A 46800-nucleotide genomic window follows, 5' to 3' on the forward strand; every position below is an offset into this window, starting at 1 on the left:
GAAGCTTTGGCGAACTGTACACCAGCACCTGCTAAAATAACAGGGCTAGAGGCTTGTTCGAGCGCTTCTTTTAACTTCTTAATTTGGAGCGGATTCGGTTTCACCGTTGGTTGATAACCCGGTAAGTCATAACTTGAATCATAGTGATCCTCACATGGATTCGCTTGAACATCCTTTGGAATATCAATGACAACTGGACCCGGTCGCCCCGTTGTGGCAATATGGAAGGCCTCTTTAATGATTCTTGGTAAATCACTGATTTTACGTACTTGATAATTATGTTTCGTAATCGGTGTGGTAATCCCAATCACATCAGCCTCTTGAAAGGCATCTGTTCCAATCACGGACTGGTTTACTTGTCCCGTGAAAACGACCAAAGGTAAAGAATCTAGCATCGCATCCGTTATACCTGTCACCAAGTTAGTGGCACCAGGCCCAGAGGTGCCAATGACGACACCAGGCTTACCCGATACTCTCGCATAACCTTCGGCTGCGTGAATGGATCCTTGCTCGTGTCGTGCTAACACTTGATTAAAATGTTCTTTCTTTTTATATAGTGCATCGAAAATCGGTAAGACAGCGCCACCTGGATAGCCAAACAATGTATCAACATCTTGTTCTATGAGTGCTTCAATTAACAAATCAGCACCAGTTTTTGGCATGTGTGCAGGTTCTTTTCTGTCTTGATGTTTTGTCATCGCCATGTTATACCCTCCTAAGTTAAAGTGAATAAGATTTAAAGTATAGAAAAAAGACCTTTTCTCACGTCATAATCTACCTACTAGCAGAATTACAAGGGAGAAAAGATCTTTGCTTTTCACGGTACCACCCTGATTTATCAACACGATTGTGTTGACCTCATGAGAGAAACAGGTGTTTCTCTCTTTTGATAACGGGTCCCATCGAGTGGACCCGGTTAAGTCTACTATCTAAGTGAATTCAACTTAACACTCCTAGAGGATGTCGAGTCAGCGTATATTTCCGGGCTTCCAGCAACCCCGGCTCTCTGTGAACATACTCTTGCTAACTCTTTTTTCTAATCATCGTTTTGTTATATTTTCATGACACCACCGGTATTAGCGGAGGTAACGAGTTTTGCGTATTTTGCTAAATAACCTGAAGTAATCTTCGGATCAGGAATTTCAAAAGCAGCTTGACGTTCAGCTAATTCTTCCTCGCTAATGTCAAGATTAAGCGTACGATTTGGTAAGTCAATGATAATCGTATCGTCTGTTTTAATTAAACCAACCGGACCACCTTCTTGAGCTTCTGGTGAAATATGTCCAATCGAGATACCTCGAGAGGCACCAGAGAAGCGACCATCAGTAATTAGGGCGACATCTTTACCTAACCCTCGACCGGCAATAGCAGCGGTTGGCGCAAGCATTTCAGGCATTCCCGGACCACCTTTAGGTCCTTCATAAAGAATGACGACCACGTCTCCTTTATCAACCGTACCATCCGCAATGCCTTCAAGTGCTTCGTCTTGTGAATGAAAGACAACTGCACGTCCTTTAAAGACGTTAATCGAAGGATCAACGGCACCGACTTTGATGACGGCCCCGTTAGGAGCGATGTTACCAAAGAGAATAGATAAACCACCTACTGGGCTATATGGATTATCCAATGGACGAATCACGTTTGGATTCTTGATTGGATGATCTTTAACATTTTCATACACGGATTTACCTGTCACGGTCATCCGATCTTTATTTAGTGCACCTGGGATTTTACACAGTTCATTTATAACGGCAGGTACACCACCAGCTAAGTGAACATCATGCATGGTCACATCGGAAGCCGGTGCAATTTTTGCTAAATAAGGAATCCGTTTAGCTACTTCATTGATCCGTTCAAGGTCGTAATCAATGCCCGCTTCATGCGCAATCGCCAACGTGTGCAGGACCGTATTTGTTGAACCACCCATCGCCATATCCAAAGCAAAGGCATCATCAATCGCATCTTTTGTGACGATGTCACGAGGTTTAATATCTTTTTCAATGAGATTCATTAAATGTTTCGCCGCATCTTTTATGAGGCGATGACGTTCAGGAGAGGTTGCTAAGATTGTCCCGTTTTCCGGAAGAGCTAAACCTAGCATCTCCATTAATGAGTTCATTGAGTTAGCGGTAAACATTCCGGAACAAGAACCACACGTTGGACAGGCCAGTGTTTCAAGTTCTGTTAGTTCTTCTTCGGTCATTTTACCTGATTGAACAGCACCAACGCCTTCAAACATGGAGCTTAATGTCAGTGTTTCACCCGTAGGTGAGACGCCACCTTCCATCGGACCACCAGAGACAAACACGGCCGGAACGTTGGTCCGAACAGCGGCCATCAACATACCTGGGGTAATTTTGTCACAGTTTGGAATATAGAACACCCCATCAAACCAGTGGGCGTTAATCACTGTTTCTGCTGAGTCGGCAATGATCTCGCGACTCGGTAGGGAATAACGCATGCCAATGTGTCCCATCGCAATACCGTCATCAACACCGATGGTGTTGAATTCAAACGGAATTCCGCCAGCTTCCCTGATTGCTTCCTTCACGACTTCTGCAAATTTATTTAAATGCATATGGCCGGGAATAATATCAATATATGAGTTACAAACACCAATGAAGGGTTTGCCTAAATCTTTTGTTTTAACCCCTGTCGCGTGTAATAAACTACGATGGGGAGCTCGGTCTAAACCTTTTTTTATCATGTCACTCCGCATATGTTTCGCCCCTTACTTCATCACACGCCTGATGAAGAATGATTATTCAGAATATTCTTCATCGACTGATGACTTAAAAAATTAAAAATTTTATATGTTGCTTGCAATCATACAATCATTTTAAAAAATAATCAACAGATTTTATTAAAATTTTCTGATTTTTATTACATTTGAAAATAATCCATTTTGTAAGCGGTTAATATATTTATTAACCATTGCAATCGTTGATCATTTCGTTACAATAGAATCACATCTGATATAAAGGAAAGGGGATTAAAGATGCGAGTTCTCGCGGTTCTACCGTGTGGTAAGAAGAAAATTTGGGACAAGATACCAGATGTGGGGCCGATGAAAGTTGAGGATGTCTATATCGGTACATTACACCGTCTTACGCGTCATTATGCAGAAATTTTCGCTGATGATTGGGTTATTTTGTCAGGTAAATATGGATTTCGTTCTAGAAATGAGATGATTAAAGAAGATTATGATATCACATTTGGAATGAAAAGTGCCGATGTTGTCTCGTCAAACACGTTGATGAATCAAGTTGTTGAACAAGGGTTGAATAGATATGATCAAGCCCTAATATTAACAGGGAAAAAGCATCAACAGGTCATTCATGCAATTGGTGGAATAACGAAGGATGACCGCTATCCACTGCTTGGAACTAAGGGAATTGGAGAGATGCAACAGCGTCTCAAACAAGCGATTGATAAAAAGCAGCCACTATAGTAAGTCGAGTTTCTACTATATAAATAGTTGATATCATTCATGAGTGATTTTTTGTTTGAGTGTCTGAGTAAAAGCGGTTGGGTCGTGATCAGCTAAAAATGTTTTCACACCTTCATCGGTATGAATGTAAAGCGCAAATGTATACTTGGTCATTCGTCTTGTACTGACATCAATGATTTTAGTGTAAGGATAAAAGGTTACAGTAGACACCACGCCGCTTGATGTTAATTTTAGTGTATCACATTCTTTTTTAATGGTGAGTTGATTATCGATGATTTGTCTCGTTGTTGTATGTGTGGTTAATAAATGCGTCATAGTGTTCACCTCCCTATCGTTAGTATGAGAGATAGAAGGGAATAATGCAAAAGGTTTGTTTAAATGAAGCGCGCATGATTTATATGAAAGGAAGGGGTTAAAAATGAAAGCCATTGTTGATGCGAATAAAGAAACGACACTGACCCAACTTGAACGACCGGCCCCGCAGGGACATGAGGTTGAAGTGAAAATATTGTATGCAGGATTAAATCGTCGTGATTTAATGATCAGATCTCGCCGCAGAGAAGAAACCGCTCCTGTTGTTCTTGGGTCTGATGCCGTTGGGATCATCACACGAATAGGAGAAGCTGTGTCGAGATTTAAAGAAGGGGAGACAGTGATTGTTAATCCAGGTTTATATTGGGATGAGTGTACGAACACCTCACCAGACACCTTAGAGATTGTGGGGTATCCTAATCACGGGACGTTTAGTGAGTATTATCTTCAAGATGAGAACTATTTTGAGCTAAATCCTAACTATTTAACGAATAGAGAAGCAGGGGTCTTAGCTTTATCGGCACTCACAGCTTACCGGGCTATATTTACTAAAGGTCAACTTGCTCCTGGTGAAACTGTGTTTATTCCAGGTGGTTCAAGCGGAGTAAGTACGTATATGATTATATTTGCTAAAGCCGTTGGTGCGCGGGTCATAACGACCTCACGGCAAAAAAATAAGCTAGATCAATTAAAAGGAATTGGGGCAGATGTGACATTGCTCACGAGTGATGATTGGCAAGAAGCGTTAAGTAGTGAAACGATTGATTGTGTCATTGATAGTATCGGTGAAAAAACGTTTCACCGTTCGCTTGCGGTATTAAAAAAAGGCGGACGGCTTGTCACCTTTGGTGCAACAACAGATGATGTTGTATCATTTAACGTGAGACAATTTTTTTATAATCAGCAAACGATTTTAGGTACGACGCTTGGAAGCCGAGAAGAACTCCGAGCGATGCTTCAGTTTATCGAGCATTATCATATTCATCCGATTGTTGATAAAGTTTTTAGTTATAAAGATTACCGACAAGCGTTTGATTATTTAAAACAATCACAACAGATTGGCAACATTGCTTTTACCTTTAATGAATAATAGCTAAGGCATGAGGGAAATGAGAGGGTTGACTCATATTTTCCTCATGCTTTTTATATCTCGTTCAAAGTTAAGTTTGCCGTTTCGCTATGACTCTGCGCTAGCTTTTCGGTTTAAATAAAAGCGCACCAATCATACCAAAAACGATAGCCGAAGTAATCCCTGCACTCGTTAATTGAAACATGCCAATGATGACGCCAATGATACCAGACTGTTCAGCTTCTTCTAATGCCCCGTGAACGAGGGCATTACCGAACGACATGATCGGTACGGTTGCACCTGCACCAGCAAAGTCAATAAACGGTTCATATAAACCTAAGCCGTCTAAAATGCTTCCAATCACGACAAACAAACTAAGCATAAAAGCAGGCGTCTGCTTGAATACATCGATAATTAATTGACCACATACACAGATAAGCCCTCCCACAATAAAACTGACTAAAATAGACACAAGCATCGGTTTCATCCTTTCATAATTAAGATTCGATGACGACTAGATGAGCGATAGTAGGAATAATAGGCGTTTGAAGTAGGGCTACGGGTGAATGAAGGGCACCAGTCGCAATGACAAGGACTTTCAGTGATTGTTTGAATAGGTGTTTTATTCCGTGACTGAGTAAAAATAAGCTTAAGCAGCCAGCCCCACTCCCGCCGCTCATGACGGGTTGATGATCTTTAAAAATCTCGCAACCTGCATCAATAAGTTGTTCTCGATTTACTTGATAGCCTTCATGAACTAACAGATCAAATAAAATTGCTTGTCCAACAGCTCCTAAGTCTCCGGTAATAATATAATCATAATCAGCCGGCGTAACTTGACAATCTTGAAAGTGACAGAGCAATGTATCAAAGCATGCAGGTGCCATAGCCTCCCCCATATTGTAAGGATCTTTAAAGCCAGCGTTTATGACACGACCTAATGTTGCGTAGGTGATTTTCGGTCCTTCACCTTCTGTAGCGAGTATACAAAAACCACCACCGGTCACAGTCGTTTGGCTTGAAGGAGGTTTCTGTTGACCATACTCATTTGGAAAGCGAAATTGTTTCTCAACAGCCGCGAAATGACTCATCGTGCCGACCATAACGGTCTGCTTTTGACCTTGTTGTAACATAAAGGCTGCACTTTGAAGAGATAGACCGAAAGTGGCGCAAGCATGATCAAAAGTCACTGGGACAAGTAGCGTCTCCATTAATCCGTAATGCGTCGGTGTTGATTGATTAATTAAGTCACCGGTAAATAGATAAGTCGTGAGTGGATGGCGACTCATCAAAATATTGACGGTTTGTCTGATTAATTTGGTGTAACATAATTCATATGTCTTTTCATCATCATATAAATCAGGAATAAATTGATCAATCTCAGCCGTAAGGTTGCCTTGCTTTTCAAGTGGACCAGCTATGGTATGTTGGTCAATGATGACAGCGGGTGTATGGAATTGAAAACTGCGTGTACCAATATTCATATTTTTCTCCTTTACGTCAAGATAAGTTTAATTAAGGCGATAACAAAGCTTGCAAATACCCCAAAAAGAATCACGCTACCAGCAAGTTTAAAAATATTACCGCCTACACCTAAAACATAGCCTTCGCTTTTGTGTTCAATGGCGCTAGCAATAACAGCGTTCCCAAATCCAGTCACCGGTACCATGGTACCTGCACCGGCAATTTGAGCGATTTTATCATAGACACCAAAGCCAGTTAATAGCATGGTGATGAGAATCAGGGTAGCGACGGTAGGATCGCCTACGGTTTCTTCTGAGAAATCAAAAAAATACAGATAAAATAAACTGATGCATTGACCAAAAGCACAGATGACACCACCGAAGATGAAACTCATCACACAATTTTTAAGTAGCGGTCGCGGTGGATTATGTTTTTCAGCTACGGTATGGAACAGTTTGTTGTTCATCATTCATCCTCCTTTTCTAGTGATTGATCATAAGATTTTAACTTGTCTAGCGCGTCTGTTGATAAGGGTTGTTCTACTCGCCTTACTTCGATGACAGCCTTCATATCAGAAGATGTGTACACCTCATGTGCTGGATATTTTTTTTGTAAGTCATTTTTAATATCTTCAGCTATCTGTTGTTCTACAAATTGTTTGAGAGGCGTTACAATCATCGCCACATAGATCACATCATCCGTGATAATACTTTCAACCGTATCTAGTTCTGGGTATTGTTGTTTGAGTGATGTGTCAAATGTCGTGTCTTCAGATGGGGCGCAGCTAGTTAAAATAACAAGTGTAGCGAGACATAGATAGAGAAAACGCATAGTTCATTCACCAACTTTTTTTAAAGTACACTTAATTTGCCACGTCTAGCGTAAATTATGTATAAAAAGCAACTGGAAATATGGAAGAAAAAAACACAACTCTGATCAATGATGATCGTGAGTTGTGTGTAAGGTTAACTTAACGATTATTAAATTTTTTCTCCTTAACAAAAGGGGTGAGACGATCATTACGACGATTGTGTAAAGTCTTTATCATCTGTTTTGTCCATGAATCTTCTCGCTGATTTGTTGATCGCGTGCGGTAATAAGTTTCAATGGTCTGATCGAATTGATCGAGTGCAGCCATATGTGCTTCATCGTCTTTGTAAGTATTTTCAAAGTAGACAGCTTCTTTTGGTAACTTTGGTTTAATTTCTTGTTGTTCATCAGGATAACCTAACGCTAAGCCAAATAGCGGGACAACGTGTTCAGGTAACTGGAATAAATCATTGACGAGGTCAAGGTCACGTTTAATACTGCCGATATAACATGCCCCAATCCCGAGTGATTCAGCCGCAAGCGTCATATTTTGAGCAGCGATGGTTGCGTCTACTGTTGCGATCATAAAGTATTCGGTACTTTGAACGTTGTAAGCCAGCGTTTCTTTCTCTTTTTCGTCAGCCTTAAGCATGTGGCGATGATAGTCACCACAGAATAAGACGAAGTGGCCATTATCTTTGATGTAAGATTGATTTGAGATGGAAGCCAAGGCGCTTTTTTTCTCTGGGTCAGTGACGCCAATCATAGTATATGCCATGAGATAGCTTGAGGTGGAACTACTTCTTGCCGCATCAAGGATGAGAGCTAAGTGTTCTTGTTTTAATGGCTCAGGTTTAAATTTTCTGATGGAACGGTGATTTAAAATAGTATCAATGGTTTGATTCATTGGTGTACACTCCTTTATACAATATCATTATATGTCATGACTCTATAGTCTTCATGACTCTACAGTCACATCAATCATTTGGGTAGGGGCCTCACTAAGACTTTCCCACTTTTGTAGGGCTTCGATGGTTGGATCTAACAGGTCAGGTAGTGTTAAATGAATGACACCTTCCTCGCTCATGACCATATCAAGAATCGGCCAAGTAAACGTCTGAAGCGCTTGCGGTGTAACCGCGTGAGATGAGACTTCTATTGAAACATTTTCTAAACTATTCGTATTAAATGCAAGCAGTTGATGACGGTTGATATTTAAGTCAGTGATCGGTTGACTGAAGTTAAATAAAAGCGTTGTTTCATTTAATGTCACATAGCGTTCTAATAACACTTGGTCGGCAATCAGCGTGGATGTTTGTTCTGTTGTGTCAATGAGTAAGTAGCTCGCAACATCACCGGTTTTCGCAAAAGTTAAGAGGTGCAATGATTTCTCAGATAGATGAATTGGCGTGAGCGTCATTTGATCAATCGCACGAGCTTTATCTTTATGCTGAACTAAGTAATGATGGATAATAGGTATATCAGCTAAACTGATTTTAATTACTTCTTCTTTTAATTGAAATTCAATGATTTCAATTGTTTCATCTTTGATTGTTTCTTCAATAAGACTCGCTTCTTCTTTTTCAATGTCTTCTGTTTGTTCCTCAACAACAATCGGCGGATTGTCTCTACAACCGGACAAGATCGTCAAAAAACTAATGAGAATCATAAAGGATAGGGTAATCTGTCGCACTAACGTCAACTCCATTCAATCTGTAGTTCTCTTTAGTATAACGTTTAACGTTGTAAATTTGAATGGTCAGCTTTAAAAAACAAAAAAATAATCATGATAAGACAGGGGGGCCTAGTCTACCTCATGATTATTTGTATAAGCAAGTATTTTCAGTTGATCATTTTCAAGACCGATCTCAAATGTATAAGAGACGGTTTTCGGCTCTTGGTCAGTGCGATGTTCTTCGACTAACACATCAAATACCCACTGGTCGTCTTCAACATTCGCTTGTTGTTGTTCTATAAGATTGATCGATTTTAAAGCGATATAGTGCTCTCTAAAAGCGGTATAGTCACGTTCGCGTTGGTAGGCACTGCCTAATAAAGCATAAGCGTTGATGTAGTCATGAATAGCTAAGCTATCAATAAAATATTGGACGAGATAATAACTATCCTCTTTATAATTTTCAATTGAGGATGCTTGATTATGAATCGTTGCTGGAAAGGTCAGTTCATCGTTAGTCGTATTGGCTGACCAATCGGCTATATCATCCATGACATCTTTTATTGGAATGCTAAAGCCGATATCAGTATCGCTAATACCGGCAGAATTAATCCCAATGACGTTACCGGTTGTTTGGTCAATGAGTGGCCCGCCGCTATTACCATGGGTAATATTTGAAGAGATTTGGTAGACCTCATCGTATGAATACCCATCGATATCAAAGCTTCGATTGGTACCTGAAATAATCCCGACAGAAACGGAATTTTGATAACCGAGTGGACTGCCGAGCGCAAGAATATCGGTTCCAATATCGACAGATTGCGTTGTATCAATGGTCATCGGCCGCTGATTAATTAACTGCGGGACACGGATAACCGCAATATCTTTTTCTTTACTCATCCCGACAATCGCAGCGCGGTATGTTTCTGTCGTGGATAATGTGACTTCAACAACAGAGGCCCCTTCGATCACATGGGCATTTGTAATGATATCCCCCTGATTGTTATAAAGAAAACCTGACCCAACTCTGTTTGATACAGGTGTTTCTACAGAGATTTTAACGACATTCTTTTGCGCTTCATGTATGATTTGTTGCAATGTTTGTGTACGGTTGTTTGTTGGTTCAAATACAACGACAGGATCTGTGCCGATGGGTGAGTCAAAGGTTTGTTGGTACGTTCGGTATAACAAGACACTGCCACCTAAGAGAATAAAGATGGTTAAGAGAAGAGAGAAATGTTTTCGAATAACAGTCATGACGGCTCCTCCTCATTTAATAACCATGAAATACTGGCGATTTTCACATCGGTCGCTTCATCGTTAAATTGTTTATCTAAGAAAATATAATCTAACTGTCCCTCATCAAAAGGATAGAGGACATCTGGGTACACGAAAGTCGTACGAGTATCAATCACGTCGTTATCGTGATTAAGTAGTTCAAATGTGACTTCGATATGATAAATAGGGACAGTGGCTTCACTTTTAACCGTCCCTTTTACTTTTAGTTGACCAGACGTTGTTTCTGATAGTGCTACATCCGAGATATTGACAGCCTTTGATTCGTTGAAAGCAACTTCTTCTTCGTATGATTGGTAAGCTTTTTCCATGCGTTCTTCCAGTGCTGTGACAAATTGATTTTGTGCTAAGTTGATGGTTTCTTTCAAACTTAATAGACGTTGATCGTCTGGAAGATAATACAGACCGTTTTCGACTAATTCCGTCGCATCCGAAAATTTATTGTCAGCTAAATAACTATTAGCTAAACTGGCGATTGACGAAGAAAGTCGTTCGCGCAGTTGTTGCTTTAATAACAACGCATCGGTAGAATGAATCGCCTCAATTTCCCATACGAGGGCTTGTAAATCCTGGATAGATAAATCATTTGACAGTCGTGTATCTATTTGTTCCAGTTGAAGCTGTTCTTGCATGTGTTTGATGTTCATAACAAGGCGATCAATCGCTTCACCTTTATAGTCATCTAAAGAGATTTGTAAGTTATGCAGCTGTTCAAGCTGTGCTTGATAAGATAAGCTGTCATCAAGATGAATGTTCTCCAGATATAATGTGAGTAGTTTATTTAAATCCTCAGCCGCTTGAAACGTAGGGTAAACGGTTAAGGCTTTTTCCGTTAAAGTTAAACTTTCTTCATAGTCATCTTCATAAAACGCATCTGCCGCTTCTTCGAAAAGATCGGTTGCCTGATGACTTCTTTGCTGGTGAAGCCAGTGAATGCCACTGAAAATCAGTCCTATAAGCATGAGCGCTAAGGTAGGGAACAACCAAGTCTTGATAGAAAAACGGTTTGACTGAAAGCGCGACTGACGGTCTGCAGGTAACTTCGTACCACACGAGACACAAAATATTTCGTCATCATGCACTTTGGCTCCACATTTAGGGCAATAACCCATCTCATCACCACTTTCCTTAATAAATAACTTGCCACTCATCAAATGGATACATAATCATTTCAGCTCGACCGATAATTTCCTGTTTTAGAATCAGCCCGAGGGAGTTACGACTATCTCTGCTGTTGCGTCGATTATCACCCATCACGTAATAGTAATCAGCTGGAATATAGGTCGGTTTAATATTATGTGTCCAATAACTTCTTTCATTAGTAATAAAGGTTTGACGATAAGGAATTTCGTCTATATATAACTGTTGGTCTTGATAGCTTAAAGTTTCGGTAGGTAGACCAATGATGCGTTTAATATAGGTTTGCTCATCGCGCTTAATAACAACAACATCCCCACGATGGGGTGAATCGAACAAATAACTTAAGCGGTTGTAGATAATGGTTTGCTGATTATTAACGGTAGGTGCCATACTGTGGCCATCGACAATCGCGGTTCTAAAGATGAATAAATGAATAAATAAAACGATAAAAAAGAACGTCAAAACGCTCAACACAATCCGTTGTTTTTTTGTAAAGTGAGGTTTTGTCATGCTAAAAGTCCCTTTCCTGCCTTCGTTGACACATTTTTTGTATCTTTTTAATCATACCATAAAAAAAACGGGTTGAATATGTCACCATTGTTAATTATGTGCTAAAATAAACGGATAAATCACACAAAAAGTAACGGATAGAGAAAAATAGAGAACTCATTAAAGAAAAGGGGAAGCCATATGTGCCTTGAAAAATTGTTAAAACAAATCACTGAAACACGTGAACACATGATGCTTGTCGCAAATGAAAAAGGGATGAATCATCATGAAGCCATCAAAATCAGTATGGAGCTTGATCTTTTACTTAACGATTATCAAAAAAAATTAAATAAACGCATATAAAACACGCTGCACATGGAATGCTCACTGTGCAGCGTGTTTTTTAGGGGTTAGGTGATAAATAACGTTCGAGACGATCGAGTCCTTCTTTTAAAGTATCTAGACTATAAGCATAAGATAGCCGTAGGTAACCTTCACCAAAACGTCCAAAACTGGAGCCTGGTACAAATGCAACGTGTGCTTGTTCTACTAAATCAAGCGCCAGATCGAAGGATGGACGTGGGTCATTTATTTTAAACATAAAATAAAAGGCGCCACCTGGCTTTACAACGTCAATTCCCATGGCTTGAAGACGATGATAGACATAATTACGTCTGTCTAAATAAGCCTCGCACATTTTGTTAGGCGCATCCTTTGCCTCCGTTACAGCGTTAAGAGCGGCATATTGACTAGTAGAGGTTGCGCACGAGACATTATACTGCAATACTTTCGTAAATTGATCCATTAAGTGAAGCGGACCAAATAAGAACCCAATTCGAAAACCTGTCATCGCATGGGATTTCGATAGACCGTTAATGACGATTAACCGTTCGGCTAACTCTTCGAAAACAGCCATGGAGACATGGGGGGCATCAAAAGAAATGGTGCTGTATATTTCGTCAGTAATTAAATAAAGGTCGTGTTTTACTACGACATCTTTTATCGCGGCTAACTCATCTTTAGTTAAGGTCACACCGGTTGGATTCGACGGATACGGTAAGATGACAACCTTTGTTTTGTCGGTAATCGCCTGTTCCAATGCGTCAGCCGTTAACTTAAAGGCTGTAGGGGTAGTATCAATAGCTACAACCTTTGCATGTTGAAGGGTAATCAACGGTTCATAACCCGGATAAATCGGGGAGGGCAAAATCACTTCATCTCCAGGAACTAACAAAGTTCTTAGCGCGATATCAATCGCTTGTGAGGCACCAACAGTCACAAGTACTTGATTCGCACACCAATGTGTCCCGTATAGATCATTTATGTACTGACTCACTTTGTCGCGCAATTCATATAATCCTTGATTTTGCGTATACGTTGTCTTATTGGCGTCAAGTGCGTCTTTAGCGGCTTGTTTTACTGATTCGGGTGTGGAGAAGTCAGGTTGTCCTATAGTCAGTGATAAAATATCTTCTTTATCTTGTACAAGGTTAAAAAATTTCCGAATTCCGGATAACTCAATGGCTTCAACAGCTGAGTTAATAGGTTTAGGCATAAGACATCGACCTTTCTTGTTGTTAATAAGCATAATAGACATTACTCTAGTAAATCATTAGCGTTTATCTTGTTTATGGTAGGCATAATTCCACCGCCCAAGTAAGGAAGGCATATACGTTGATTTTTTCTTGGAGGGTTGGGTAGGTTCTGTGATGCCTAAGTATGTGTTGAGTATACGCTTGGCCTGCTTTAAAGACATCCTTACTTGTGGATTACGATAATTTTGATCTAACTCACCGAGGTGCTCGAACGTTTTAAAATCTTGTTTGGTAGGTGGAATATGGAAGAAATATTGTCCTACTTTCACAAGTAATGTGGAGTGTTGGCAGGAGAGTTTAGGACGTTTTGAATATTGAAGACCCATTTTCTTAGCTTGATTTGTTTTTAGTAATTGATCAATCGCTTGTTTTTTTAACGTGTATAGCCCCTTTGGATCAATGGCAGTTTTGGCATGACGATTTATGACAAAAAGTGCTTGAGCAACGTCATTGACTGATGGTTTCATATAAGTCAGACCCCCTTAAAATAATATGACTGTCTATTTAAACATGCTTGATGTTTATTTTACCATGAAATAGTAGGAAAAACTATGATTTGTTTGATTCTTTTGTCAATTAAGCGGCCTAGATTTTTGTCGCATGAAACGTTAAAATCACGGGTGACTTTATTTCTTATTTCACGCGTCTTATGATACACTTAGAGATGTGAGTGATTAGCGATTCAAAGGAGTTGTCAGCCATGAGCTTAGTTAAATCTTTACCTTTACTACAGTTAACAGCGGAATCTTTAATGGTATCATCAGAAAAAGTAGCCCATGTTCAAATCAATAATCCACTGGAGCATGCCTTACTTATTTTGGTTAGATCTGGTTATTCATCTGTGCCAGTGTTGGATATGCATTATCAGTTTCACGGAATTATCAGCAAAAATGTCATATTAAATGAGATTTTAGGTATTGAACGGTTTGAGATGGAACGATTATCAGAGGTGACCGTTAATGAAGTGATGGATACGGATATTCCAACGGTTTTACCTTCAGAACATTTCTTGCGTTGTTTGAAACATTTGATTGATCATCCTTATATCGCTGTTGTGAATAAACAAGGAGACTTTGACGGTATCCTAACGAGACGTGCGGTACTAAAAGAAATGAATAAATATATACACATCAATAAGGCGTTGTTTAAAGATGTGTGAGTTTTCAAAAAATAGACTTGTCAAACCAAATCGTTTTTTGGTAAAGTAACACTAGTGAATCTAGAGGGGGAAAAAGTATGAACAAAATGAATGCAGAAGATATTATTACATTTATTTCAGAAAGTAAAAAAGCGACACCGGTAAAGGTATATGTAAAAGGTGACGCATTAGATACGATCACATTTTCTGAAGGGGTGCAGGCGTTTGTTGAATCAAAAACAGGCGTGTTGTTCGGAGAATGGGATCTTGTTAAAAAAGACTTAGAGTCAAATGAAAAATCAATCAGTGATTATGTTGTTGAAAATGATCGTCGCCATTCAGCGATTCCAATGGTCGATTTCAAGCAATTCAATGCCCGTATTGAACCAGGTGCCATCATTCGTGATCAAGTCGACATTGGTGATGGGGCGGTTATTATGATGGGGGCCGTTATTAATATTGGTTCTGTGATTGGTGAAGGTACGATGATTGATATGAACGCGACACTTGGTGGTCGTGCAACTGTCGGGAAAAATTGCCACGTTGGTGCAGGTGCTGTATTAGCGGGAGTTATTGAGCCGCCATCAGCGGAACCTGTTGTCGTTGAAGATGGGGTTGTGATCGGTGCCAATGCGGTTGTTTTAGAAGGCGTGAGGATTGGTGAAGGTGCTGTTGTTGCGGCAGGTGCGATTGTGACAAAAGACGTGCCAGCTAACACCGTTGTTGGTGGGACGCCTGCACGTGTCTTAAAAGAAATCGATGATAAGACGAAAGTGAAAACAGAAATTATGCAAGCATTGCGTAAATTAAACGACTAATAGTGAAATGATGACGGAGACTAAAAGCGGGAGGCGACTCCTGCTTTTTTCTGTTACATGTCCCAAGAGACAGCTGAAGAGTTAAAAAGAGCACGACGTGATCGTAAGGAGGAGAAGACATTGGATTTACATAACGTACGGCAACACTTGCATCAAATACCAGAACAAGGATTTAAGGAAGTGAAAACACAACAATTTCTGCTTAACTACATTGACACAATCAAAGATGACCGCGTCGATATAATTAAATGGAAAACAGGTCTGTTTGTGAAAGTATCTGGCACGAATTCTAAAAAAACAATGGCCTACCGCGCGGATATGGACGGTTTGCCGATTGATGAACAGACAGGGCTACCTTATCAATCAACGCATCCAGGTTTCATGCACGCCTGTGGTCACGATTTTCATATGACGATTGCTTTAGGGGTGTTAGAAAAAATAATGGATGAGCCTTTACAAGATGATGTTGTGTTTATTTTTCAGCCAGCAGAAGAAGGACCAGGCGGCGCTCAACCAATCCTTTCGACATCGGACTTTCAATCTCTTAAGGTTGATGAAATTTTTAGTTTGCATATCGCACCAGAGCTGCCTGTTGGGACGGTATCTACTAAACCAGGCTTATTATTTGCGAATACGAGTGAACTGTTCATTGTTTTTAAAGGAAAGGGTGGGCATGCGGCCTATCCACATTTAACGCATGATATGGCTGTAGCAGCAAGTACGTTTCTTGTATCGGTTCAACAAATTGTGTCAAGGCGAACCAATCCCATAGAAGGGGCAGTGCTCACAGTTGGGAAAATGACAGCGGGTACGGTTCAAAATATTATCGCTGAAACCGCGCGATTAGAAGGTACGATTCGAACGACCGATCCAAATACCATTCAAACGATTAAAACAGAAATCGAAGCGTTTGCCCGCGCCTTTGAAATCAGTCACCACTGTGACATTGACATTGATTATGGTTCAAATTATTACGGGGTATATAACGATGAACGATTTGTTGAACGGTTTAAAGAAACGGTACAATCCAGTGGTTTGACGTACGTCGAAGCACAAGAGGCAATGACCGGCGAAGACTTTGGTTATTTCCTTAAAGACATACCTGGGTTTATGTTTTGGTTAGGGGTTGATTCAGCTTTTGGACTCCATCATGCGAAATTAAATCCGGATGAGCGGGCATTACAAGTAGGTGTTGATTTAGTGCACAGAACACTACGCGATTTAACGATGAAATAGGACAGTCCTCGTGACAGTAGGTAATGAAGATCAGAAAGATTAAAAGGATGAGCAACGGCTCATCCTTTTAAATATGAGTATTTACCTTTACCTACTCTTTTTGCTTTAACTTTCAAATCACTTGTAGCGGTTAACGCTAACTTAAGCCTCTTCTTTTACGATATGCGTGACTTGTTGAGGGAAAGGGATTTCAATCCCGTTTTGGTCAAAAGCTTCTTTGATAGCTTTACGCATATCGCGCTCACATTGCCACTGTTCCATATTTTGTGTTTGGCCGATAATCCGTAAAACCACATCAGAGCTTCCTAATGATTGAACCCCGATGACTTGTGGGCCATCGACAAAACGTTCATCCGTGCTAAATGCCTCACAAACGTGTTGTAACACTTGCATCGCGTGATCAATATTATCATTATAACTGATGCCAATATCGACAAGTGCGCGCATCGTACCTCGAGAGTGATTACTGATTCCTTCAAGGTGGCGATTCGGAATAAAGTTAAGTGTACCATCAAAACTTCTAATTTGGGTTGTGCGTAAACCAAGCTCTTCAACAATCCCGTCATAACCAGCCGTTGTGACATATTCTCCTACTTCAATTTGTTTTTCTAACAGAATAAAGAATCCTGTGACTACGTCACTGACGAGGCCTTGGGCACCGAAACCTATCGCTAAACCGACGACACCGGCACTAGCAATTAATGGGCCGATTTCTAGTTCGAACACACCAAAAATCATCGTAATGAAAATGAAAATCAGTATGTAAGAATAGATATTGATTAATAATTTCTCTAGTGTTAAAACTCTTGCTTCGGATATCTTTTTCTTATTAGTAGATGAGTGGAGGATTTTTGAGATGATTTTCCTTCCGATTGGGTTAATAATCGCATACGCAATGAATAGGAGGATGAGCTTGAGCCCGATCCCAAGTGCAACTTCTGTAATACCTTCAAGATTAAATGACATAGACGTTCTCCTTTTCGTTAAGTTTCTCTGAAGATATACCCGATTTTAACCGGCGATAAACATAACATTTTGAAGAAGAATGTCTATTGAATGAAAAATAATGTCTGATTCCTATGACTGATTTTTTAGATTTTTACAAAAAGTAAGGCAAACTACTAGTAATTTATTTCGATACCCGATATATTAGTAAAAGACAAATTGTGAAGAGGAGGGAATTCATATGGATATTTTTAAGAAATTAAAAGCATTTTATTGGCCTTATAAACGATACTTTTTACTGTCACTTGTTTTTGTTTTGATTGTGACAGCGATTACAGTTATTTATCCAGTGGTGCTTCAAATTACCATCGATGATGTTATTTTAGCTGGAGATTATGATCTCATACCTGTCTTATCGATTGGTTTTCTTGTGTTAATGATGGTAAAAGGCGTGGCTAATTTTACCCAGCAGTATTTAGGAGATTTATTTGGTGTGACTTCAGTGTATCACTTACGGGATGCCTTATACCGGAAATTACAACGTTTATCATTTACATACTATGATAACGCACGGACAGGGGACTTAATGTCGCGTTTAACGATGGATGTTGAAGGGTTTAAGTTTTTCTTAGCCGCAGGCTTTAAGGAACTAATTCGCGTCATATTTTTAATGGTGACAAGTTTAGTCGTCATGTTTTATTACTCTGTACCGTTGGCACTGGTGACGATGGCTGTGATGCCATTTCTTATCATTGTCGTAAGGAAATTCGATTCAGAGGTTCACCCGGCTTTTCGATCGATTCGTAAGTCGCTCGGTAACTTGAATACACGTATTCAAGAGAATGTCAGTGGGATGAATACGATCAAATCGTTATCTAAAGAAGATTTTGAAATTGACCGTTTTACGACTGACAACAAAAAGTATCAGGAAGTCAACATTACGACAGCCTCAATCTGGGCGAAGTACTTCCCGTTCATGGAGTTTATCGGTAATTTAGCGATGATTTCTTTACTTATTTTTGGTGGTTGGCTCGTGATGAATGACCAACTTTCTCTTGGTGAGCTCGTTGCTTTCTTTAGTTTAGTCAACTATATTATTGGCCCGCTGATGCACCTTGGTTTTATTGTGAACCAGTTTTCACAAGCAAAAGCTGCGGGTGAGCGTCTATTAGATATTTTAGAAGCAGATGAATCGATTACATCAAAAGATTCAGCTTTAGCGGATGTGCACATAAAAGGGGATGTTGTATTCGATCATGTAACGTTAAAATATACCGAAGATGATGATGCGGCATTAAAAGATATTTCTTTTCATGTTCCGCAAGGAAAAGTAATTGGTTTAATTGGTTCAACCGGAGCGGGAAAATCAAGTATTACGCAGCTGATGACTCGATTTTACGAACCGGTTGAGGGGCATGTGTATATTGATGGAAAAGATGTGTCGGATTATGATTTAAAAGCATTAAGACGTCACATCGGCTTTGTCTTACAAGAGCCGTTCTTATTTTCAACAACGATTAAAGAAAACATTGCTTACGGTAATCCGGATGTTTCGATGGAAGAAATTATCGCAGCCGCCAAACGCGCGCAAGCACATGAATTTATTATGGATATGCCAAAAGGGTATGACACGATGCTAGGCGAGCGAGGAATGGGCTTAAGTGGTGGGCAGCGTCAACGGATTTCGATTGCGCGAGCGTTACTCATTAATCCAAGCATCTTAGTGTTAGACGATGCCACCTCTGCTGTTGATATGGAAACGGAGTTTCAAATTCAACGTGCTTTAAAAGAAGTCATGCAAGGTCGAACAACGTTTATTATTGCCCACCGTATTTCTTCATTAAAGCATGCGGATGAAATTCTCGTTTTAGAAGATGGCGAGATTGTTGAACGTGGCGTCCATGATATGTTGCTAAACAATGGCGGACCGTATCAACGCATCTACGATATTCAGTACCAAGATAAAAAACAAATCATGGGTGAACTATAGGAAGAAAGGAGTGACACATGATGGCGAAACTAAAGAAAATTTCAGCAGACAGTGCCTATAACAAACGATTCTTTTATCCACAAGAAGCAGCGGTAGAAAAACCGTTTAACTGGCAACAGATGGCTCGTCTTTTACACTATTTAAAACCTTATATGAAAACACTTGTCCCGATGGCAATGGTTGCGATGCTTGTCAATATGATTGTGAGGTTAACCGTCCCGATCCTTATTGGTGATTACGTTGTTGACAAAGCTATTGCGAATCGTGATACAAGTTTACTGACGTATTTAATCATCGGTATTGCCGTATTATATTTAGCGAATTACTTGGCGAACCGCTACCGGATTAAAATTGTTAACACACTTGGACAGAAAACCATTTACGATTTAAGAAAAGAATTGTTTTCACACGTGCAACGTTTATCGCATAACTTTTTTGATAATCGTTCAGCCGGTTCAATCCTTGTGCGGATTTTAAATGATGTCAACTCACTTCAAGAACTCTTTACCAATGGTATTATCAACTTGTTGATGGACGTGATGATGCTCGTCGGCATCGTGGCAATTTTATTCTTTTTAAGTCCGCAACTGGCGTTAGCAGTCCTAGTGATTTTACCGATCATGTTTTATATTTCAACGAAACTACGTCGTAATATACGACGCAGTTGGCAAGATGTAAGATTACAGAAATCACGTCTGAATTCACACTTGAACGAAAGTATTCAAGGGATTCGTATCACGCAGTCCTTTATTCAAGAAGAAGAGAATACGCAATACTTTAACGGTGTTAATGCGAATAACTTTGAAAAAGAACGTCTGGCAATGAAAAAGAGTGCCTATTTTGGTCCATTTGTAGAAATGAGCAATGCGGTTGGAACGGTTATATTAATCGCTTATGGCTCCCATCTTATTATCAATGAAACGATTTCGGTCGGTGTGTTTGTATCATTTGCCTTTTATCTCGGTATGTTTTGGGAACCTATTTCTCGGTTAGGACAAATTTATAATCAATTATTAGTTGCCATGGCGTCGTCTGAACGTATTTTTGAATTCCTAGATGAGCAGCCTAATGTTGATGAAAAACATGATGCGAAACCATTTACTGATATGACGGGTCATATTACCTTTGATCATGTTCGGTTCTCTTATGATGATGAACGGATTGCATTACATGATATTTCGCTTGATATTAAGCCGGGGACAACAGTCGCACTCGTCGGGCATACGGGCTCAGGTAAATCTACCATCGCCAACCTTATTAGTCGTTTCTATGACCCGACTGAAGGACGGGTCATGATTGATGGTCATGATTTACGTGATATGAAGGTGCAAAGTTTACGGTCGCATATTAGTGTCGTGTTACAAGATACCTTTATTTTCTCCGGTTCAATTATGGAGAATATTCGCTTTGGGCGTCCAGAAGCAACAGATGAAGAGGTTATGGACTCAGCTAAAATTGTTGGGGCACATGATTTTATTCTGCGACTTGCCAACGGCTATCACACAGAAGTAGAAGAGCGAGGGAATATATTATCAGCAGGTGAGCGTCAACTATTGTCATTCGCACGCGCCTTGCTAGCAAATCCGAAGATTTTAATCTTAGATGAGGCAACAGCAAGTATTGATACTGAAGCAGAAATGAAGATTCAAGAAGCGCTAAGGAAATTATTAAAAGGCCGAACAGCGATTATGATCGCCCATCGCTTATCAACGATTCGAGAAGCCGATAATATTATCGTACTTGAGCACGGTAAGATTTTAGAACAAGGTAATCACGATGCATTAATCCAACACGAAGGCGAGTATTATCATCTCGTGAAGTCTCAATTTGAAATGTTAGACGAACTATAGTTTATGAGAACCTAAAGGCAGAGAATGACAGCCTTTGGGTTCTTTTTAAAAGAAATCGGATCAATTATTATTGTCATTTTTCTAGAGTATGCTAGACTGGATATTGGATAGTGTAGAGGAGGTTGGTTTATATGAAACGAGAATTTGCCGTTATAGGCTTAGGACGTTTTGGAGGAAGTATTTGTCGTGAACTAAGTAAAGAGGGTATGGATGTTCTGGCGATTGACTCAACAGAAGCGAAAGTAAATGAATACCGTAACATTGCATCCCATGCCGTTATCGCTGATGCAACGGATGAAAAAGTGTTGAAGGAATTAGGGATTAGGAATATAGATCATGTCATTGTAGCGATTGGTGAAGATATTCAAGCGAGTATTTTAACGACGCTCATGTTAAAAGAGTTAGGAATTAAAAAGATTACCGTTAAAGCTCAAAATGATTATCATGAAAAAGTACTCACGAAAATTGGTGCTGATCAAGTCATTCACCCTGAGCGAGACATGGGTAAGAAGATCGCCCATTCGATTATTTCTAGTAACATTTTGGATCACCTAGAATTATCAGATGATCATAGTATTGTTGAGATTAAAGCAGGCAAGAAAATTATTGGAAGAACCCTTGTTGATTTAGATATTCGAGCGAATTATGGTTGTAACGTTGTCGCAATTAAGTCAACAAATTCCAATGATATTAATGTCTCACCGATGGCCACCGAACAAATTAAAGAAGGCGATACACTCGTCATCATTGGGGCAGATAAAGATATTTCTCGCTTTGAAAAACAACTCGTAATTGAAGATTAAAATAAGCGTCTTGGTGTCTTATGCATCAAGATGTTTATTTTTGTTTCATTTTTTGATAGTGACGATGACTCATACAAATTAAAAAACAAAGAACAAGCACCAGTGAGAAAATACGCTTCTCTCTGGTGCTTGTTTTAATTATACTTCCATAATGATTGGTAAAATCATTGGACGGCGTTTTGTTTTTTCGAATAAGAAAGGTTGAATCGTATCAGTAATTTCGTTTTTAATTTCAGACCATTGGGTCGTTTTTCTTTCCATTACTTTAGATACGTGTTTCTCTACAAGTTTCTGTGCTTCATTGATTAGATCTTCAGATTCGCGCATATAAACAAATCCGCGTGAAATGATATCTGGACCAGAAGCAATCTTGAATTCTTTCATGTTGATGCTGACAACAACAATCACGAGACCTTCTTCGGATAGAATGCGACGATCGCGTAACACAATGTTTCCGATGTCGCCAATGCCGCTACCGTCAATGTAGACAGAACCTGAAGGGATTTTACCTGCAAGTTGGGCATGATCCTTACCTAAAGCGAGGACATCTCCATTGTCCATAACGAAACAGTTCTCTTGTGGTACGTCACAACTCACTGCATGTTTCACGTGTTCCATTTGCATGCGGTATTCACCGTGAATAGGCATGAAGAAACGAGGACGTAAAAGACGTAACATTAATTTTTGTTCTTCTTGTGCCCCGTGACCAGATGTATGAATATCATTCAGTGGTCCGTGAATCACTTCAGCACCGGCACGATAAAGACTGTTAATCATACGTGAGACGCTTAATGTGTTACCTGGGATAGGCGAAGAACTAAAGACAACCGTATCATTAGGAATAATTGAAATTTGACGGTGCGTCCCATTGGCAATCCGTGATAAGGCTGCCATGGGTTCACCTTGTGAACCCGTACAAAGAATGGTCACTTCATTCGCTGGTAAGCGATTGATTTGATGATGTTCAATAAATGTATCATCTGGTGCGTTAATATAGCCAAGTTCGCGGCCAATGGCAATGGAGTTCTCCATACTACGACCAAACACAGCTACTTTACGATTATGATTAACGGCGCCTTCAACCATTTGTTGGAGACGATAAATATTTGATGCGAATGTCGCAAAAATTACCCGTCCGTCCACACGGCTGAAGATATCATTAATACTTTGTCCAACGACACGCTCGGACATCGTAAATCCTGGCACTTCAGCATTCGTTGAATCTGACAGTAAGCATAACACGCCTTCTTTGCCGATTTCAGCCATCTTAGCTAAGTTGGCTGGTTCACCAACTGGGGTGAAGTCAAATTTAAAGTCACCGGTATGCACAATGTTTCCTGGTGGTGTTTTAACGACGATACCGTAAGAATCAGGAATACTGTGGGTTGTTCTAAAGAATGACACCGATGTTTTTCTGAACTTGATGATATCTTCTTCTTGATAGATATTTAGTTTGGCTGAACGTAATAAGCCGTGTTCATCCAGTTTGTTTTTAATGAGACCCATCGCTAATTTACCAGCGTAAATAGGGATATTTATTTCTTTTAGCAAGTATGGGATACCGCCGATATGGTCTTCGTGACCATGAGTAATAAACAGACCTTTAATTTTATCTTGATTTTGGATTAAATACGTATAGTCAGGTATTACGTAATCGATACCTAACAGTTCATCTTCTGGAAATTTGATCCCTGCATCAATAAGGATAATTTCATCTTGGAATTGAACGCCATATGTGTTTTTACCAATTTCGCCTAAACCGCCAATGGCAAACACAGCTGTTTGATCATTTTTTACAAATTTCATCGGTTATACCGTCTCCAATATATAATCTTCAGACTGCTCTTCGTAAGCTAATTGCTCGCCTTCAAGAGTTTGGATAAACTCAATGTTGATGCCGCGATCTTTTAGTTTGTAGCGTACGTCACGCTCGTTTGATGCTTCAATGTATAGAGAATGAGTATTTTCTCTAACAGGTACTTCAGATGCTAATTCTTGATATAATACTTTAAATATCATTTCATCTCTCCTTAATTTTTCTTTGTATTTGTCTGTTTATACTTAAGCATTAGGGACACGATTTTGGTTTAATAATCTTTTCCATTTCTTGCGAAGCTTTTCTCTTAGCCGTCTTAACATGTGAAACAGCTCCTTTCAAAAAGCAAAAACTAATAATCCGATCCAACCCTTATACTTATAGTATAGTACGAATTGGGCTTTTTGAAAACAGTAACATCTCAGGACCGACTGGAAAACTTCCTGCAAGACTAGTGTAAACCATCATTTTCTCCCTTATACTCGATAAAAAAATTTATTATTCCACATCACATGGTGTAGCGTTTTGTGGTGGTGATAATGGATTTTCTTCATTGATATGGTCATAAAACATGATGCCGTTTAAGTGGTCGATTTCGTGTTGGAATACAACGGCAGCATAACCTTTTAAGCGTAATGTCACTTCTTCACCTGAAAGTGTCGTTGCTTTTACGGTAATCCGTTTGTGACGCGGAACGATACCAGGAACTTCGCGGTCAACAGAAAGACAGCCTTCTCCAGTAGAAATATATGTTTGTTCTACTGAGTGACTGATGATCTTAGGGTTAATATAACCATCGCTATACAACTGTCCTTTTAAGTCTTCAAAATGGACCGCTAACATGCGTTTATTTAAACCTAACTGAGGTGCAGCAACACCCACGCCAGGACGTAAATCATATTTTTCACTTAATTCAGGGTCTTGAGAGTTTTTAACGAACTGAAGCATATCTGATAATATTTGTTTGTTTTCAGCACTAAGTGGAAGGTCCACTTCTTTCGCAACTTCGCGTAAAGCAGGGTGTCCTTCTCTAACGATTTCTTTCATTGTTAACATATAAATTCTCCTCTAACATATAAATTCTTTCATCACGAACAATCGACTGTAACATAGTGTAACACATTTTTAACGATAAAGGTAAACATTCGTTTTAAAGCTAGCTATGAAAAGGGAACATGAAGGTTTAGCACGTGGGTTCTTACGACAATAGAGATTTTTTGCTGTTTTTACACTATCATCCTATGTTATAATGTAATCTGCATATGAAAAAAGGGCAGAATGAATGGAGGATAAAGACGTGCGATTAAAACTAGTATTAGCTGGACTACTTAGTGCCGTCATGTTAACAGCATGTTCAGGTGAGTCTACCCAAGAAGAAATTTATCAGCATTTAGAAAAATCGGTTGAACTTGAAGTGGGATTTGTTGAGCAGCAACAACCTATTAGTGAACTCGAACAACAAGAACAAGAGATTTATCAGGACATTAGTGATTTAGGTATTGATCAATATGAAGAAATTAAAACATTAGCTGATGAAGCTATTACAACAATTGAAGAACGTGAGACATTAACCGGTAACGAACGCGCAAGCATTGACAATGCTAAAGAAGAATTCGATAAAGTCGTCCCGCTTGTTGCTGAATTAGAAGAAGCGGAATTAAAAACAGCAGCTGAAACTATGATTGAAGAAATGAACCAGCGCTATGATGCTTTTGTTGAATTAAACGAAGCCTATAAAACGTCACTTACCCTTGATAAAGAACTGTATGAGTTACTTAAACAAGAAGATTTAGAAGAAGCAACATTTTCTGAACAAGTGGATGAAGTAAATGCACAGTATCAAGTTGTCGTTGAAAAAAATCAACTGTTTAATGAAGAAACAGATGCATTTAATGAAGCGAAGCGTCAGTTCTATGAGCAATCAGATTTGAATATTTCTTACGAAGAGTAAGGTATTCGCTCATAAATTTAAATTAAAGTTTGATAGTAAGTTGATCAGTCATAAAGATAGGATAAAAAGACGCACGTAAACAGCTGATTGTTTGCGCGCGTCTTTTTATATAACGGCAAAAACTATTGGTAATAGCTTAAGTCGTTTGTTTGACATACGTTAACAAAAAATCTGAAAATAATAAAAATTTAAACTTTATAATAACGTTTACTACTTGCTAAACTACTAACTGAGAGAGGAAGATATACTATAACAAAAATGTGATGTTTTTAACAAAGAGTGAGAATGTGATGGTTGCGATGTTTGACTGTATTACACAGTGTACTCATATTGTAATACAGATTGAAAAAATAAAGTGAAACAGTTCACAAGTAATTAGTTTTTAAACTATAAAGTTTAATTATTTGTTAAGTATTTAAAGCAAAGTGATTGACCGTATTCAATTATTGCGATAAGATAAGGGCAGATAAAGAATTGTACTAATCGTTACATTGCTTTTCAGTATAACAGTTTTCTTTTTTGCTTTTAAAAAGGTTAATTTATTTACAGAACGGGTAATGTAAGGATAGGTGCAATTTAACTTCGGATTCAGTTATTTAATCCGAAACTTATACATCAAAATATTATGTGTTGAAAAGAAAGGAAGAGGTGAGATTTTTGAAACGTACTAATGAAAAAGTAGCAGAGCAGTTCCCGACGTTTCAAATTCTGAATGAAGAAGGTAAAGTAGTTAATGAAGAAAAAATGCCTAAACTTTCAGATGACGAATTTAAAGATTTAATGACAAGAATGGTGTACACGAGAATTTTAGATCAGCGATCAATCGCATTGAATCGCCAAGGTCGTTTAGGATTCTATGCACCAACAGCCGGCCAAGAAGCTTCTCAACTTGGTTCACATTTCGCTTTAGAGAAAGATGATTACTTATTGCCAGGTTATCGTGATGTGCCTCAATTAATTTGGCACGGTCTACCTCTTTATAAAGCTTTCTTATGGTCACGTGGACACTTTGCGGGTGGTCAAATGCCTGAAGGTGTACATGCTATGGTACCACAAATTATTATCGGTGCTCAGTACGTACAAACAGCGGGTGTGGCACTTGGTATGAAGAAGCGCGGAGAAAAACGTGTCGCTGTGACTTATACGGGTGATGGTGGTACATCTCAAGGTGACTTCTATGAAGGCATGAACTTTGCTGGTGCTTTTGATGCGCCTGCGATTTTTATCGCTCAAAATAACCGTTTCGCTATTTCAACACCTGTTGAAAAGCAAACAAAGGCAGAAACATTAGCACAAAAAGCTGTCGCTGCGGGTATTGAAGGTATCCAAGTTGATGGTATGGATGTTTTAGCTGTTTATGTAGCAACAAAAGAAGCGCGTGAACGTGCAATTAACGGCGAAGGCCCAACACTTATTGAAACATTAACGTATCGTTACGGTCCACACACGATGGCAGGGGATGACCCAACACGTTACCGTACGAAAGATTTAGATAGCGAATGGGAACAAAAAGATCCGCTTGTTCGTTTCCGTAAATTCTTAGAAGACAAAGGTATTTGGTCTGAAGAAGAAGAAAACGAAGTAATCGAACGGGCTAAAGAAGAAATTAAAGCAGCCATTAAAGAAGCTGACGGTGTTCCAAAACAAAAAGTAACAGACTTAATTGGCAATATGTATGAAACACTTCCACAAAACTTACAAGAACAAATGGAAGAATATAAAGCAAAGGAGTCGAAGTAGATTATGGCTCAAATGACAATGATCCAAGCAATTACTGATGCATTACGTGTAGAACTTAAAAACGACGAGAACGTTGTACTTTTCGGTGAAGACGTTGGTAAAAACGGCGGGGTATTCCGTGCAACTGAAGGTCTTCAAGATGAATTTGGCGAAGATCGTGTATTCGATACACCACTTGCTGAGTCAGGTATTGGTGGTTTAGCGATTGGTCTTGCGACACAAGGCTTCCGCCCTGTACCAGAAATCCAATTCTTCGGCTTCGTGTATGAAGTAATGGATTCAATTAGTGGTCAAATGGCGCGTATGCGTTACCGTTCAGGTAACACGGTCAACATGCCAATCACATTACGCTCACCATTTGGTGGTGGGGTGCACACACCTGAAATGCACGCGGATTCTTTAGAAGGTTTAATGGCGCAACAACCAGGTCTTAAAGTGGTTATCCCTTCAAATCCATATGATGCTAAAGGGTTACTTATTTCAGCAATTCGTGATAACGATCCTGTGATCTACTTAGAGCACATGAAACTTTACCGTTCATTCCGTGATGAGGTACCTGAAGAAGAGTACACAATCGAATTAGGTAAAGCGAATGTCAAACGTGAAGGTACAGATATCACTTTAATCGCTTATGGTGCAATGGTTCAAGCGTCAATGAAAGCGGCTGAAGAATTAGAGAAAAATGGTGTAAGTGCAGAAGTTATTGACTTACGCACTATTGCGCCACTTGATGTTGAAACAATTGTTGAATCTGTGAAGAAAACTGGTCGTGCGGTTGTTGTTCAAGAAGCACAACGTGTGGCAGGTATCGCTTCACAAATCGTAGCTGAGATCCAAGAACGTGCTATTTTACATTTAGAAGCACCGGTTCTTCGTGTAACAGCACCAGATACGGTATATTCTTTCCCTCAAGCGGAAGAAGTATGGTTACCAAATCATAAAGATATTGTGAATAAAGCAAACGAAGCAATGAATTACTAATATATTCGAACGGATGAATTAACCAAGGAGGTTAGCTATAATGGCTTTTGAATTTAAATTGCCGGATATCGGTGAAGGTATCCATGAAGGCGAGATTGTCAAATGGTTTGTTAAAGCCGGCGACGAAATTAATGAAGATGATGTACTCTGTGAAGTGCAAAACGATAAATCAGTTGTAGAAATCCCATCACCCGTAAGTGGTACGGTAAAAGAAGTACATGTCGGTGAAGGTGTGGTCGCAACTGTTGGTGAAACACTTGTATCAATCGATGCAGAAGGTTATGAAGATCAAGGTTCTGATGATACAGCGTCAGAAGCAAGTGAATCAACTGAAAGTAATAGTGGACAAGGTGTCTTCGAATTCAAATTACCTGATATCGGTGAAGGTATCCATGAAGGTGAAATCGTTAAGTGGTTTGTTAAAGCTGGCGATGAAATCAATGAAGATGATGTCCTATGTGAAGTACAAAACGATAAATCAGTCGTAGAAATCCCATCACCCGTAACTGGTACAGTAAAAGAAGTACATGTCGGTGAAGGTGTGGTTGCGACTGTCGGTGAAACACTTGTGTCAATCTTTGCTGAAGGACATGAAGCTGAAGCTACTGAGGAAGCACAAAAACAAGAAGCACCAAAAGAAGAAGTGAAATCAGAGAAGAAAGTACCAATCGCTGGTGGTACAGTAATTGCGATGCCATCTGTTCGTAAATTTGCTCGTGATAACGATGTCGATATTACACAAGTACAAGGTTCAGGTAAAAATGGCCGTGTCGTTAAATCTGATGTTGAAGCTTACTTAAGTGGTGATCAAGCGCCTGCGACAGAACCAGCTAAAGAAGTGGCAACTGAAGCGAAATCAGAAGCAAAAGCTGAAACAAAATCAGCATCTAAAGCTCAACCTGCAGCGGCTTCAACGGGCGACTTACCAGAAACACGCGAGAAAATGTCTGGTATCCGTAAAGCCATCGCTAACGCAATGGTTAACTCTAAACACAAAGCACCTCACGTAACACTACATGATGAGATAGATGTAACAGAACTTGTTAACCACCGTAAGAAATTTAAACCTGTGGCACAAGAGAAAGACATCAAGTTAACGTACTTACCATACGTTGTAAAAGCACTTGTTTCTGCATTAAAACAATTTCCAGTATTAAATGCTGAAATTGATGAAAACACTGACGAAATCGTCTACAAGCATTACTACAATATTGGTATCGCAGCAGATACTGATAAAGGTCTACTTGTACCGGTCGTTAAAAATGCTGATACAAAATCTATCTTTGAAATTTCTAAAGATATTAATGAATTAGCGAAAAAAGCTCAAGATGGTAAGTTAGCGGCTGATGAAATGAAAGGTGCAGGATGCACAATCACAAATATCGGCTCAGCTGGTGGACAATGGTTCACACCGGTCATTAACTATCCTGAAGTAGCTATTTTAGGTATTGGTCGCATCCAAGAAAAAGCTGTTGTTAAAGATGGCGAAATTGTTGTTGCGCCAGTATTAGCACTCTCATTAAGCTTTGACCACCGCATTGTTGACGGTGCGACTGCTCAATTTGCATTAAATCAAGTGAAACGTTTATTAAACGATCCACAATTAATCATGATGGAGGCGTAATCTGATATGGTAGTAGGAGATTTTCCAATTGAAATAGATACGCTTGTTGTCGGTGCGGGACCTGGTGGCTATGTAGCTGCCATCCGCGCTGCACAAACAGGTCAAAAAGTAACAATCGTAGATAAAGGTGCTCTTGGTGGTGTATGTCTTAACGTTGGGTGTATTCCTTCTAAAGCGTTAATTCAAGCGGGTCACCGTTATGAAGAAGCACATGGATCTGATGATATGGGTATTACTTCTGAAAATGTTAAAGTTGATTTTTCTAAAGTTCAAAACTGGAAAGCATCCGTCGTTAATAAATTAACATCGGGTGTTGAAGGGTTACTTAAAGGAAATAAAGTAGATATCGTTAAAGGTGAAGTGTACTTCGTCGATCAAAACACTGTACGTGTCATGGATGAAACAAGCTCACAAACGTATATTTTCAACAACTGCATTATTGCAACAGGATCAACACCAATCGAAATCCCATCATTTAAATACTCTAAACGTATTTTAGACTCAACAGGCGCCTTAAACTTAAATGAAATTCCTAACCGTTTAGTCGTTATTGGTGGTGGTTACGTTGGTACGGAACTTGGTACAGCTTATGCTAACTTCGGTACAGAAGTAACGATCTTAGAAGGTATGGACGATATTTTAGGTGGATTTGAAAAAGATATGTCTGCCATTGTTAAGAAACGTTTGAAGAAGAAAAATGTTAAAGTTGTGACAAATGCGATGGCAAAAGCTTCTGAAGAAACAGAAGACAGTGTCAAAGTAACGTATGAAGCAAATGGTAAAGAAGAAACGATCGAAGCGGATTACGTTCTTGTAACGGTTGGGCGTTATCCTAACACGCGTGAAATCGGCTTAGAGGAAATGGGTATTGACATGACTGACCGTGGCGTCGTGAAAATTGACAAGCAATGTCGGACAAACATTGACAATATCTATGCGATTGGTGACATTGTTGAAGGACCACCACTTGCTCATAAAGCCTCTTATGAAGGAAAAATTGCGGCTGAAGCTATTGCTGGACACAAATCTGAAATTGATTACCGCGGTATTCCTGCCGTTGTCTTCTCAGATCCGGAACTTGCGACAGTTGGTTTTACTGAAAAAGAAGCAAAAGAACAAGGGTACAATGTTAAGTCAGCTAAGTTCCCGTTTGCAGCAAATGGCCGTGCGCTTTCTTTAGGTAGTGGTGACGGATTTGTGCGTCTTGTTACACGTGAAGAAGATGGTTTAGTGATTGGCGCTCAAATTGCTGGTACAAACGCAAGTGACATGATTTCTGAATTAGGTCTTGCGATTGAATCTGGTATGACAGCGGAAGACTTAGCGCTTACTATTCATGCTCATCCAACACTAGGTGAGATTACAATGGAAGCAGCGGAAGTTATTATGGGGACACCAATTCACGTTGTGAAGTAATTCGTTAGCTTATTTACATTAAAACACCAAAATGATTTGATCATTTTGGTGTTTTTTTTATCAATCTGTTTTATAATGGAAGGTAAGGAGGCGTTATTTTGAAAAAAAGACACATATGGAGTCTTTTTCTCGTGTTAGGATTGATAATGTTAACAGCTTGTCAAGACGAAGAAACGAGTGAAGAGAATCCACAACAAGACGAAACAGAAGATGTAACACAGTCAGATGAAACAGCTGATGACACAACACCGGAAGAAGACTTATCTGATGACGATCAATCAGAAGCAGGTGACGATGTGGAAGAAAATGAGACAAATGAAGTAGAAGAAACAGTAGAAGTAAGTTATCAAATCAATCAAGGTAATTGGCGGGTTGAACCTATTAGTGATGAGGGAGAGTCAAAAGTTGCTTTATTAACAATCGATGATGCACCAGACCAACATGCGGTTGAAATGGCCCATATTTTAAAGGAACTCGACGTACCAGCTATTTTCTTTGTGAATGGTCACTTTTTAGAAACAGAAGAAAAGCATGAGAACCTTAAAGAAATTCATGAGCTAGGCTTTTCGATTGGTAACCATACATACAATCACCCAAATTTAAAAGATATTCCTGTGGAAGAACAACGGGAACAGTTAGTCTCACTCAATGATAAAGTAGAAGAAATTATTGGTGAACGACCGACGTTTTTCCGTGCGCCATTTGGAGCAAATACCGAGGATTCTTTAGCGATTGCTGAAGAAGAAAATATGGTTGTGATGAACTGGACGTATGGATATGACTGGGAAAAACAATACCAAGATTCTGAAGCGTTAGCGGATATTATGGTGAATACCGAATTTTTAAATGACGGTGCTAATCTTCTCATGCACGACCGAGAATGGACGAAAAATGCTCTAGAAACGATTGTCACAGGCTTAAGAGAAAAAGGATATACATTTGTAGACCCTCAAGCGATTAAAGGTGTTGGCGACGATATCTAATTTAAAGAAAAGAACCATCCGTATGTTGATATTTCACAAACGGATGGTTCTTTATATGTTCTTAAATAGATTAACGAATCGCTTGCATCTCTTTAATGACATGAATGGTTTTCAGTGATTCATCCTCTAAACCTTGAACAGGAAGACCTGCAGCGACATTTGCTTCAATATAACGTAAACTTTCATCGCTAATGATTTCTCCTGGAATGAAGATAGGAATACCAGGAGGGTAGACCATGATGGATTCTGCACTCACCCGACCACTTGCTTCTTTTAATGGAATAACTTCCGTGTCACTATAAAAAGCTTCGCGTGGCGACATTTGTAAAACAGGAATCGGTGGCGCACTGACGTGTACTTTCTTCTCGTAGGCTTGTGTTTGATAGGTTTCTACAAGCGCTCTTAAAGCAGTAAATAAGTATTGAATCGTGTCTTTATTATCACCTGGGGTAATAATGCAAAGAATATTGTACATATCAGATAGTTCTACTTCAATTTGATAATGTTCTCGTAGCCATTTCTCTACGTCATAACCGGTTAAACCTAACTGTTTAACTGAAATGAGTATTTTCGTTGGATCATAACTGTACGTGGCATTCGTACCTAGTAAATCATCACCAGGGCAAGCTAAATAATCAAGTTGATTAATCTGTTGTCTTAGTGACTCAGCAAGTGTGAGGGTGTTCTCAATTAATTTATGGCCTTTTGTTTTTAAATACATTCTTGCGGCATCAAGTGAGGCCAGCAAGATATAAGACGTTGACGTCGTCGTTAGCATCGATAAAATGGACTGCACATGTTCTTTTTTAACGAGATCACCTTGCATATTTAAAACAGAGCTTTGTGTCATTGACCCACCTAATTTATGGACGCTCGTTGCGGCTAAGTCAGCACCAGCTGCCATTGCTGACACAGGTAATTGATCATGGAAATGAATGTGTACGCCGTGAGCTTCATCGACAAGCACAGGAATATTGTATTGGTGACTAATATCGACAATGCGCTTTAAATCAGCTGCCACACCGTAATAGGTCGGGTTAATCACAAAGACGGCTTTAGCATCTGGATGCTGTTGAATGGCATGTTCAACCGATAAGGGTGTGATACCGTGTGCAATACCGAGGCGTGTGTCGAGTTCCGGATGGACAAAGATCGGGATCGCTCCAGAAAAAATAAGGGCTGATGTTACAGATTTGTGAATATTCCGCGGAACAATGATTTTATCCCCTGGTTTACATACGCTCATGACCATCGCCATAATGGGGCTACTTGTCCCTTGGACAGAGAAAAAGGTATAATCTGCCCCGAAAGCATCTGCTGCAAGTGCCTCAGCCTCTTTAATCATCCCGCTTGGATGATGTAAGTCATCGAGTGGACTAATATTAATTAAGTCAATCGAAAGCGCATTTTTACCAATGAAATCTCTAAAAGTAGGTTCCATGCCTTGACCGTTTTTATGGCCAGGAATATGGAAAGGAACCGGATGATTATTTATATGTTTGAGTAACCCGTCAAAAAGAGGGGTACGGTTATGTGCTTGCATTTATTGCGCTCCTTTAATAAAATAGACTAAGTGTAAAACAAAAGAATTATAGCAAAGTTTAGCTGAAATAGCTAGCAAATTATGAGGTGAAAAAATGAATTTTCAATTCCCGATTGACGCAGATTGGACCACAGAAGAAATCGTGGCTGTCGTTGAGTTTCTAGACTTAGTAGAGAAGGCATACCATCAACCGGTAGAGGCTAAAAAGTTAATGGAAAAATACCGGGCTTTTAAAACAGTCGTGCCTTCTATTGGTGAAGAAAAACGACTTGGTCGAACATTTGAACAAGACACCGGTTACTCGTTGTATCAAACGATGAAACAAGTCAAAGACCAACCTGACCGAAAAATAAAAATGACGGTTCGCTAATAAGCGGGCTGTCATTTTTTTCGTTACTTCATTTGAGCCAGTGTTGTTTCGAAGTAGAGTGGCAACAAAGCTGTAAATGTATCCAACACAAATCGATCAAAGTCACTGCTTGTCATACGGATCGTCTCTTGTTTTGTGAGCTGTTTTCCAATTAAAAAATCAGCTTTCTTTGTCTTGCGGAAGTAGGCAAGCGCTTGATTGTTTAGAGTGTCTAGAGAATATGCTTCTTTGTCGTAATGATCAAGGGCATACACATAAGAAGAATCTAACGCATCGAATACAGATTGATAATCAATGAGGTGCTGAGCCAATTTAGCTTTGTCTGGGACATTATGCATCAGTGCAAAATATATAAACAGCCGGTCGTTAAATAATCCGACTTCAAAATGCGGATGTTTTTTATATCCTCGTTTGTTTGTGCTAAGCGCAAACCAGCTATCAATCGGAGGATTGACCGTTCGTCGTTGGTGCTTGGCGACATGTAAGTAAAGGGGTGTATCTAAATGTTCTTGGAGCTGATTTTTAATCCGATCGCCAATGGTTCTTAGTTTAGGTTGTAAGGTATTTTTTAACGCGGCCATACGAGGTGTTAAACCGTCTATGGTGAAAATCTCAAAGTCTTCCTGAGTAAAAGTGGTGGATGTCATGATTAAAAATCAGTCCCTTCGTTATATTTAGCCTTCAGTTTAACATAATAAGTGAGTGGGGGACAATCAAGTGCATATGATGCAAATGTTTGATATGATAGAGGCAGTATGTGACAGAAATAATGAAGACATAGATAAAAAAGGAAAGAGGGACAATCATGACATTTCAGAAGGAATCAGTATTCAACACCGCAAAAACATGGATTAAAGACATTGGACAAGTTATTCGTACAGAGATTGATCAACCACGCCAAATTGATACAAAAACACATCCGAATGATCTGGTGACGGAAATGGATAAGAAGGTAGAACAATTTTTCGCTGAAAAAATCCGAACGGAATATCCGGATCATCAAATTTTATCAGAGGAAGGGTTTGGTGATGATGTCAAGGCGCTTAGCGGGACGACGTGGATTATTGATCCCATTGACGGAACGATGAACTTCATTCATCAGAAACGTCACTTTGCGATATCTGTGGCCGTATTTCATGATCACATCGGAGAAATCGGCTTTGTTTACGATGTTATGGGTGATGTATTATATGCAGCTAAAAATGATGAAGGTGCGTATAAAAATGATGAGCGATTACAATCGCTCGATGAGAAGAAAAACTTAACAGAGTCGATTTATTTGTTTAATACCCTTTGGACAACAGAAAATAATATCGTCGATGATAAAAAAATTCGAGAATTAGTCAAAACAGTAAGAGGTGTAAGGACATATGGTTCTGCTGCTTTAGAATTTTGTTATTTAGCTGAAGGGATAGCAGATGGGTATGTATCTTTTACGCTTCATCCTTGGGATTTTGCCGCTGGTGCGGTTATCTTAAAGGAAGTTGGTGGTGTGATAAAACACGCCAATGGACGAGACTTAACATTCCTTACGCAAGAACCATTGGTCGCTGGTCATAAAGATGTAGTAGACAGAACGCTCACTCATTATATTGAATTAAAATGACACAATAGAAAAAGAAGAGGCCCTTAGCTAAGATAAGGATCCTCTTCTTTTTTTTCTTCATATAAATTGAACCGACCCGTTGCCTGTCGTTTTAGCGTATTTTTTTCAATACGATCATGACACGTCTGGCATAAATATAGGTGTTTACGTCTATTTCTTAATTTTTTGGCAAGTGGTGAATCGTTGTTAATTGATTCAACCGTATCACAAATCGGACACATGACATCCATATCGTTTCCTCCAACATTTAAAGATAAGTGTTTATTTTACTAGTTTATCACAAATAAATCCTTCTTGGAACCATTCGACTAGTTTTAAACTTGCGAGAGTTGGGAAAAGATATATAGGTAAAACAAAAAATGATGAGGTGAGTGAAATGAGAAAGAAAAAGAAAGCGGCTGTGGTAGCCGGTACGGTTGCAGCGGGAGCTGCTGCTGGAGCAACGGCTCTTTATCATGTATTAAAAGATAAAAAGACACGTAGAAAACTTAGTCGGATGAAAGATGATATGTTAATGTCACTAAAATTAAAACGTCATGATGATTTTCCGTTAGACTCTGCCGGTGGATATGATGAAAATATCGACAATGCTGATATGATCAGCGAAGGTTCATCTTTTGGTGTGGATTATTATAATCGTGTGGCGGGTAGTAGAAAATACAAGAAAAATCATCGCGTCGTTAAAAAGGAATGGGAAGAGTAGATCACGTGCGCCTTTAAAGAATGTTAAAAAAAAAGCAGTAAGAAAGCTTGTCTTTACTAAAGTGCTAAAGGCAAGCTTTTTTGTTGTATCGATTGTTCCAGTCTGAAATATACTTGCTTTTTTACCGTGTTACCTTTAATATTGTTTAAAGAAGGATTGATTGTGGAGGGATAGACATGGTTGAAAAAGTAGTTCAAACAGATCAGAGTAAAGCTTATGCCGTATTAAAGGCAGATGCAGATAAAATCCTAAAACTTATTCAAGTGCAAATGGATAACTTAACGATGCCACAGTGTCCTTTATATGAAGAAGTGTTAGATACGCAAATGTTTGGTTTGTCACGAGAAATTGACTTTGCGGTACGCCTTCATTTAATTGACGAAGACGAAGGCAAAGCGTTATTAGATAATTTAGAGAAACAGTTAAATATCCTTCACGAGAAGGCGCAAGCAGGTTATTAAAAAACACGGTTTTAATCCATTCGATTAAAACCGTGTTTTTGCTATTCACAGCTACTTATTAAAGTTTGATGTTAAGTTTAATGAAACCTGCTTCTTTTGCGGAGGTGAAGGCAATGACAACGAGCGGTCCTAGAATAAAGCCTAATAAACCGAGTAGCTTTAATCCAATATACATCGCAATCAATGTTGCAAGAGGAGATAACCCGATATGTTGTCCCATGACCTTTGGTTCAACCGTCCGTCTAATCGCCAGTAGTATAACAGCAAGAATGGCCAGTTGAGTGCCCATTAGGGCATTCCCTGCAAAAAACATATAAATAGACCATGGCGCAAGAATAGCAATTGAACCTATAATAGGAATTAAATCAACAATCCAAATAATTGTGGCCATAATAATCGCATACTCTGGAATGATGATGAAAAGCGCAATGAGCGAAACGACTAAAATAACGAGACTGACGAGAAATTGTGCCTTTAAAAAGCCGACAAGTACACTTTTAAGGCGTTTATTCATAAATTGAATCCGATCCGCTGTTTCCTCTGAAAAGAGTAAATAGAACTTTGCTTTTAGTGCTGGTAATTCCAGCATAAACAAAAAGAGCGCAATTAAGTAAACGATAAAACTAACGATGTAGTTAGGGACAGCCGCCACAATCGCCGCTAAGCGATCAACACGTAAGACGTCACGTAACAGCTCAGTACCAGATTGAACCGAGCTTTGAATGCTGTTATTGACCTCTTTAACGAATTCATTCGGTAAATCAGCCATGACATTCTCTAAATCACCGCTCCAATCAAGCAACAAGTTGTTGATTTGTAAAATATATTCGGGTGCGTTTTCAACGAGTGAAATTAACTGGGTAACAATAACAGTAATCACGTAAGTCCCGAGCACGACGAATAGAATAAGAAATGTTAAATAGATGATGATGGTACTTATTTTTCGGTTCAACTGAAAACGACGTTCCACTAACTTAACGAGTGGATTTAATGAAAGAGCCGTAATAAAAGCTAAAATTAGCGGTAAAGATACTGGCATAATATAAATCGCAAATAATAGGAGTAAGACTCCAATAAATATGTAGGCCCATTGGCGCTTTGATAAAAGTGTGGTCAACTCATTTCCCTCCGTAATCTCTCTAAAAACCTTCTGATTGAAATATACCACGACAACTGTCGTTTGAATAGTGTTACCCTTAACTTTTAACCATTATTTTATTTAGGACAGTCGGATGAATAGTTTCAATCTTTCTTTCTTATCATTATAGCGCAAAAATACAGATGTTAAACAGTAAATTGCTTTACGATAGATTTCAATAGCGTTTTTTTCGTATGCCTTTTCAATTTTGGGTTTTACTGATATAGTAAAAGGGTGGAGGTGTTTTAGCATGATACTAACAACTGAGACAATAGAACTTTTAGATGATGCCGACCGTATCGTCTCAATGATTAAACACTCAGAAACATTTTATGAGTTTAATAATAGAAGACAAGCACTTAAGGAAGATAAAGAAGCACAACGTTTAATTAGGCAGTTTGAACAAAAAAAGCAAGACTATGAGGATGTTGAACGTTTTGGACGTTATCATCCGGATTATAGCCGCGTCTTAAAAGATACACGTTTATTAAAACGTGAAGTCGATTTAAATGAATCAGTCGCGTCATTTAAAGTGGCTGAACGGAAATTACAAGCATTACTAGACCAAATCGCTGAAACTTTAGCCTTTAGTATTAGCACAGATATCGTTGTTGAAAAAGATGGCGCATTATTCACTGAGCATAGTAAAGGATGTAGTACAGGTGGCGGCTGTGGCTGTAGTGCATAATTAGGTGGGATAAACATGATTAGAACTGAACGACAAGCATTGATTGTCTGGTTTCAACATATGAAAAACATTAAACAATTGAAACGTTACGGTCATTTGATTAGTGTATCAAGAAAATTACGTTATGCGGTCATATATGTTGATCAAACGGACGTTGAAGAAAAGGTAGTAAAGCTTGAGCGCTTACCGTTTGTATCAAAAGTTGACGTGTCTTATAAGCCGTTTATTCGTACGACTTATGAAAGTAAAAACGCGCAAAAAACAAAAGAATATGAGTATGAGATGGGAATATAAGTGTTACCTGCAGGTTTTTCTGCAGGTGTTTTTCTTGTGATTTTTCAGGGGGGTGAGACGCATGCGTGTTATTGCGGGTGAACATAAAGGACGACGTTTGCAAGCCGTACCAGGTAAAGAAACACGTCCAACGTCAGATAAAGTTAAAGAATCACTATTCAATCGGATCGGTCCTTTCTTTGAGGGAGGACGGGCATTGGATTTATTTGCAGGTAGTGGTAATTTAGGAATTGAGTCGCTGAGTCGAGGGATGGATCACGTCGTTTTCGTAGACCAACAAAAACAGGCCATCGAAACGATACATAAAAATTTGGACACACTCCGTCTAGTGTCAAAAGCGGAAGTCTATCGTAATGATGCCTTTCGTGCGTTAAAAGCGTTGAGTAAGCGCGAGGTTCAGTTTGATTATATCTTTCTAGATCCACCATATCAAAAAGGTTTCTATCAAAAACTATTGAAACAGATGGCCGAACTGAACCTCACTCATGAACAGACCTTGCTTGTGTTAGAACATGATACACACTTAACATTACCTGATGAGATCAATGGTTTTATTCAAGAACGTAGTGAAAAATATGGCGGCATCACAGCCATTACGTTGTATAAAAGAAAGGAAGTAACGAATGACTAAATTAGCAATTTGCCCAGGGAGTTTTGACCCGGTGACTTATGGTCATCTCGATATTATTGAACGCGCAAGCAAAGTGTTTGATCATGTGATTGTGGCGGTATTTCATAATGAAGCTAAGACCCCTTTATTTAATACAGCTGAGCGGATGGACTTACTAAGACAATCCGTCACCCATTTAGACAATGTATCCATTGACTCACATGGGGGCTTATTAATGGATTACGCGCGTGAGAAAAAGGCGTGTGCGGTCGTTCGTGGTTTACGAGCGGTCAGTGACTTTGAATATGAATTGCAAATTACGTCGATGAACCGTAAATTAAATAAGGATGTTGAAACATTTTTCATTATGTCTAACAATAAATATTCATTCTTAAGTTCTAGTATGGTAAAGGAAGTAGCCAAATACGATGCGAATGTCGCTGATTTAGTCCCTGCTTGTGTAGAAGCGGCGCTAAAGCAAAAGTTTAAATAAAGCAAAATCTCACGTGCTACTTGTCATATGTTGATATATAAGATGACCGTAAAGTAACAATCAGACATAAAACAAAGTAGAAGGAACTAAGCCCCGCTATAGTGAATAACGGACTTGGTTCTTTTTGCATTTCATAAAAAATTGGGATGATGTCTGTATTTCTAAATGGTTGATAAAGGAATACATATAGATAGCTATATGTGAGACTAATCCCGAGAGCTGCCATACGACTTAACAGATAAGGTGTAAACGAAAGATCGGTTGATTTGATCAATCCATATACTTGCATATGTATACTTAAGCCGTGAAAATTGATTAACGCATTCGTGACTAAAAATAAGGTGGTAGAATTAAATGACGTCAACCGAAGCAGGTCAATGCCTTGTGTCAGTTCAATGGTTGCCTGTAGAATAAGATTGATATTAGATAAATCAACTGACCATGGCCATAGCTTGGATAGACATATTGATGAAAAATCAAATAAATACAGCGACGATAAAAGAACATTGAGAAAGCGTGCCATAACCATCATGCTTAGAATCGTGAATAGCGTCTTGGCTGTTTTTATGATGATATCGTTATTGTTGGCGGTAGGTAGAGGGTTATCTATTAACGAAGGTGCCATGACTGTAGACGAAGCCTTAGATTGATAATAAAAGTGAGTCACATAAGCGATTGATAAATTTGTTAACCACTGAATAACAATCAGTGCCATTCCCATTCGTCTTATTGGGAAGAGATAGGTCACGACGATTGTGGAAATGAAAATAGGACTCGCTTGATTCGTGAACATGAGTAAATGGTGAGCTTGCGCTTTATTTAAACGGCCTTCTAAATAGCCTTGTTTCACCATAACAGCCCCTAAAGGAAAACTTGAAATTAAACTCAGACATGTCGTGAGTGTGCCAAATTGGTTTAAGTGGAGCGTTTTCTTAAATGAGGGATACAACCAACGTATGAACCATGTTTTTTCTGGGTTCATAAGAATCAAGTGAAGGAGAATAAGAAACGGAATGAAAATCGGAAGTAATTGATCGATAAAAAGATAGATAACCGTGCGGATCTCATAAACGATGATTGTTGAGTAACGCATAAATAACAGCAGTAACAGTAAATAAGAAAGAAGCGCGAGACGTTTAAACCATCGATACATCATCATTATCCCCCTAATGTATATGAGTTGAAGAACTGAAGTGAAATAGCTATAGTAGAAATAGAAACAGAGAAAAGAGTGATATAAATGATAAAACGTTATGGATTGACAATTGTTTTGATTGTCCTCATGTTAGTAGGCACTTTTCTTCCGTTACCTTATTATATTTATCGACCAGGCACGGCAGACCCTTTGAATGAAGTTGTTGCGGTAAGTGATCGAGATACCCAAAGTGACACGGGAGATTTTCATTTAGTGACCGTAAGAGGAGGACAAGCCACCCCGATTCAGTTATTATTGTCGCAATTTAGTGATTATCAAGAGGTGTATGACTTAGAAGATGTTTTTCCGGAAGGTTATGACCGTGAAAATTATATGAAAGAACAATTATTAGTAATGGAAAACTCGCAACAAGCAGCGACGCTTGTTGCCTTTGATTTAGCCGGTGTTGATTATACGATTAACTATGAAGGTGTCTATGTTGTTAATGTTTTAGACAAGATGCCTGCGGCTGATGTTTTAGAGATGGGCGATAAAATCTTAGAAGTCAATGGTGAAAAAATTAAAGATGCCGATCACTTAATTATGATAGTGGATGGTTACAATATCGGTGAAGTATTAACCTTTACCGTCAAAAGAGAAGAGGAGACTTTTGATGTGTCCATTGAGTTAGTGCCTTTTCCAGATCAACCAGATGATTATGGGATCGGGATTCAATTAGTGACAAATAGAGAAGTATCTCTGTCTAGAGAAGTAGAATTCTTTAGTGGGGATATTGGTGGACCTAGTGCTGGTTTAGTGCTCGCACTAGAGTTGTACGATCAGTTAACCGAGGGTGATTTGACCCAGGGGAGAAAAATCGCGGGTACAGGTGAAGTAGATTATGACGGAAATGTCGGCCGCATTGGCGGAGTAGATAAAAAGGTCGTCGCGGCAGATGAAGAAGGCTGTGCCATATTCTTTGCGCCAAATGAAAATGGCCGATCAGATTCAAATTATCAAGTAGCCAAACAAACGGCAGAAGCCATTGGTAGTGATATGGTTATTGTTCCTGTTGATACTGTAAGTGACGCATTAGATTATTTAAACAATATGTCGTGAGATTGAATCGGTCGTAACATATAATCACTGTTCAATGACATAAGACGCATCAACAAAATGAAAGAGCCTGAGGTTATCTCGAGGCTCTTTCGTGTCTAAACGGTGGCAAGTATTCCCGCTTTGTTTTTGTATGATCAAATAAGTGATAGACCAAAGAAGCACGCATGTCAATGGCGAGATAGTCTGGTAAGTTTTTGGTGACTTTTGTTAGAATCGTCATAGGGCGTTCTTTTTTTATGACTTTGATATATCGCTCACCTATTGTGGATTGACCGAGACTTCTTACAGCCGGTAGGTTTTGTAGCTGATGAATCGCTGTTGCAACGGTTTCCTGATCAAGATTCAGTAAGAGATGAATCAGTAAGCGCTGAATCCGGGTCGTTGTGTACCGTTTTGTTTTAACTAAGTCAATAAAGTCACTCGCAGTCGTCGCTTTTTTGGCGGCAGCGATTAAACGATGCTCAATTCCTTCAACCATACCATGGATCTGTTTTAAAGCGACTGGGGTTGTCGTTAAGAGCTTATATTGCATTAAGGGATAATAATCATTTAAATCATGAAAGTCGTCTTCATGCTGCTCTATTAGCTGGTAAGCCTTATCAGGCATGACGGATTTCAGTTCGGATACGTGCTGGATCGTTTTCTTTGCTTTAATGACCTGTCTAATACTTGTTGCGCTCGCAATCGGTGAAGAAAGGTGAGTGGTGTGATAACCAGCTTGTTGCCGTTTAATTGTATCGATCGTGATACGTGGATTAATTTCAGCAACGGCACGGACATAGCCAATCCCTAAACTATTATTTGGTAAGTGATCATTAAGTGTATCAATTCCGATTGTCTTAATCGCTGTTGAATAGGCGGCAGGATAACTTTCGCCCTGTTTTAATCGCTGTTGAATTGTTTGATCTAATAAGGTATGATGTTCTTTTTCTCTCGTCACCAGCTCATTAAACGGCGTGATGTCACCAGATTCCGAACCGAAAATAATTGTATCAACCCCGAGTTGATTGAGTATACTAACCGCACTGTAACAAAAAAGATCGCGGTGCTGAATAGCAAAGATCGTTGGTAATTCAATCACCAAATCACTGCCGTGGACGATGGCCATTTCAGCACGTGCAAATTTATCAATGATCGCGGGTTCACCGCGTTGTAAAAATTGTCCGCTCATCACCGTAATCACAACATCAGCGTTTGACTTCTTACGGGCTTGTTCGATATGATAGAGATGACCGTTATGAAATGGATTATATTCAACAATTAACCCAAGCACATGCATAAAAAAACCCCTTTCTTTAACGGTATTGTATCACAATCTTTGCGGACTCTTTCAACCATTTTTCAAAAAAGATGTCGGGTGTAAAGAAAAAATATTGACAAATACCGCATTTGCTTTTAAAATAAAGCTTGTGCTTTCTGAGGTGATTAATATGAAAATATCGATTCAAAAAATCCTTCAACAAGCGCCATATACGTTTGAAGGAGAAACAGACCTTTCTGAACTCGAATCATTTGACAATGATATCAGACAGATTGGATCCGTTGAGGTATCAGGTGAGGCATCAGTTCAAAATAAAACAATTACCGTTAATCTTCATATCAAAGGTGTGATGGTTCTCCCATGTGCAAGGTCACTTGCGGATGTGCCGTATCCTTTTGACATTGACACAATTGAAGTATTTTCTATTGATCCATTCTATACCGAAGAAGATGAGTCAGAAATTCATCCGATTAAAGGAGAATTACTTGACTTAACACCTTTTATAAAGGAAAATGTATTATTGGAGATTCCTTTCCGTGTTTATGCGGATGAGGAGACTATCGAGAAACATGCATTAACAGCAGGTGATGGTTGGGCTGTTGTTGATGAAGATAAGCAGGAAGAGAAAATCGATTCGCGCTTATCCAAACTACAATCATTATTAACTGATGATAAAAATGAAAATCAATAAGGGCATAGGCAAGATAATGTCATAGCCTTATTTATAAAGGTTTTCGTTTCGGAAGTGAAGGAGGTGTAAGACATGGCAGTACCAAAAAGAAGAACTTCTAAGAAAGTGAAGAATCAACGTCGTACACATAAAAAATTACATGTACCAGGTATGGTAGCTTGCTCAAATTGTGGTGAGCTTACAAAACCTCACCATGTTTGTCGCGCATGTGGACATTACGATGGTAAGCAAGTAGTTGAAGCATAATAACTACATTCAAAATACTAGCCCACGGGCTAGTATTTTTTATTTGTGTTTCTTAAAAAAGATTGAACGAACCAAAGTCTAGGCTCTTTAATTCCCCTCAAATGTCCTTAGTTTGTATAGGAAGGTTACTTCAGTAAGAAATCAGTTAGCTTGCACCGATTTAGTGAGAGTGTATGAAAAAGTCTTTGACGGATAGATAGGTGTAAGCTATATTGGTAATGTCGACATATGACGAAAGTGAGGTGTCTAAAGATGGAGATAACACTCATCGATTCAAGAGTGATTGGCCACTTATTTGCCTCTTTTCTTAGTGAAAATAATAGCGTGATGTTGTATACGCGGGCGATTAAAACCGCTCATACTTCAGCATCTCCAGGACTTGCAAACGACAAAGATAATGAATGAAGCTTTTTGAAAGTATGACATACAAGTATCAATAAAAGACTTTCCGTAATGAATAGGTGATCAAAACCGTTAGTCAGCCGTTAACGACCTGTTTCGGAGTAACAAACGGAAATGATGTCAACCGCCGGTGAAGCGGTGATTATAAATAGAGAGGATGGTTGTAAATGACGGCATTTATATCCAATATAGCAGCTATATTTATTACGTTCCCACCCGTCTTTATGATTGTATTTTATTACATATTTAAATGGATGTATCGGCATAAAAAGCGTGCCTTTCATCTGAGCGTAGAAGTATCTAGCCTTGTCTTTATCTTAGCTAATATGGTTATTTTAAATCATATGTTTGATTTCTCATACAGCTGGCTCGTCTTAATTGGTTTATTAACGTTGTTTATGATCTTTTTAGTGACGCAATGGAAGTTAGTCGGCGATGTGTTAATCAAGCGTTTAACTAAATTGTACTTGCGATCTTTGTGGTTAATAGGTGTCATCAGTTACATTGTGCTCGTGACACTGAGTATTATTTTAAATGTACAAGGCGCTTAAATATCGTTGAACTACCCCCCACCTAACATTCTAACGAATGTTTGAGGAAGGTGTCTTCTCGCCCTAAACGATAAAATAACCGTAACATCCCTTCCTTTACTTAGGAGGGGATGTTTTTTTAGGTTTAGTGACTTTTCAAACGGATGATGAGTGGAAAAAAACAACAAGATATCAGGGGAAAAAACGTTCATCGTTTCCTTAAAAATAATGAAATGCCATTGAACTACCCCCACCTGACATTCTCACGAATGTTTGAGGAAAGGGATTCCATAAGGACACCCTAAAGGCGACCCATGCTCATTCAACTAAGCATAGGTTTTTCTACTCTCCAACCGCCGCAAACCTATTTTCTCAACATCTGTTAAAGCATGTTGGGGAAATAGTGTGTCCCAGGAACACAACTTGCTTTGGTCGAATCGTTCTGTCTGGTAGAACGCATGGGTTCTAACAAAAGACAGGGTACGCATCATATACGCCCATTGCGCCCAATGGTGTAGACCTTGTTTCTGCTCTGGAACAAGTGAATACAACATCGGTGGGAGTATTTCTTTAAAGCCCATTGCCCGTCGGGCAATGACATAAGCGGCTGCCATGTGAATGGACACACCGAGCCGCTTCATATATTTCATCTTGCCAATTTGACTGGTATAAGCAGGGTTAACAACGTAGACAGCGACCCACATTTTTTCAGCTCTTGACTTAATCGCTAGGATCATCTTTTGATAAGCAAACTGACTCATTCGTCGATTAGCTTTTTTGTTTCCATAGGGACGCGACACTTTGGACCGCATCGTATCCAATCTTTCGATGGCGAGTGGTTTATGATGTTTAACGGCATAGTCAACGAGGGCAATAACCTCCGCTTCTATGATTTTCGTTACCTGCCCACTGGTTTTA

At 39.2% G+C, this 46800-nt stretch carries 53 protein-coding genes (1 of these 53 running past the window's edge); 28 read left to right on the plus strand and 25 right to left on the minus strand.

Annotated elements, in window-relative coordinates; all coding sequences use genetic code 11:
* Positions 1-704: the start of a biosynthetic-type acetolactate synthase large subunit gene (ilvB, locus tag BM390_RS05085; protein ID WP_062322134.1), read on the minus strand. Its footprint begins 1021 nt before the window's first position; 704 of the gene's 1725 nt are visible here — the first part of the coding sequence; its start codon is at positions 702-704; the stop codon falls past the left edge of the window.
* Between the two features lie 347 nt (positions 705-1051).
* Positions 1052-2719, minus strand: a complete 1668-nt coding sequence (gene ilvD / locus BM390_RS05090) for a dihydroxy-acid dehydratase (protein WP_062322132.1) — start codon at positions 2717-2719, stop codon at positions 1052-1054.
* Between the two features lie 279 nt (positions 2720-2998).
* Here ilvD and BM390_RS05095 point away from each other — a divergent pair, with 279 nt between their 5' ends.
* A complete protein-coding gene (locus tag BM390_RS05095) occupies positions 2999-3451 on the plus strand; it encodes a DUF6884 domain-containing protein (RefSeq protein ID WP_062322130.1) in 453 nt (150 codons plus the stop codon).
* A 33-nt stretch (positions 3452-3484) separates the two neighbouring features.
* On the opposite strand, the gene BM390_RS05100 is transcribed toward BM390_RS05095, so the two are convergent.
* Entirely contained in the window at positions 3485-3766 is a 282-nt protein-coding gene (locus BM390_RS05100; RefSeq protein WP_089853145.1) for a hypothetical protein, read from the minus strand.
* Between the two features lie 103 nt (positions 3767-3869).
* Here BM390_RS05100 and BM390_RS05105 point away from each other — a divergent pair, with 103 nt between their 5' ends.
* Positions 3870-4853: a quinone oxidoreductase family protein gene (locus tag BM390_RS05105; protein ID WP_062322127.1), complete on the plus strand. Its 984-nt coding sequence runs from the start codon at positions 3870-3872 to the stop codon at positions 4851-4853.
* 100 nt (positions 4854-4953) lie between these two features.
* Here the strand turns inward: BM390_RS05105 and spoVAE are convergent, their stop codons facing one another.
* From spoVAE to lepB, 9 genes are all read right to left on the minus strand, one after another.
* A complete protein-coding gene (gene spoVAE / locus BM390_RS05110; RefSeq protein WP_062322125.1) occupies positions 4954-5310 on the minus strand; it encodes a stage V sporulation protein AE in 357 nt (118 codons plus the stop codon).
* Positions 5311-5329: 19 nt separating this feature from the next.
* The gene (locus tag BM390_RS05115; RefSeq protein ID WP_062322123.1) at positions 5330-6316 is read right to left on the minus strand and encodes a beta-ketoacyl-[acyl-carrier-protein] synthase family protein; all 987 of its coding nucleotides are present in this window, start codon (positions 6314-6316) and stop codon (positions 5330-5332) included.
* 11 nt (positions 6317-6327) lie between these two features.
* Positions 6328-6762 carry a stage V sporulation protein AC gene (gene spoVAC, locus BM390_RS05120; RefSeq protein ID WP_089853148.1) on the minus strand — a complete coding sequence of 145 codons (435 nt, stop codon included), beginning with the start codon at positions 6760-6762 and terminating at the stop codon, positions 6328-6330.
* On the minus strand, positions 6762-7127 hold the full coding sequence (locus BM390_RS05125; RefSeq protein ID WP_089853151.1) for a hypothetical protein: 366 nt from the start codon (positions 7125-7127) through the stop codon (positions 6762-6764). The genes spoVAC and BM390_RS05125 overlap by 1 nt, the downstream gene beginning before the upstream one ends.
* Positions 7128-7266: 139 nt before the next feature.
* Entirely contained in the window at positions 7267-8013 is a 747-nt protein-coding gene (nfsA, locus tag BM390_RS05130; protein ID WP_089853153.1) for an oxygen-insensitive NADPH nitroreductase, read from the minus strand.
* 51 nt (positions 8014-8064) lie between these two features.
* Positions 8065-8799, minus strand: a complete 735-nt coding sequence (locus BM390_RS05135; RefSeq protein ID WP_143103136.1) for a hypothetical protein — start codon at positions 8797-8799, stop codon at positions 8065-8067.
* Between the two features lie 111 nt (positions 8800-8910).
* Positions 8911-10038, minus strand: a complete 1128-nt coding sequence (locus tag BM390_RS05140) for a S1C family serine protease (RefSeq protein WP_089853156.1) — start codon at positions 10036-10038, stop codon at positions 8911-8913.
* Positions 10035-11228, minus strand: coding sequence for a zinc ribbon domain-containing protein (locus BM390_RS05145; protein WP_089853159.1), 1194 nt, complete (start codon positions 11226-11228; stop codon positions 10035-10037). Before BM390_RS05145 ends, BM390_RS05140 begins: the two co-directional genes overlap by 4 nt.
* Positions 11206-11727, minus strand: coding sequence for a signal peptidase I (gene lepB, locus BM390_RS05150; protein WP_062322112.1), 522 nt, complete (start codon positions 11725-11727; stop codon positions 11206-11208). Before lepB ends, BM390_RS05145 begins: the two co-directional genes overlap by 23 nt.
* A gap of 180 nt (positions 11728-11907) precedes the next feature.
* Here lepB and BM390_RS05155 point away from each other — a divergent pair, with 180 nt between their 5' ends.
* A complete protein-coding gene (locus BM390_RS05155) occupies positions 11908-12069 on the plus strand; it encodes an aspartyl-phosphate phosphatase Spo0E family protein (protein ID WP_082394518.1) in 162 nt (53 codons plus the stop codon).
* Positions 12070-12109: 40 nt separating this feature from the next.
* On the opposite strand, the gene BM390_RS05160 is transcribed toward BM390_RS05155, so the two are convergent.
* Positions 12110-13261: an aminotransferase class I/II-fold pyridoxal phosphate-dependent enzyme gene (locus BM390_RS05160; protein WP_062322940.1), complete on the minus strand. Its 1152-nt coding sequence runs from the start codon at positions 13259-13261 to the stop codon at positions 12110-12112.
* Between the two features lie 57 nt (positions 13262-13318).
* Positions 13319-13768, minus strand: a complete 450-nt coding sequence (locus tag BM390_RS05165) for a YkyB family protein (protein ID WP_062322942.1) — start codon at positions 13766-13768, stop codon at positions 13319-13321.
* 233 nt (positions 13769-14001) lie between these two features.
* Between BM390_RS05165 and cbpB the strand changes: the two genes are divergently transcribed.
* The 3 genes from cbpB to BM390_RS05180 all read left to right on the plus strand — a co-directional run bounded on the left by cbpB (position 14002) and on the right by BM390_RS05180 (position 16493).
* Positions 14002-14460, plus strand: coding sequence for a cyclic-di-AMP-binding protein CbpB (gene cbpB, locus BM390_RS05170; protein ID WP_062322944.1), 459 nt, complete (start codon positions 14002-14004; stop codon positions 14458-14460).
* A 77-nt stretch (positions 14461-14537) separates the two neighbouring features.
* Complete coding sequence (gene dapD / locus BM390_RS05175) at positions 14538-15257, plus strand: 2,3,4,5-tetrahydropyridine-2,6-dicarboxylate N-acetyltransferase (protein WP_062322946.1); 720 nt, start codon at positions 14538-14540, stop codon at positions 15255-15257.
* Between the two features lie 120 nt (positions 15258-15377).
* Positions 15378-16493 (plus strand): N-acetyldiaminopimelate deacetylase, encoded by a 1116-nt coding sequence (locus tag BM390_RS05180; protein ID WP_256212397.1) that lies wholly within the window; start codon positions 15378-15380, stop codon positions 16491-16493.
* Positions 16494-16634: 141 nt separating this feature from the next.
* Here the strand turns inward: BM390_RS05180 and BM390_RS05185 are convergent, their stop codons facing one another.
* Complete coding sequence (locus BM390_RS05185) at positions 16635-17459, minus strand: mechanosensitive ion channel family protein (RefSeq protein ID WP_089853166.1); 825 nt, start codon at positions 17457-17459, stop codon at positions 16635-16637.
* A gap of 220 nt (positions 17460-17679) precedes the next feature.
* On the opposite strand from BM390_RS05185, the gene BM390_RS05190 reads away from it, so the two are divergent.
* The 3 genes from BM390_RS05190 to BM390_RS05200 all read left to right on the plus strand — a co-directional run bounded on the left by BM390_RS05190 (position 17680) and on the right by BM390_RS05200 (position 22081).
* The gene (locus BM390_RS05190; RefSeq protein ID WP_062322949.1) at positions 17680-19428 is read left to right on the plus strand and encodes an ABC transporter ATP-binding protein; all 1749 of its coding nucleotides are present in this window, start codon (positions 17680-17682) and stop codon (positions 19426-19428) included.
* Positions 19429-19448: 20 nt separating this feature from the next.
* The gene (locus BM390_RS05195; protein ID WP_089853168.1) at positions 19449-21278 is read left to right on the plus strand and encodes an ABC transporter ATP-binding protein; all 1830 of its coding nucleotides are present in this window, start codon (positions 19449-19451) and stop codon (positions 21276-21278) included.
* A gap of 131 nt (positions 21279-21409) precedes the next feature.
* Positions 21410-22081: a potassium channel family protein gene (locus BM390_RS05200; RefSeq protein WP_062322951.1), complete on the plus strand. Its 672-nt coding sequence runs from the start codon at positions 21410-21412 to the stop codon at positions 22079-22081.
* A 138-nt stretch (positions 22082-22219) separates the two neighbouring features.
* Here BM390_RS05200 and rnjA read toward each other — a convergent pair whose 3' ends face one another.
* The 3 genes from rnjA to def all read right to left on the minus strand — a co-directional run bounded on the left by rnjA (position 22220) and on the right by def (position 24953).
* Positions 22220-23887: a ribonuclease J1 gene (gene rnjA / locus BM390_RS05205; protein ID WP_089853171.1), complete on the minus strand. Its 1668-nt coding sequence runs from the start codon at positions 23885-23887 to the stop codon at positions 22220-22222.
* Between the two features lie 3 nt (positions 23888-23890).
* A complete protein-coding gene (locus BM390_RS05210; RefSeq protein WP_089853174.1) occupies positions 23891-24100 on the minus strand; it encodes a DNA-dependent RNA polymerase subunit epsilon in 210 nt (69 codons plus the stop codon).
* A gap of 295 nt (positions 24101-24395) precedes the next feature.
* Entirely contained in the window at positions 24396-24953 is a 558-nt protein-coding gene (def, locus tag BM390_RS05215) for a peptide deformylase (protein WP_089853177.1), read from the minus strand.
* Between the two features lie 241 nt (positions 24954-25194).
* Here def and BM390_RS05220 point away from each other — a divergent pair, with 241 nt between their 5' ends.
* From BM390_RS05220 to BM390_RS05245, 6 genes are all read left to right on the plus strand, one after another.
* Positions 25195-25848, plus strand: coding sequence for a YkyA family protein (locus BM390_RS05220; RefSeq protein WP_062322999.1), 654 nt, complete (start codon positions 25195-25197; stop codon positions 25846-25848).
* Positions 25849-26505: 657 nt separating this feature from the next.
* Complete coding sequence (gene pdhA / locus BM390_RS05225) at positions 26506-27588, plus strand: pyruvate dehydrogenase (acetyl-transferring) E1 component subunit alpha (RefSeq protein WP_062322958.1); 1083 nt, start codon at positions 26506-26508, stop codon at positions 27586-27588.
* Positions 27589-27591: 3 nt separating this feature from the next.
* Positions 27592-28569, plus strand: a complete 978-nt coding sequence (locus BM390_RS05230) for an alpha-ketoacid dehydrogenase subunit beta (RefSeq protein WP_062322960.1) — start codon at positions 27592-27594, stop codon at positions 28567-28569.
* Positions 28570-28609: 40 nt separating this feature from the next.
* Positions 28610-30193 (plus strand): dihydrolipoyllysine-residue acetyltransferase, encoded by a 1584-nt coding sequence (locus BM390_RS05235; RefSeq protein ID WP_089853181.1) that lies wholly within the window; start codon positions 28610-28612, stop codon positions 30191-30193.
* A 6-nt stretch (positions 30194-30199) separates the two neighbouring features.
* The gene (lpdA, locus tag BM390_RS05240) at positions 30200-31609 is read left to right on the plus strand and encodes a dihydrolipoyl dehydrogenase (protein WP_089853184.1); all 1410 of its coding nucleotides are present in this window, start codon (positions 30200-30202) and stop codon (positions 31607-31609) included.
* A 98-nt stretch (positions 31610-31707) separates the two neighbouring features.
* On the plus strand, positions 31708-32592 hold the full coding sequence (locus tag BM390_RS05245) for a polysaccharide deacetylase family protein (RefSeq protein ID WP_246806743.1): 885 nt from the start codon (positions 31708-31710) through the stop codon (positions 32590-32592).
* Between the two features lie 70 nt (positions 32593-32662).
* On the opposite strand, the gene BM390_RS05250 is transcribed toward BM390_RS05245, so the two are convergent.
* The gene (locus BM390_RS05250) at positions 32663-34135 is read right to left on the minus strand and encodes an aminotransferase class I/II-fold pyridoxal phosphate-dependent enzyme (protein ID WP_089853188.1); all 1473 of its coding nucleotides are present in this window, start codon (positions 34133-34135) and stop codon (positions 32663-32665) included.
* Between the two features lie 94 nt (positions 34136-34229).
* Between BM390_RS05250 and BM390_RS05255 the strand changes: the two genes are divergently transcribed.
* Complete coding sequence (locus BM390_RS05255) at positions 34230-34505, plus strand: UPF0223 family protein (protein ID WP_089853190.1); 276 nt, start codon at positions 34230-34232, stop codon at positions 34503-34505.
* A gap of 23 nt (positions 34506-34528) precedes the next feature.
* Here the strand turns inward: BM390_RS05255 and BM390_RS05260 are convergent, their stop codons facing one another.
* Positions 34529-35152, minus strand: a complete 624-nt coding sequence (locus tag BM390_RS05260) for a DUF1054 domain-containing protein (RefSeq protein ID WP_089853193.1) — start codon at positions 35150-35152, stop codon at positions 34529-34531.
* A 158-nt stretch (positions 35153-35310) separates the two neighbouring features.
* On the opposite strand from BM390_RS05260, the gene BM390_RS05265 reads away from it, so the two are divergent.
* Positions 35311-36111, plus strand: a complete 801-nt coding sequence (locus tag BM390_RS05265; protein WP_246806742.1) for an inositol monophosphatase family protein — start codon at positions 35311-35313, stop codon at positions 36109-36111.
* Positions 36112-36134: 23 nt separating this feature from the next.
* Here BM390_RS05265 and BM390_RS05270 read toward each other — a convergent pair whose 3' ends face one another.
* Positions 36135-36341 carry a YlaI family protein gene (locus BM390_RS05270; protein ID WP_062322970.1) on the minus strand — a complete coding sequence of 69 codons (207 nt, stop codon included), beginning with the start codon at positions 36339-36341 and terminating at the stop codon, positions 36135-36137.
* A 146-nt stretch (positions 36342-36487) separates the two neighbouring features.
* On the opposite strand from BM390_RS05270, the gene BM390_RS05275 reads away from it, so the two are divergent.
* Positions 36488-36814, plus strand: coding sequence for a YbyB family protein (locus BM390_RS05275; protein WP_062322972.1), 327 nt, complete (start codon positions 36488-36490; stop codon positions 36812-36814).
* Positions 36815-36990: 176 nt separating this feature from the next.
* Positions 36991-37275, plus strand: coding sequence for an Fpa/YlaN family protein (locus tag BM390_RS05280; protein WP_062322975.1), 285 nt, complete (start codon positions 36991-36993; stop codon positions 37273-37275).
* 58 nt (positions 37276-37333) lie between these two features.
* Here BM390_RS05280 and ytvI read toward each other — a convergent pair whose 3' ends face one another.
* Entirely contained in the window at positions 37334-38392 is a 1059-nt protein-coding gene (gene ytvI / locus BM390_RS05285; RefSeq protein ID WP_062322977.1) for a sporulation integral membrane protein YtvI, read from the minus strand.
* A gap of 271 nt (positions 38393-38663) precedes the next feature.
* Between ytvI and BM390_RS05290 the strand changes: the two genes are divergently transcribed.
* From BM390_RS05290 to coaD, 4 genes are read left to right on the plus strand one after another with little or no spacing between them, the layout of a single operon-like run.
* Positions 38664-39101 carry a YlbF/YmcA family competence regulator gene (locus BM390_RS05290; protein WP_089853201.1) on the plus strand — a complete coding sequence of 146 codons (438 nt, stop codon included), beginning with the start codon at positions 38664-38666 and terminating at the stop codon, positions 39099-39101.
* A 15-nt stretch (positions 39102-39116) separates the two neighbouring features.
* Positions 39117-39395 (plus strand): YlbG family protein, encoded by a 279-nt coding sequence (locus tag BM390_RS05295; RefSeq protein ID WP_177220631.1) that lies wholly within the window; start codon positions 39117-39119, stop codon positions 39393-39395.
* Positions 39396-39447: 52 nt separating this feature from the next.
* Positions 39448-40026 (plus strand): 16S rRNA (guanine(966)-N(2))-methyltransferase RsmD, encoded by a 579-nt coding sequence (rsmD, locus tag BM390_RS05300; RefSeq protein ID WP_305728129.1) that lies wholly within the window; start codon positions 39448-39450, stop codon positions 40024-40026.
* The gene (gene coaD / locus BM390_RS05305) at positions 40019-40498 is read left to right on the plus strand and encodes a pantetheine-phosphate adenylyltransferase (RefSeq protein ID WP_062322984.1); all 480 of its coding nucleotides are present in this window, start codon (positions 40019-40021) and stop codon (positions 40496-40498) included. The genes rsmD and coaD overlap by 8 nt, the downstream gene beginning before the upstream one ends.
* A 16-nt stretch (positions 40499-40514) precedes the next feature.
* On the opposite strand, the gene BM390_RS05310 is transcribed toward coaD, so the two are convergent.
* Positions 40515-41651 carry a hypothetical protein gene (locus BM390_RS05310; RefSeq protein ID WP_143103137.1) on the minus strand — a complete coding sequence of 379 codons (1137 nt, stop codon included), beginning with the start codon at positions 41649-41651 and terminating at the stop codon, positions 40515-40517.
* 87 nt (positions 41652-41738) lie between these two features.
* Here BM390_RS05310 and BM390_RS05315 point away from each other — a divergent pair, with 87 nt between their 5' ends.
* The gene (locus tag BM390_RS05315) at positions 41739-42752 is read left to right on the plus strand and encodes a SepM family pheromone-processing serine protease (RefSeq protein WP_062322988.1); all 1014 of its coding nucleotides are present in this window, start codon (positions 41739-41741) and stop codon (positions 42750-42752) included.
* Between the two features lie 73 nt (positions 42753-42825).
* Here the strand turns inward: BM390_RS05315 and BM390_RS05320 are convergent, their stop codons facing one another.
* On the minus strand, positions 42826-44031 hold the full coding sequence (locus BM390_RS05320; protein WP_089853207.1) for a nucleotidyltransferase: 1206 nt from the start codon (positions 44029-44031) through the stop codon (positions 42826-42828).
* A gap of 151 nt (positions 44032-44182) precedes the next feature.
* On the opposite strand from BM390_RS05320, the gene BM390_RS05325 reads away from it, so the two are divergent.
* The 4 genes from BM390_RS05325 to BM390_RS05335 all read left to right on the plus strand — a co-directional run bounded on the left by BM390_RS05325 (position 44183) and on the right by BM390_RS05335 (position 45903).
* Positions 44183-44704 carry a YceD family protein gene (locus tag BM390_RS05325; RefSeq protein ID WP_089853210.1) on the plus strand — a complete coding sequence of 174 codons (522 nt, stop codon included), beginning with the start codon at positions 44183-44185 and terminating at the stop codon, positions 44702-44704.
* A 72-nt stretch (positions 44705-44776) separates the two neighbouring features.
* Positions 44777-44950 (plus strand): 50S ribosomal protein L32, encoded by a 174-nt coding sequence (gene rpmF / locus BM390_RS05330; RefSeq protein ID WP_062322996.1) that lies wholly within the window; start codon positions 44777-44779, stop codon positions 44948-44950.
* A gap of 252 nt (positions 44951-45202) precedes the next feature.
* Entirely contained in the window at positions 45203-45355 is a 153-nt protein-coding gene (locus tag BM390_RS15385) for a hypothetical protein (RefSeq protein ID WP_156321415.1), read from the plus strand.
* A gap of 164 nt (positions 45356-45519) precedes the next feature.
* On the plus strand, positions 45520-45903 hold the full coding sequence (locus tag BM390_RS05335) for a DUF3397 domain-containing protein (protein ID WP_062322997.1): 384 nt from the start codon (positions 45520-45522) through the stop codon (positions 45901-45903).
* A 305-nt stretch (positions 45904-46208) separates the two neighbouring features.
* Here BM390_RS05335 and BM390_RS05340 read toward each other — a convergent pair.
* Positions 46209-46800: IS200/IS605 family accessory protein TnpB-related protein (locus BM390_RS05340; protein ID WP_143103138.1), on the minus strand; the 592-nt coding region annotated here is incomplete at its 5' end.

Origin of the sequence: Halolactibacillus miurensis, assembly GCF_900116255.1 — a bacterium.
GTDB lineage: Bacteria > Bacillota > Bacilli > Bacillales > Amphibacillaceae > Halolactibacillus > Halolactibacillus miurensis.

What these genes read in the sequence shown, in the direction of transcription:
- ilvD (WP_062322132.1), bottom strand. Translation starts at nt 2,719, where the DNA reads ATGCGGAGTGACATGATAAAAAAAGGTTTAGACCGAGCTCCCCATCGT.
- BM390_RS05095 (WP_062322130.1), top strand. Translation starts at nt 2,999, where the DNA reads ATGCGAGTTCTCGCGGTTCTACCGTGTGGTAAGAAGAAAATTTGGGAC.
- BM390_RS05100 (WP_089853145.1), bottom strand. Translation starts at nt 3,766, where the DNA reads ATGACGCATTTATTAACCACACATACAACAACGAGACAAATCATCGAT.
- BM390_RS05105 (WP_062322127.1), top strand. Translation starts at nt 3,870, where the DNA reads ATGAAAGCCATTGTTGATGCGAATAAAGAAACGACACTGACCCAACTT.
- spoVAE (WP_062322125.1), bottom strand. Translation starts at nt 5,310, where the DNA reads ATGCTTGTGTCTATTTTAGTCAGTTTTATTGTGGGAGGGCTTATCTGT.
- BM390_RS05115 (WP_062322123.1), bottom strand. Translation starts at nt 6,316, where the DNA reads ATGAATATTGGTACACGCAGTTTTCAATTCCATACACCCGCTGTCATC.
- spoVAC (WP_089853148.1), bottom strand. Translation starts at nt 6,762, where the DNA reads ATGAACAACAAACTGTTCCATACCGTAGCTGAAAAACATAATCCACCG.
- BM390_RS05125 (WP_089853151.1), bottom strand. Translation starts at nt 7,127, where the DNA reads ATGCGTTTTCTCTATCTATGTCTCGCTACACTTGTTATTTTAACTAGC.
- nfsA (WP_089853153.1), bottom strand. Translation starts at nt 8,013, where the DNA reads ATGAATCAAACCATTGATACTATTTTAAATCACCGTTCCATCAGAAAA.
- BM390_RS05140 (WP_089853156.1), bottom strand. Translation starts at nt 10,038, where the DNA reads ATGACTGTTATTCGAAAACATTTCTCTCTTCTCTTAACCATCTTTATT.
- BM390_RS05145 (WP_089853159.1), bottom strand. Translation starts at nt 11,228, where the DNA reads ATGAGTGGCAAGTTATTTATTAAGGAAAGTGGTGATGAGATGGGTTAT.
- lepB (WP_062322112.1), bottom strand. Translation starts at nt 11,727, where the DNA reads ATGACAAAACCTCACTTTACAAAAAAACAACGGATTGTGTTGAGCGTT.
- BM390_RS05155 (WP_082394518.1), top strand. Translation starts at nt 11,908, where the DNA reads ATGTGCCTTGAAAAATTGTTAAAACAAATCACTGAAACACGTGAACAC.
- BM390_RS05160 (WP_062322940.1), bottom strand. Translation starts at nt 13,261, where the DNA reads ATGCCTAAACCTATTAACTCAGCTGTTGAAGCCATTGAGTTATCCGGA.
- BM390_RS05165 (WP_062322942.1), bottom strand. Translation starts at nt 13,768, where the DNA reads ATGAAACCATCAGTCAATGACGTTGCTCAAGCACTTTTTGTCATAAAT.
- cbpB (WP_062322944.1), top strand. Translation starts at nt 14,002, where the DNA reads ATGAGCTTAGTTAAATCTTTACCTTTACTACAGTTAACAGCGGAATCT.
- dapD (WP_062322946.1), top strand. Translation starts at nt 14,538, where the DNA reads ATGAACAAAATGAATGCAGAAGATATTATTACATTTATTTCAGAAAGT.
- BM390_RS05185 (WP_089853166.1), bottom strand. Translation starts at nt 17,459, where the DNA reads ATGTCATTTAATCTTGAAGGTATTACAGAAGTTGCACTTGGGATCGGG.
- BM390_RS05190 (WP_062322949.1), top strand. Translation starts at nt 17,680, where the DNA reads ATGGATATTTTTAAGAAATTAAAAGCATTTTATTGGCCTTATAAACGA.
- BM390_RS05195 (WP_089853168.1), top strand. Translation starts at nt 19,449, where the DNA reads ATGGCGAAACTAAAGAAAATTTCAGCAGACAGTGCCTATAACAAACGA.
- BM390_RS05200 (WP_062322951.1), top strand. Translation starts at nt 21,410, where the DNA reads ATGAAACGAGAATTTGCCGTTATAGGCTTAGGACGTTTTGGAGGAAGT.
- rnjA (WP_089853171.1), bottom strand. Translation starts at nt 23,887, where the DNA reads ATGAAATTTGTAAAAAATGATCAAACAGCTGTGTTTGCCATTGGCGGT.
- BM390_RS05210 (WP_089853174.1), bottom strand. Translation starts at nt 24,100, where the DNA reads ATGATATTTAAAGTATTATATCAAGAATTAGCATCTGAAGTACCTGTT.
- def (WP_089853177.1), bottom strand. Translation starts at nt 24,953, where the DNA reads ATGTTAACAATGAAAGAAATCGTTAGAGAAGGACACCCTGCTTTACGC.
- BM390_RS05230 (WP_062322960.1), top strand. Translation starts at nt 27,592, where the DNA reads ATGGCTCAAATGACAATGATCCAAGCAATTACTGATGCATTACGTGTA.
- BM390_RS05235 (WP_089853181.1), top strand. Translation starts at nt 28,610, where the DNA reads ATGGCTTTTGAATTTAAATTGCCGGATATCGGTGAAGGTATCCATGAA.
- lpdA (WP_089853184.1), top strand. Translation starts at nt 30,200, where the DNA reads ATGGTAGTAGGAGATTTTCCAATTGAAATAGATACGCTTGTTGTCGGT.
- BM390_RS05250 (WP_089853188.1), bottom strand. Translation starts at nt 34,135, where the DNA reads ATGCAAGCACATAACCGTACCCCTCTTTTTGACGGGTTACTCAAACAT.
- BM390_RS05255 (WP_089853190.1), top strand. Translation starts at nt 34,230, where the DNA reads ATGAATTTTCAATTCCCGATTGACGCAGATTGGACCACAGAAGAAATC.
- BM390_RS05260 (WP_089853193.1), bottom strand. Translation starts at nt 35,152, where the DNA reads ATGACATCCACCACTTTTACTCAGGAAGACTTTGAGATTTTCACCATA.
- BM390_RS05265 (WP_246806742.1), top strand. Translation starts at nt 35,311, where the DNA reads ATGACATTTCAGAAGGAATCAGTATTCAACACCGCAAAAACATGGATT.
- BM390_RS05270 (WP_062322970.1), bottom strand. Translation starts at nt 36,341, where the DNA reads ATGGATGTCATGTGTCCGATTTGTGATACGGTTGAATCAATTAACAAC.
- BM390_RS05275 (WP_062322972.1), top strand. Translation starts at nt 36,488, where the DNA reads ATGAGAAAGAAAAAGAAAGCGGCTGTGGTAGCCGGTACGGTTGCAGCG.
- BM390_RS05280 (WP_062322975.1), top strand. Translation starts at nt 36,991, where the DNA reads ATGGTTGAAAAAGTAGTTCAAACAGATCAGAGTAAAGCTTATGCCGTA.
- BM390_RS05290 (WP_089853201.1), top strand. Translation starts at nt 38,664, where the DNA reads ATGATACTAACAACTGAGACAATAGAACTTTTAGATGATGCCGACCGT.
- BM390_RS05295 (WP_177220631.1), top strand. Translation starts at nt 39,117, where the DNA reads ATGATTAGAACTGAACGACAAGCATTGATTGTCTGGTTTCAACATATG.
- coaD (WP_062322984.1), top strand. Translation starts at nt 40,019, where the DNA reads ATGACTAAATTAGCAATTTGCCCAGGGAGTTTTGACCCGGTGACTTAT.
- BM390_RS05310 (WP_143103137.1), bottom strand. Translation starts at nt 41,651, where the DNA reads ATGTATCGATGGTTTAAACGTCTCGCGCTTCTTTCTTATTTACTGTTA.
- BM390_RS05315 (WP_062322988.1), top strand. Translation starts at nt 41,739, where the DNA reads ATGATAAAACGTTATGGATTGACAATTGTTTTGATTGTCCTCATGTTA.
- BM390_RS05320 (WP_089853207.1), bottom strand. Translation starts at nt 44,031, where the DNA reads ATGCATGTGCTTGGGTTAATTGTTGAATATAATCCATTTCATAACGGT.
- BM390_RS05325 (WP_089853210.1), top strand. Translation starts at nt 44,183, where the DNA reads ATGAAAATATCGATTCAAAAAATCCTTCAACAAGCGCCATATACGTTT.
- rpmF (WP_062322996.1), top strand. Translation starts at nt 44,777, where the DNA reads ATGGCAGTACCAAAAAGAAGAACTTCTAAGAAAGTGAAGAATCAACGT.
- BM390_RS15385 (WP_156321415.1), top strand. Translation starts at nt 45,203, where the DNA reads ATGGAGATAACACTCATCGATTCAAGAGTGATTGGCCACTTATTTGCC.
- BM390_RS05335 (WP_062322997.1), top strand. Translation starts at nt 45,520, where the DNA reads ATGACGGCATTTATATCCAATATAGCAGCTATATTTATTACGTTCCCA.